Annotated in this window: 45 protein-coding genes (1 of these 45 cut by a window edge); 24 read left to right on the forward strand and 21 right to left on the reverse strand. The window is 70.9% G+C overall.

Features of this window, described 5'->3' with window-relative positions:
- The 3 genes from LXT21_RS30090 to LXT21_RS30100 form a co-directional block, all read right to left on the reverse strand.
- Positions 1-1647, reverse strand: partial view of a Tad domain-containing protein gene (locus tag LXT21_RS30090; RefSeq protein WP_254041642.1) — the 5' portion only. It extends 9 nt beyond the left edge of the window; only the first 1647 of its 1656 coding nucleotides appear in the window; the start codon lies at positions 1645-1647; its stop codon lies off the left edge, out of view.
- Positions 1644-2426 carry a TadE/TadG family type IV pilus assembly protein gene (locus LXT21_RS30095; RefSeq protein WP_254041643.1) on the reverse strand — a complete coding sequence of 261 codons (783 nt, stop codon included), beginning with the start codon at positions 2424-2426 and terminating at the stop codon, positions 1644-1646. The genes LXT21_RS30090 and LXT21_RS30095 overlap by 4 nt, the downstream gene beginning before the upstream one ends.
- 153 nt (positions 2427-2579) lie before the next feature.
- Complete coding sequence (locus LXT21_RS30100) at positions 2580-4013, reverse strand: sigma 54-interacting transcriptional regulator (RefSeq protein ID WP_254041644.1); 1434 nt, start codon at positions 4011-4013, stop codon at positions 2580-2582.
- A 79-nt stretch (positions 4014-4092) separates the two neighbouring features.
- Here LXT21_RS30100 and LXT21_RS30105 point away from each other — a divergent pair, with 79 nt between their 5' ends.
- Positions 4093-5094, forward strand: a complete 1002-nt coding sequence (locus LXT21_RS30105; RefSeq protein WP_254041645.1) for an ATP-grasp domain-containing protein — start codon at positions 4093-4095, stop codon at positions 5092-5094.
- A gap of 162 nt (positions 5095-5256) precedes the next feature.
- Complete coding sequence (locus LXT21_RS30110) at positions 5257-5928, forward strand: DsbA family oxidoreductase (RefSeq protein ID WP_046710549.1); 672 nt, start codon at positions 5257-5259, stop codon at positions 5926-5928.
- 64 nt (positions 5929-5992) lie between these two features.
- Here the strand turns inward: LXT21_RS30110 and LXT21_RS30115 are convergent, their stop codons facing one another.
- Positions 5993-6985: a hypothetical protein gene (locus LXT21_RS30115; protein ID WP_254041646.1), complete on the reverse strand. Its 993-nt coding sequence runs from the start codon at positions 6983-6985 to the stop codon at positions 5993-5995.
- Positions 6986-7226: 241 nt separating this feature from the next.
- Here LXT21_RS30115 and LXT21_RS30120 point away from each other — a divergent pair, with 241 nt between their 5' ends.
- The 3 genes from LXT21_RS30120 (at position 7227) to LXT21_RS30130 (ending at position 12409) form a co-directional block, all read left to right on the forward strand.
- Entirely contained in the window at positions 7227-8546 is a 1320-nt protein-coding gene (locus LXT21_RS30120) for a hypothetical protein (protein WP_254041647.1), read from the forward strand.
- A gap of 503 nt (positions 8547-9049) precedes the next feature.
- Positions 9050-9805 (forward strand): carboxypeptidase regulatory-like domain-containing protein, encoded by a 756-nt coding sequence (locus tag LXT21_RS30125; RefSeq protein ID WP_254041648.1) that lies wholly within the window; start codon positions 9050-9052, stop codon positions 9803-9805.
- Positions 9806-10015: 210 nt separating this feature from the next.
- Complete coding sequence (locus LXT21_RS30130) at positions 10016-12409, forward strand: sensor histidine kinase (protein WP_254041649.1); 2394 nt, start codon at positions 10016-10018, stop codon at positions 12407-12409.
- Positions 12410-12412: 3 nt separating this feature from the next.
- On the opposite strand, the gene LXT21_RS30135 is transcribed toward LXT21_RS30130, so the two are convergent.
- Positions 12413-13495, reverse strand: a complete 1083-nt coding sequence (locus LXT21_RS30135) for a TolB family protein (RefSeq protein WP_254041650.1) — start codon at positions 13493-13495, stop codon at positions 12413-12415.
- A 25-nt stretch (positions 13496-13520) separates the two neighbouring features.
- Positions 13521-15149 carry a golvesin C-terminal-like domain-containing protein gene (locus LXT21_RS30140; protein WP_254041651.1) on the reverse strand — a complete coding sequence of 543 codons (1629 nt, stop codon included), beginning with the start codon at positions 15147-15149 and terminating at the stop codon, positions 13521-13523.
- A 453-nt stretch (positions 15150-15602) separates the two neighbouring features.
- Between LXT21_RS30140 and LXT21_RS30145 the strand changes: the two genes are divergently transcribed.
- Both LXT21_RS30145 and LXT21_RS30150 read left to right on the forward strand, forming a co-directional pair.
- Positions 15603-16340, forward strand: coding sequence for a metallophosphoesterase (locus LXT21_RS30145; RefSeq protein WP_254041652.1), 738 nt, complete (start codon positions 15603-15605; stop codon positions 16338-16340).
- 63 nt (positions 16341-16403) lie between these two features.
- Complete coding sequence (locus LXT21_RS30150; protein WP_254041653.1) at positions 16404-16985, forward strand: TIGR02265 family protein; 582 nt, start codon at positions 16404-16406, stop codon at positions 16983-16985.
- Here the strand turns inward: LXT21_RS30150 and LXT21_RS30155 are convergent, their stop codons facing one another.
- Together LXT21_RS30155 and LXT21_RS30160 are read right to left on the reverse strand one after the other, a co-directional pair.
- Entirely contained in the window at positions 16986-18008 is a 1023-nt protein-coding gene (locus LXT21_RS30155) for a hotdog family protein (RefSeq protein ID WP_254041654.1), read from the reverse strand. It abuts the gene before it with no gap.
- Between the two features lie 586 nt (positions 18009-18594).
- Positions 18595-20541: a potassium transporter Kup gene (locus LXT21_RS30160; protein WP_407667070.1), complete on the reverse strand. Its 1947-nt coding sequence runs from the start codon at positions 20539-20541 to the stop codon at positions 18595-18597.
- 236 nt (positions 20542-20777) lie between these two features.
- Here LXT21_RS30160 and LXT21_RS30165 point away from each other — a divergent pair, with 236 nt between their 5' ends.
- The gene (locus tag LXT21_RS30165; RefSeq protein ID WP_254041656.1) at positions 20778-23492 is read left to right on the forward strand and encodes a sensor histidine kinase; all 2715 of its coding nucleotides are present in this window, start codon (positions 20778-20780) and stop codon (positions 23490-23492) included.
- Between the two features lie 9 nt (positions 23493-23501).
- On the opposite strand, the gene LXT21_RS30170 is transcribed toward LXT21_RS30165, so the two are convergent.
- From LXT21_RS30170 to LXT21_RS30180, 3 genes are all read right to left on the reverse strand, one after another.
- The gene (locus LXT21_RS30170; RefSeq protein ID WP_254041657.1) at positions 23502-24047 is read right to left on the reverse strand and encodes a hypothetical protein; all 546 of its coding nucleotides are present in this window, start codon (positions 24045-24047) and stop codon (positions 23502-23504) included.
- A gap of 169 nt (positions 24048-24216) precedes the next feature.
- Entirely contained in the window at positions 24217-24765 is a 549-nt protein-coding gene (locus LXT21_RS30175) for a hypothetical protein (protein ID WP_254041658.1), read from the reverse strand.
- 104 nt (positions 24766-24869) lie between these two features.
- Positions 24870-26894 carry a S9 family peptidase gene (locus LXT21_RS30180; RefSeq protein WP_254041659.1) on the reverse strand — a complete coding sequence of 675 codons (2025 nt, stop codon included), beginning with the start codon at positions 26892-26894 and terminating at the stop codon, positions 24870-24872.
- Positions 26895-27030: 136 nt separating this feature from the next.
- On the opposite strand from LXT21_RS30180, the gene LXT21_RS30185 reads away from it, so the two are divergent.
- The 6 genes from LXT21_RS30185 (at position 27031) to LXT21_RS30210 (ending at position 34177) form a co-directional block, all read left to right on the forward strand.
- Positions 27031-28494, forward strand: coding sequence for a DUF4397 domain-containing protein (locus LXT21_RS30185; RefSeq protein WP_254041660.1), 1464 nt, complete (start codon positions 27031-27033; stop codon positions 28492-28494).
- Positions 28495-28601: 107 nt separating this feature from the next.
- A complete protein-coding gene (locus tag LXT21_RS30190) occupies positions 28602-29819 on the forward strand; it encodes an RCC1 domain-containing protein (protein ID WP_254041661.1) in 1218 nt (405 codons plus the stop codon).
- A 12-nt stretch (positions 29820-29831) separates the two neighbouring features.
- Positions 29832-30518 carry an RNA polymerase sigma factor gene (locus tag LXT21_RS30195; RefSeq protein ID WP_254041662.1) on the forward strand — a complete coding sequence of 229 codons (687 nt, stop codon included), beginning with the start codon at positions 29832-29834 and terminating at the stop codon, positions 30516-30518.
- A gap of 16 nt (positions 30519-30534) precedes the next feature.
- Entirely contained in the window at positions 30535-31359 is an 825-nt protein-coding gene (locus tag LXT21_RS30200; protein ID WP_254041663.1) for a hypothetical protein, read from the forward strand.
- Between the two features lie 8 nt (positions 31360-31367).
- Complete coding sequence (locus LXT21_RS30205) at positions 31368-33107, forward strand: caspase family protein (protein ID WP_254041664.1); 1740 nt, start codon at positions 31368-31370, stop codon at positions 33105-33107.
- A gap of 140 nt (positions 33108-33247) precedes the next feature.
- Positions 33248-34177 carry a fatty acid desaturase gene (locus tag LXT21_RS30210; protein WP_254041665.1) on the forward strand — a complete coding sequence of 310 codons (930 nt, stop codon included), beginning with the start codon at positions 33248-33250 and terminating at the stop codon, positions 34175-34177.
- A 2-nt stretch (positions 34178-34179) separates the two neighbouring features.
- Here LXT21_RS30210 and LXT21_RS30215 read toward each other — a convergent pair whose 3' ends face one another.
- A complete protein-coding gene (locus tag LXT21_RS30215) occupies positions 34180-34827 on the reverse strand; it encodes a DUF3575 domain-containing protein (RefSeq protein WP_254041666.1) in 648 nt (215 codons plus the stop codon).
- A gap of 301 nt (positions 34828-35128) precedes the next feature.
- On the opposite strand from LXT21_RS30215, the gene LXT21_RS30220 reads away from it, so the two are divergent.
- Together LXT21_RS30220 and LXT21_RS30225 are read left to right on the forward strand one after the other, a co-directional pair.
- The gene (locus LXT21_RS30220; RefSeq protein WP_254041667.1) at positions 35129-35761 is read left to right on the forward strand and encodes a hypothetical protein; all 633 of its coding nucleotides are present in this window, start codon (positions 35129-35131) and stop codon (positions 35759-35761) included.
- Between the two features lie 90 nt (positions 35762-35851).
- Positions 35852-36361, forward strand: coding sequence for a hypothetical protein (locus LXT21_RS30225; protein WP_254041668.1), 510 nt, complete (start codon positions 35852-35854; stop codon positions 36359-36361).
- Between the two features lie 48 nt (positions 36362-36409).
- Here the strand turns inward: LXT21_RS30225 and LXT21_RS30230 are convergent, their stop codons facing one another.
- The 4 genes from LXT21_RS30230 to LXT21_RS30245 all read right to left on the reverse strand — a co-directional run bounded on the left by LXT21_RS30230 (position 36410) and on the right by LXT21_RS30245 (position 43149).
- Positions 36410-40918: an ATP-binding cassette domain-containing protein gene (locus LXT21_RS30230; protein WP_254041669.1), complete on the reverse strand. Its 4509-nt coding sequence runs from the start codon at positions 40916-40918 to the stop codon at positions 36410-36412.
- Positions 40919-41048: 130 nt separating this feature from the next.
- Positions 41049-41951, reverse strand: coding sequence for an alpha/beta hydrolase (locus LXT21_RS30235; protein ID WP_254041670.1), 903 nt, complete (start codon positions 41949-41951; stop codon positions 41049-41051).
- An 88-nt stretch (positions 41952-42039) separates the two neighbouring features.
- Positions 42040-42639: a TetR/AcrR family transcriptional regulator gene (locus tag LXT21_RS30240; RefSeq protein WP_254041671.1), complete on the reverse strand. Its 600-nt coding sequence runs from the start codon at positions 42637-42639 to the stop codon at positions 42040-42042.
- A gap of 54 nt (positions 42640-42693) precedes the next feature.
- Positions 42694-43149: a globin domain-containing protein gene (locus LXT21_RS30245; protein ID WP_254041672.1), complete on the reverse strand. Its 456-nt coding sequence runs from the start codon at positions 43147-43149 to the stop codon at positions 42694-42696.
- Positions 43150-43326: 177 nt separating this feature from the next.
- Between LXT21_RS30245 and LXT21_RS30250 the strand changes: the two genes are divergently transcribed.
- On the forward strand, positions 43327-44973 hold the full coding sequence (locus tag LXT21_RS30250) for a hybrid sensor histidine kinase/response regulator (protein ID WP_254041673.1): 1647 nt from the start codon (positions 43327-43329) through the stop codon (positions 44971-44973).
- Here LXT21_RS30250 and LXT21_RS30255 read toward each other — a convergent pair.
- The gene (locus tag LXT21_RS30255; protein WP_254041674.1) at positions 44970-45854 is read right to left on the reverse strand and encodes a 5'-3' exonuclease; all 885 of its coding nucleotides are present in this window, start codon (positions 45852-45854) and stop codon (positions 44970-44972) included. The two genes, LXT21_RS30250 and LXT21_RS30255, sit on opposite strands and share 4 nt — an antisense overlap.
- A 221-nt stretch (positions 45855-46075) precedes the next feature.
- On the opposite strand from LXT21_RS30255, the gene LXT21_RS30260 reads away from it, so the two are divergent.
- From LXT21_RS30260 to LXT21_RS30275, 4 genes are all read left to right on the forward strand, one after another.
- Complete coding sequence (locus LXT21_RS30260; protein WP_254041675.1) at positions 46076-46435, forward strand: DUF4398 domain-containing protein; 360 nt, start codon at positions 46076-46078, stop codon at positions 46433-46435.
- Between the two features lie 24 nt (positions 46436-46459).
- A complete protein-coding gene (locus tag LXT21_RS30265; RefSeq protein WP_254041676.1) occupies positions 46460-47707 on the forward strand; it encodes an OmpA family protein in 1248 nt (415 codons plus the stop codon).
- 110 nt (positions 47708-47817) lie between these two features.
- A complete protein-coding gene (locus LXT21_RS30270; RefSeq protein WP_254041677.1) occupies positions 47818-48405 on the forward strand; it encodes a GNAT family N-acetyltransferase in 588 nt (195 codons plus the stop codon).
- Positions 48406-48521: 116 nt separating this feature from the next.
- On the forward strand, positions 48522-48842 hold the full coding sequence (locus LXT21_RS30275) for a DMT family transporter (RefSeq protein ID WP_254041678.1): 321 nt from the start codon (positions 48522-48524) through the stop codon (positions 48840-48842).
- Positions 48843-48867: 25 nt separating this feature from the next.
- Here LXT21_RS30275 and LXT21_RS30280 read toward each other — a convergent pair whose 3' ends face one another.
- A complete protein-coding gene (locus LXT21_RS30280; protein WP_254041679.1) occupies positions 48868-50952 on the reverse strand; it encodes an alpha/beta hydrolase family protein in 2085 nt (694 codons plus the stop codon).
- A gap of 205 nt (positions 50953-51157) precedes the next feature.
- Here LXT21_RS30280 and LXT21_RS30285 point away from each other — a divergent pair, with 205 nt between their 5' ends.
- A complete protein-coding gene (locus LXT21_RS30285; RefSeq protein WP_254041680.1) occupies positions 51158-51718 on the forward strand; it encodes a maltose acetyltransferase domain-containing protein in 561 nt (186 codons plus the stop codon).
- Between the two features lie 4 nt (positions 51719-51722).
- Here LXT21_RS30285 and LXT21_RS30290 read toward each other — a convergent pair whose 3' ends face one another.
- Positions 51723-52472 carry a DUF1338 domain-containing protein gene (locus LXT21_RS30290; RefSeq protein ID WP_254041681.1) on the reverse strand — a complete coding sequence of 250 codons (750 nt, stop codon included), beginning with the start codon at positions 52470-52472 and terminating at the stop codon, positions 51723-51725.
- 485 nt (positions 52473-52957) lie between these two features.
- On the reverse strand, positions 52958-53482 hold the full coding sequence (locus tag LXT21_RS30295; protein WP_254041682.1) for a hypothetical protein: 525 nt from the start codon (positions 53480-53482) through the stop codon (positions 52958-52960).
- A 142-nt stretch (positions 53483-53624) separates the two neighbouring features.
- Between LXT21_RS30295 and LXT21_RS30300 the strand changes: the two genes are divergently transcribed.
- Positions 53625-54137 (forward strand): GNAT family N-acetyltransferase, encoded by a 513-nt coding sequence (locus LXT21_RS30300; RefSeq protein ID WP_254041683.1) that lies wholly within the window; start codon positions 53625-53627, stop codon positions 54135-54137.
- Between the two features lie 502 nt (positions 54138-54639).
- On the opposite strand, the gene LXT21_RS44955 is transcribed toward LXT21_RS30300, so the two are convergent.
- The gene (locus LXT21_RS44955) at positions 54640-56241 is read right to left on the reverse strand and encodes a DUF7151 family protein (protein WP_323395151.1); all 1602 of its coding nucleotides are present in this window, start codon (positions 56239-56241) and stop codon (positions 54640-54642) included.
- A 638-nt stretch (positions 56242-56879) separates the two neighbouring features.
- Between LXT21_RS44955 and LXT21_RS30310 the strand changes: the two genes are divergently transcribed.
- Positions 56880-57404: a phage tail protein gene (locus LXT21_RS30310; protein WP_254041684.1), complete on the forward strand. Its 525-nt coding sequence runs from the start codon at positions 56880-56882 to the stop codon at positions 57402-57404.
- Positions 57405-57671 lie beyond the last annotated feature (267 nt).

Here is a 57671-nt window from a genome sequence, read left to right on the forward strand (position 1 = left end):
GAGCCCCTTGAAGCCCGCGTTGCGCAGCTCGCGGAAGGTCTGTGCGGCGACCGGAGCGCTCAAATCGAGCGTCCTGATGGCATCCCCCACCCCGTCCTCTTCCACATCCACAGCGACGAGCGTGGCGCGCCAGTAGGGGTTGAGCAGGTTGGGGGGCTCGCTCCAGTGGTGGAAGCCCAGGCTCTGCCCGCGGTGGTAGTAGGCGATGCCCGTGGACAACGCCGTCTGCGTGTTGTTGGGCGTGCCGTCCGCCAGGTTGAAGCTGCGGGCGTCGTACACGTTGCCCCCGCCGCCGGACTCGAAGCGGTAGCGGAAGGACAAGTCCCACGGGTCCAGCCTGCGCGCCATCAGGTCGCGCTGCACGACGGCGAAGTTCTTCGGCTGCCCGTAGTTGTTGTCGTCGTCGTTGATGCGCACGAGGTTGTAGTCGAGGAACGGCGGCCAGATGCCCGGGCACGACGAGGGCCCGCCCAGACACGGCACCAGCATGTGGTTGAACGGTCCTCCCGGATCACGTCCTCCCGTCCAGGTGTGCTCGGGGCGGGGCATGATGCCGCCGGACGTCACCAGCGAAGCCTTGGTGGACTGCACCCCCGCGACGCTCGCGGGACAAGCCACCGGGTTTCCACCGTGCAGCAGGTGGTCGTACATCCAACCGATGCGGCCCGTGTCGTCGCCCGTGAGCGCCGGCGCATAGGGAGGCAGGAGCGGCATCTTCCGGCCCGGCTTGCCGAAGTACGTGGTGCCGTTGGTGTCCGGCATCACCACCACCTCGTCGGGGAACCAGATGACGAAGTCCAGGTTGGCCTGGTGCGCGGTGTAGTCGCCCAGCCGCCACTGCCGGTGGGTGACGAAGTGGAAGCCCCGGCTGCCCATGGCCGCGTTGACGGCGTGCGCGACGGTGAGCGGCAAATCACAGACGGCGCCATCGCCCGTGCAGGCGATGCCACCCGAGAGCTCGTTCTCGTTGACGCTGCCCACGTCCGGCACGCGCCAGGCGGCGTCCTGCGGGTTGCGTCCGCGCCCCACCACGTTGCCGAGGATGCGGTTGGCGAAGGCCTGGTCGTCCACCGCGTCGCGCAGCTCCTGGTAGTTCTGCTGCTGGGCCGCGTAGAAGACGCCCTGGGCAATCTGGTGCGACAGCATCTGCAGGTTGACCATGGGCTCCATGGACTGGAACACGGCCTCCACGCGGGTCTGCTCCATGCGCAGCTGCATCTGGAGCATGCTCAGGTCCGACACGCCCTTCCTGCCGCAGCGGCACTTCTGTCGACACCAGGAGCTCTTGGGCGCGCAGGGACAGCCCGTCGCCTGGGCCAGCTGGTAGGGCTTCTTGCCGATGCCGAAGCCCGTGTTCGCGGCGTTGAGCTGCGCGCGGTAGAGGCTGGCCCAGCTCACCAGGCTGGTGGCGCCCGCCTGCGCCACCGCGTGGCCAATCTGCGCGCGGTTGATGACCGCGATGTTGTTGAAGGTGCGCGCGGTGGCCACGGCGTTGGAGTACGCGGCCGCGTCCGACACCGTCTGCAGCTCGATGCGCTCGCGCACCTTCATGGAGAAGGAGAGCGTCAGGCTCACCATCAGCACCATGAGCAGCGTGCCCAGCACGAACAGCACCATCGTCTGACCACGGAAGTGGGCGCGTGTCATCGGGGGCAATCCATGGTGGCGAAGTGGCGCCGCTTGGCGGGCGTCAGCATCCGCATGGTGAAGCTGGTCTCGATGGGGAACACGTACTCCTGGCGGGCCACGCGCGCGGCCAGCTCCGAGCGCACGTCCGCGGCCAGCTGGATGGGCGAGGTGAACTCACCCTGGTTCCAATTCGCGTTCGCCTCCGCGGGCATCAGCGGGTTGGCCGCCGTGTAGTCCTCGATGCCCGCCTGCGCCATGAACATGCGCGACATCACCCAGTTCGCGAACGGGATGCGCATCGGGTACCAGAAGACCATCTGGACCTCCAGGCGCCGCAGGTGCCCCGGGTCGTCGAACGCGCGGTCCTGCGGCCCGTCGATGCCGCCCCCCACCAGCGCGCGGTTGATCCACACGATGCTGCCGCGGTGCACGCCGTCCAGGCCGCTGCGGTAGCGGTTGCCTCGCCGCGCCGCGAAGGCCGCCGCCAGCCGCGCCGGCGCGCCGCCGCCTCCGCCATGCCGCACCTCGTCCGTCGCGCTCGACAGACCCAGGAACGAATGGAACGAGGGGATCAACGCGAGGATGGCCGCGTGCGTCATCCGCTCGCATTCGCCATGCGCGATGCTGCCCGCACGGGTGGCCTGAAACGCCGCGTAGTGCGCCAACACGCGCGCCTGCAGCATCAGGAATAACTGCAGCGTGCCCAGCAACAAGAACACGACCAATGGAAGCGTGAGGGCCGCCTCCACCATCGCCTGTCCTGACTGGCCACCATTCCCTCGGGGGTAGGAATTCATGGCAGCACGCAGTTTCCCGGGAGATCTCCCCGGGAGGACATACGTCAACTTGCCCGTGGGGGCCGGATGTCTGTCAGTGGGCGCTACAGACTGAGCACGTCATGTCTCATGTCTGTCACATGCACTGAGGGGCGGGTGAAAACACCCCCAGGGTCAGCGCGGCTTCATGCCCTTGGTGTCGAGCTGATACTTCTTCACCAGCCGCTCGATGGACTTCCTGTGCAGGCCGCTCTCGCGCGCGGCCCGGGAGAGGTTCCCCTCGCAGCGCGTCAACACGCTGGTGACGTACTCGCGCTCGAAGTTCTCCAGCAGCTGCTCCTTGGCGTCCTTGAAGGACAGGTGCTCGTTGAACGGCAGCGGCCCTTCCCGCGCCTGACCCCGCACCCGCGGAGGAAGGCTCACTGGCTGTATTTCTTCACCCTCGCTGAACGTCAATACATGCGACAGGACGTTCATGAGCTCGCGGACGTTGCCGGGCCAGGGGTAGGCCATGAGCAGGCCCATGGCCTCGGCGGAGAAGCGCTTCTTGCCGTGCTTCTGGACGACGTCGGGCGCGGCGAGGGCCTCCTTGACGATGAGGGGGATGTCGTCGCGGCGCTGGCGCAGCGGGGGCAGCTGGATGGTGATGACGGAGAGGCGGAAGTACAGGTCCTCGCGGAAGTTGCCGGCCTGTATCTCCTTCATGAGGTCGCGGTTGGTGGCGGCGATGACGCGGCAGCTCACCTCGATGACGTCGTTGCCGCCCACGCGGCGCACCTCGTGGTTCTCCAGCACGCGCAAGAGCTTGGGCTGAAGGTCCAGGCGCAATTCGCCCAGCTCGTCCAGGAAGATGGTGCCGCCGTGCGCGCGCTCGAACGCGCCGGGCCTTCCGCTCACCGCGCCGGTGAAGGCGCCCTTCTCGTGACCGAACAGCTCGCTCTCGATGAGGTTGGGGGGAATCGCGCCGCAGTCGAGCACCTCCATGGGGGACTTGTTGCGGCCCGACAGCTCGTGGATGGCGCGGGCGACCAGTTCCTTGCCGGTGCCCGTCTCGCCCTGGATGATGACGGACACGTCGAGCGGGGCGATCTTCTTGATGAGCCCGAATATCTGGCGCATCTTCATGCTCTGGCCGACCATGCCGCACAGCTCACCGTCGCGGTCCGGCTCGACGGTGACCTCCTCATCGAGCGGCGCGAAGGTGAGCACCGACGAGCCCGCGCGAATCTGCGAGCCCGGTGACAGGTAGGCGCGCTCGATTCTGCGCCCGTCCAGGAACGTGCCGTTGGTGGAGCCCAGGTCCACGAGCAGGTAGCCGCGCTCGGTGAACTGGATTTCGAAGTGGTGACGGCTGGCGGTGCGGTCCTCCACCAGAATCAGGTCGTTGCCCGGGTGCGCGCCGCAGCGCAGCCGCTCCTTGTCGCTCACCACCGAGCGGCCCGTGTCCGGCCCGGCGGTCACCGCCAGCCGGCACTTGTGGAGCTTCACCGTGGTGCGCGGGTCCACCACGAGCGTCTCTCCCAACAACGGGGAGTGGGCGAGGTCTAACCCGGCGGCATCTCCGGGGCTGGTGTGGATGTCGTCGGGATGCGGATCTGTCGCGCTCATCTGTCACGGGAGGATAGCAAACGCGCCCCCCGCAGCCGCCTGTGTCCTCGGGTACGTGCTACGCTCGATTGCTCCGCCCATGTCTCCCCGAAAAATCCAGCAGAAGAAGGCCCCGGCCATGCCTGGGTCCAAGGCACCCGAGCATCCCGCGCCGCGTCGAGTCCGCGTGAAGAAGACGGTGGCCATCCTGTCCCGGAAGCGTTCGCTGTACTCCACCCGACGTCTGGTGGCGGCCATCCGGGAGCGGGGACACCGCCCGCTGGTGCTGGACACGTTGCGTTGCTGCCTGCTGCTCGCGCAGGGCACGCCGCGCATGACGTACCGCGGTGTGGAGATGCGCGGCGTGGACGTGGTGGTGCCGCGCATCGGCGCGTCCATCACCGCCTACGGGCTGGCGGTGGTGAACCACTTCGAGATGATGGGGGTGCCGGTGCTCAACCCGCAGACCTCCATCGCGCGCAGCCGGGACAAGCTGCGCGCGCTGCAGTTCCTGTCGCGTTCCGGACTGGACATCCCGCGCACGGTGATGGCGCACGACCGCAGCAACGTGCGCAAGCTGGTGGAGGAGGTGGGTGGGCTGCCCGTCATCATCAAGCTCATCAAGGGCACCCAGGGCGTGGGCGTGATGATTGCGCACACGTTGCCGGAGGTGCAGACCATCCTGGATACGTTCTGGGAGCTGGGGCAGGAAATCGTGCTCCAGGAGTTCGTCGCGGAGAGCGAGGGCCGGGACGTGCGGGCCCTGGTGGTGGGCCAGCGCGTGGTGGGGGCGATGCGGCGGCGCGCGAAGAAGGGCGAGTTCCGCTCCAACATCCACCGCGGCGGCGAGGGGCAGGCAATCGAGCTTCCGGCGGCATACACGGAAGCGGCCGTGCGGGCCGCGAGCATCATCGGCCTGGAGGTGGCGGGCGTGGACATGCTGGAGGGCCACGCCGGACCGCGGCTGATGGAGATCAACTCCAGCCCCGGTTTCGAAGGGTTGGAGAAGGCGACGGGCCGCGACATCGCGGGAGAAATCATCGAGCACGCGCTGACTTACGCGGCGGCGAAGTCGGGTGTCCTGCGGATGACCGGCGAGTAGTGGACGCGGGTGTTCGAGACTGCTCGCATGCCCTGAAGCAGGCGAGCAGCCGGGGCCGCAGGTACCTTGCATGCTCCACAGGAACACAGGAATGCCTTCACGGCCCGGTTGTCATGGGGAGTTGGCAGCGGCGCGGCGTGGCCTCTAATCTGGCGGCCCCCCATGAAAACGCTGCACAAGCCGCTGCAGGTTACCGTCTACCAGGACGTGCTCTGTGCCTGGTGCTATCTCGCCGACCTGCGCCTGGATGTATTGCGCCAGGAGTTTGGCGACGCCGTCCGCTGGAGCGTGAGGCCCTATCCTCTGCGCGTTCACGACGTGCTTCCCACGGAGCGCGAGAAGCGCGGGCTCGTGGAAGAAGTGCAGCGTGCGCAGCGAGAGTCGGACCTGACCGCGCCACTGCTCTCCACGGACCTGTGGCTGGGCGGAGACCCGCCGCGCAGCAGCGTGCCGGCGCTGGCGGCGCTGGAGGCCGCGCGGCTGCAGGGACCGAACGCGCGGATGTTCCTCGCGCGGGCGATGCAGCGCGCGGCGCTGGAGCAGGGCGTCAACGTGTCGCGGCCGGACGTGGTGTTCGAGCTGGCGTCGCGCGTGGGCCTGGCGATGAACGAGTTCTCCGCCGCCTTCCGCTCCGAGGAGACGCGCCGGCTCATCCTGGATGAGCACCGCGACGCGGCCGGGCGCGGAGTGCGCGGCGTGCCCACGCTGGTCATCGGCGGACGCTGGATGTTGTGCGGACTGCGCGAGCTGTCCGAGTACCGCGAGCACATCCTGGCCTGCATGGGCCGGGTGGCCGTGCCGCGCTCGGGCTCTTCCGAGCGCCTGGTGCACTGAAGGACGACGCCGTCACCGGGGCCCGCCGTACCGCGCGGGCCCCGTGGGCTTCAAGTCCTCCGACTCAGCCGAAGCGCTCCTGGCGTCCGCCGCGGCTGATGGCCAGGTAGAGGCCGGCGAGCAGCAGCTGGAAGAGGCCCATGGCGGGCAGCGCGGGCAGACAGCACAGGATGAAGCCCAACCCCACGATGAAGCCGCCCAGCATCAGGACGCCGAGGATGGAGAGCCGGAAGCCCTTCGCGTGGGTGTAGGCCAGGCGCATGGTCTCGAGCGCGGTGGGGTTCTCCTGGTCCGCCAGCGCGGGCTGGACGAGGACCAACGGGAGCATCAGCCACATGCCCGGGCCCAGGTAGAGCACCGCGGACACGAGCGCCATCATGCCGATGATGCCGGGCGACATGCCGCGCATCGCGCCTTCGAACTCGTAGAGGGAGTTCAGCTCGGACAGCGAGACGCCCGTGCCGACGACGAAGATGGCCACCACGATGCCGAACCCGACGAGCAGCAGCGGCAGCACCAGCGCGAACGTCAGCAGCATCGTGAGCAGGTAGGTGCCCAGCTTGGAGAACTGGGAGAACACGCGCGACAGGTCCGCGCGCTGCCCCTGGAGCACGTCCATGGCCATGCGCAGGAAGCCCAGCGTCACCGCGCCCTGAATCACCCACGTGAGCGCGACGCCCACCAGCGTGGTCATGACCATGGCGACCACGCTGTCGGTGGCGGCGCCGATGAACGAGAACATCTGGGACAGGAGGTTGCCGCCCATGGAGGCGGCGAAGACGAGCAGCGCGCCGACGCTGAGCATCACCCACTCGCGCTTGAACGCGTCCAGGCACACGTCGAACAGACGGCTGAAGGACCAGTTGTCCCGGTCCAACGGGAAGTCCCGGCCCAGGCCCTCGCGGGCGCGACAGGGAGGACAGTGCGACTGCGTGCCGCGCTCGCTGCACGTGTCACACATGAAGTTGCCGCAGCGCGTACAGGTCCGCTGCGCGAAGTCATCCGGGTGCAGCGGGCACGTCGCCCCCCTCGCCCTTCCGTAATCCGAATCCGACATGAGTGCCCTGCTCCTCGCGCGACGGGTCCGGATCACCCCGGCTCTCTCGACTCGCGCCGTCCTTCACTGAAGGACCTACACCAGCCAGCCCTGTGTTCACCAGGGCACAGGGGCGCTTAAGCAGGAGGCGGGCGGGCAGCAAGCGCGGGGGCGTGAATTTTCTCGGGGCCTGCCCGTCTGGAATTCCGTGGTCGCGAAGGGGGACTGGCTGCAGAGGCCCTTCGCGCGGGAGACTCGTCACATGCGCCGATTGCTCGCACTCGCCATCCCCCTGGCCCTGATGATGGGAACGGGTTGCTACGCCCACTATCACGGCCCCGCCGCGCGCCGCAGCGTGGTGGTGGAGTACAGCTACTCGGGCTACCACCCCGTTCCGGATGATGACGGTGGCGGCTGGTGCCCTTACGACCACGTGCACTCGCACGGCTACCGCCCGTCGACGACGTATTACACGTACGCCGACGACGTGTACTCCTACCGAGGCCCTTCGGTGGTCTGGTACTGGGACTTCCACGTCGACCCGCTGGGCGTCGCGTGCCACAACCATGGGCGGCACTCGCACGACTACTACCCCTCGTCGGGTCGGGCGTACCGCTGGGAGCGCAACCGCGGCTACGTGTACGACCGGACCCACGCGGCCTCCGCGGTCTACAGCTACACGCGGCCCGGCTCGCGGCCGACGACGACGCGCAACTACACGCCTCGCGACAATGACCGTCCGCCTCCGGGTGGCACGGGCTGGGGCACGCAGCCTCCTCGCGGCGGCTCGCGCTACAACGACAACAACAACGGCGGGGGCTGGGGCAACAGCGGCGGCGGCAACAACAACGGCGGGGGCTACGGGCGGGACAACAACGGTGGCTCGCGTCCGGGACGGGGCCAGGGCCGGGACCGCGATGATGACCGTGGCAACAACGGCGGCGGCTGGGGCAACAGCGGCGGTGGCTACGGGAACAACGGCGGCGGCACGCCTCCGAGCGGCGGCAACTCCGGCGGTGGCTACGGGAACAACGGCGGCGGCACGCCTCCGAGCGGCGGCAACTCCGGCGGTGGCTACGGGAACAACGGCGGCGGCACGCCTCCGAGCGGTGGCAACTCCGGCGGCGGCTACGGGAACAGCGGTGGTGGCACGCCTCCGAGCGGTGGCAACTCCGGCGGTGGCTATGGTCGTGGCAGCCGCGACAACGACCGGGACGATGACCGCGACAACGACCGTGGGAACAGCGGCGGGCGTGGGAACAGCAGCGGTGGTTGGAGCACCGGTGGTGGGCGCGGCAGCAGCGGCTCGAGCAGCGGGAGCAGCAACAGCGGCTCGAGCAGCGGGAGCAGCGGCAGCAGCGGTGGTGGATGGAGCACCGGTGGTGGGCGCGGCAGCAGCGGCTCGAGCAGCGGGAGCAGCAACAGCGGCGGGAGCAGTGGCGGCGGCTGGAACACCGGTGGCGGGCGTGGCAGCAGCGGCTCGAGCAGCGGTGGCGGCCGGAGCTCTGGCGGTGGTTCCTCGGCGCCGAGTGGCCGCTCCGGCTCCTCTGGCTCCAAGAGCAGCGGTGGCGGCTGGCGCTGATTCATCGGGCGCGAGCGCGCCTCGGAGTTGATGGACCTGGCGGCGGGTGCTGGCTCACCGGCCGCGAGCGCCTCGGAGTCGCAGGACCTGGCGGCTGACATCGACTCACCGGCCGCGAGCGCCTCGGAGTCGCAGGACCTGGCGGCTGACATCGACTCACCGGCCGCGAGCGCCTCGGAGTCGCAGGACCTGGCGGCTGACACCGACTCACCGGCCGCGAGCGCCTCGGAGTTGATGGATTCAGGACACCGGGCCACGTCCCTCGTCCCTCTCGGACGGGTGGGCGGCCCGGTGTCTGCTTTTCAGGGTGGGGGCGAGTCGTCGAACAGGGGACGGAGAGCTCGGCGGTGGATTGCCGTGCGAAGAGGGCATGGAAATGTTGGCGAGCGATGAAGCGCCCTTTCCTTCTGACTTCTTGTGTACTGCTCGGGCTCGCGTCGTCCGCTTGTGGCTCTGGGGGCCCTGCCCCTGACCCAGGCTTCCAGACCGAGGATGCCGAGTCGGTGGACCTGGACAACCTCCGCATCCGCGTCAGCGGACGCGCGCGGGTCCTCCCCGAGGCCGAGCGATGGCTCGCCGCCCAGGGACAACCCACGCCCACGTTGGGCGGAGTCCCCATCGCCATCCAGGAGCCGCTCCGGGTGGCGGTGAATGACGACAACCCCACGTTCGGCACCGGCACGGTGGAGGGCGATGGCGCCTTCGCCGTGGAGGACGTCCCGGTTCGTGAAGTGCACCAAGGACTGGCGACGAGCCTGGAGGGCGCGGGGCTGGTGCGCACGCTCACGCCCGTCTACGACAGCGTCTTCACGGGAGCACGACCCCGCACGGACGTCATCGAGGCGAGCGTGTGGGCCCTGCCCGAGCCGTTCCACGACGCGCTGGGCACGGCCTTCGGTGAGCCCCTCCTGCGCGGGCTGACCAGTGACCGCGCCCGCACGTTGCGCGACGCGGGCTTCGTGCTGGGACGCGTCGTCGATGCGAGCGGGCAACCTCGCGCGGGCGTGCGCGTGGTGCCGGACCGGAGCGAGCTGGCCGAGCGCATCTTCTACCCGTCCGCGGACTTCAACAGCGTCGACCAGGTGGGCACGTCGTCGGATGGATTGTTCATCTACGTCCACACCGGCCTGGACGCGGAGACGTTCCGACTCGGCGTGGAGGGTGACGACACGTACGTGGCTCGCAACGCATCCGTCGCGCCCGGGTGGGGGTACGTGCTCAACGTCTACCCTGGCATCTACGCGCCCGCCGCGCCCTGACCGAGGGCACGTGCCTTGCGCACGACAGCGCTCGTGCACGGTGGCTCGGGCAGCCGAGCGTCCACCCTGCCCCGCCGTGCGACGCGGGGCTCTGACGCGATGTGCATCCATCTCCCGGACAGGTGCGTGAGGAACGAGTCGGCGGACCGACGCGTGTGACGTCATCGTCCACGCCTACCGCCACATCCGCGCGGCCCGGGGGGGGCGCCGATGCATCCGAATGGCGGGGGCCAGACCCGCAACCAGGGCATGGCCCACGCACTCGCCTGGGTCGCCGCGATGGTCGTCCTCCTGTTGGGGCTCGCCACCCTCACCGGCTGGCTGCTCTCGTCGCGCCCCCTCTGGCCCGAGGGCATCAGCAGGACCGTCACGGCCCCTCGCACCTGCGTCGCCCTGGTGCTCGGCGGCCTGGCCCTGGCGCTCCGGCTGCCTGCCCGCCCCTCCCTGGCGCATCGGAGACTGTCCACGCTCTGCGCCGCCGGCATGTGGCTCATCGGCTTCGTCAGCGTCGCGCAGGACGTGATGCCTCCCATGGGCCCCCTGGACGCGTTCTTCACCCGGGCGTCCGGCGTCCTCGACCTGCGCATCCGCCCCTCTCCCCTCACCGCCCCGTGCCTGCTCCTGCTGGGCACCGCGATGCTCCTCCCCGAGCGCGAGGGACCTCGACTGTCGTGGAACGACGCGCTCGTGATGGCGGCCGTGCTGGTCGCGCTGCTGGGCTTCAATGGCCTGCTGCTCGGGCCGCTGGTCGGCGAAGCCGGAGAGACCTTCCCCGCCCACCGCACCATGGGCCTCTACACCTCCATCGCCGTGCTGCTCCTGGGCGTGGGCGTGCCCTGCTCACGGCCCGAGCGAGGGCTGGCGGAGCGGCTCACCCGGGACACCTTCGGCGGCTTCCTCGCACGGAGGATGGTGCCCCTGGCCTTGCTCGGCCCCACCCTGCTGGGCGCGTGCCTGGCCCTGCTCCATCTGGCGGGACTGCTCGGACGCGAAGCGAAGCTCCCCCTCTTCGCCACGCTCCTCAGCGCGGGCGGCGCGGTGCTCGTGCTGCTGGTGGCGCGCGCGCTGGAGATGCTCGAGGCGGGACAACGCCGCGCCACCGCCGCGCTGGCCGCCTCCGAGGCGCGCTACCGCGGCCTGCTGGAGACCACCCCCGAGCCCCTGCTCATGGTCGACGCGAGCGGGCGGATGCGCTTCGTCAACGCGGAGGCGGAGCGCGTGTTCGGCCACCCCCGCGAATCCCTGCTCGGACACGAAGTCGACGTGCTCGTGCCCGAGGGGCTCTTCAGCGGCCAACGCCTGGACGGGGACTCCACCGCGCGCGCCCTGCGTGGACGACGCGCGGATGGCACGCCGGTGGCGCTGGAAGCACGGTTTCGCAACGTGCACGGGCCTGAAGGACCCAGTCTGCTCGTCGTCCTGCGCGACGTCACCGAGCGCGAGCAGGCCACCGCCCGACTCCAGGCCGCACACGAAGAGGCGGAGGTGCAGCGGGGGCTCGTGCAAGCCGTGCTCAACCACGCCCCCGTGGGCGTGTTCTTCACGGACCCGACCCGGGACTCGCTGCTGATGGCCAACCCCTTCGCGCAGACGATGCTCGGCCCGCTGCCGGAGCACCCGCGGCGAGGCACCTACCTGGACCGGCTGAGACATCCCGACGGAAGCCCGCTCACGATGGAGGACCTGCCCTCCACTCGCGCCACCCGGACAGGCGAGGTCGTGGGCCCCGAGGAGCTGCTCATCACGCGACCCGATGGTGTGGCCACCCCCGTGCTCATCACCGCGGCGCCGGTGTTCGGCCCTCAGGGAGAGCCGCGCGGCGTGGTCGTCACCGGTCAGGACCTCACCACCCGGCACGAGCTGGAGCGCCTGCGCGAGGAGTACGTGAGCCTCATCTCGCATGACCTGCGCAATCCCCTGCAGGGCATCACGCTGCGCGCCAGCCTGCTCGCCCACGCGCTGAAGGAGCGCGGCATGTCGCGCGAGGAGTCCCTCACGCAGGCCATCCTCCACAACGTCGAGTGGATGAAGTCCATGATTGAAGAGCTGCTCGAGGGCTCGCGACTGGAGTCCCGCCGCGTGGAGCTGCGACGCGAGCCGACCGACGTGGCGCGCTTCCTCGACGGCGTGCTCGAACGCGACGTCCCGCCGGACCTGCGCGAGCGCTTCCTCCTGGAGGTCGCCGCGCCCGTGCCCCTCGCGTGGGTGGACACCGCGCGACTGGAGCGGGTGCTCACCAACCTGCTGGGCAACGCCGCCAAGTACAGCCCCGCCGGGCGCCCCATCCACGTGCGCGTGTCCACCTCACCGGAGGACCACGTCGTGGTGGCGGTGCGAGACGAAGGCCCGGGCCTGGCGCGCGAGGACGCCGAGCACGTCTTCGACAAGTACTACCGCACCCGTCAGGGCAGCGCGTCCGACACGCAGGGCCTGGGGCTGGGCCTCTACATCAGCCGGCTCATCATCGAAGCCCACGGCGGCCGCATCTGGGTGGAGAGCGAGCCGGGCCAGGGCTCCACCTTCTGCATCAGCCTGCCCACCACACCCCAGGGCCCCGAGCCCCATCCCCCCGAGGAGGGCGTGGGACCCAAGGGCCTGGAGTGAGCACTAGCGTCGCGCCACCCAGCGCGGCAGCCAGTCCGGCGCCTGGGCGGTGGTGAGCCGCGTCTGGCCGCTGCCATCGGCGCGCATCAGGTACACGTCCGTGTTCCCCTCGCGCTCCGACACGAAGGCCAGGTACTTCCCATCCGGGCTCCACGCCGGCATGTCGTCGCGCCGCTGACCGTCCGTCAGCGCCACCGGCACACCGCCCGCCACGGACACGCGCCACATGCGGCTCTTGCCGTCCGCCGCGCGGCTGACGTACACCAGCGTCTGGCCATCCGGACTGAAGGCCGGCTCGCGCTCGTCGCCGGAGAAGTGCTCACCCGACACCGCTCGCAGCTCCGAGCCATCCGGTCGCACCAGGTACAGCCGCTCCCGGTTCTCCCGGTCACTGACGAAGACGAGCCACTTCCCGTCCGGACTCCAGCCCGGGGAGCGGTCCTCGCGATGGAACGCGGTGAGGCGCCGCTCCGCCGTCCCGTCCGCCTTCGTCACGTAGATTTCCGGGTCGCCCTCGCGGCTGCACACGAAGGCCACCTCCTGACCGTCCGGTGAGATGGCGGGCTCGAAGCACCCCTGCTTCACCTGCGTCAGCCGCACCTCCGACGCACCCTCGCGCGGCTCCAGCCGCACCAGGTCGCTGAAGCCCTGCGCGTCCGACTCGGCCACCAGCCACGAGCCGTCCGGCGCCCAGCTCGCGTTGCGCGAGCGCGCCCTGGGCGCATGCAGCGGCAGCGCGTCTCCACCCGCGAGGGGCTGGATGCGCAGCTGCTGGAACTGCATCCCACCCTGCTCCCGCACCGCCACCACGAGCAGGGATTTTCCATCCGGGGCCACGGGACCTGGGTACTCGTCCTCGGGGCCCTTCGTGATTCGCGTCTCCGTCCCGTCAGGGCTCACCTGCCACACGTCCTTCTGACCCGCCCGCTCCGACAGGAAGACCACCGCGCCGGGGATGGCGCGCGCCTCCTCCTTCGACAGCGGCCCGGCGCCCGACGTCCCGCCACACCGGCCGGAACATCCGACGCCGAGCACGGCGAGCGCGGCGAGACTCCACCGCGCCCACCACGGCCAGGAACGCGGCATCCGTTCGAGGCCTCGCATCCTCACGTCACCGCACCCGGATGGCGTCCGCCATGACGACGTAGCCCTCGGTGGCCCAGCGGCTCAGCTGCACCGTGTTCCAGCCCGCGTTGAACGAGTACGTGCCCAGCGTGTTCCACGCCGCGCCGCCGGCCTGCTGGTTCGCCGTCACCGTGGCCTTGCCGCCCGCGTGGTTGATGATGAAGGGCGCTGCCGGGGAGCGGTTGGTGCCCGCCACCCACCACGCGTCGATGGTCTTCGTGCCGGCCGAGGCCAGGTAGAAGTTGAACACCACGGGCTCCGAGATGGGCTGCGTGGAGGCGAAGTAGTAGCCGCTGCCGTAGTAGCCGGCGCTGGTGCCGGACGACCACGTGGCGGGCACGTCCGCGCGCGCCTTCGTCGTGTCGTTGTTGGCGTTGTGGCTGTCCACGACGATGGTGCCCGTGGGCGTGCCGCCGTCACCGCAGTGGCTCTTGATCTTGCTGATGTAGCTGCTCCACGGCCAGTTCGGACCCGGGTCCGTGCGGGACGCGGGCTGGAGCTTGCCGTGCGCGACGATGTGGTAGCTGTCGCGGACGATGCCCTGGTCGGTGGAGATGTTGCAGGACAGCTTCGCGGAGGCGTCGATCTGCCCGGCCGGGAAGGACGTCTGGCTGGCGAAGCCGCCGTGCTCGATGCCCACCGAGAAGTGGTTCACCGACGTGCCCTGCAGACCGCAGTCCACCTTGCCGTTGAGGTTGCAGTCGTAGGACGCCCCCACGTGCCAGGCGCGGGCCGACTCGCGCACCAGCTGCGAAATCTCGCTGCCGCTCTCGTTGACCACGTAGTGCGCGGACACGCCCGCCGCGGAGTTCGTCAGCCAGCCCCAGCACCCGGCGTAGCCGCCCTCGCAGGTGTGGATGATGATCATCGACACGTTGGTGCCGGCCGGCCGCGCGTTGAAGTTGGGCGACTCGCGCCAGATGGAGCCCGAGTAGTCCGGGCCCGCCGCCATCGCCTGCATCTTCGGCAGCGCGAACTTCGCCTCCACCCGCGCGCCCTCGAGCGACACGGCCACCTTGCCCTCGGGCGTGAAGGCGCCCGCGCCGTCGCGCAGCGTGGCGTACACCTCGTTGTGGACGTAGTACGCCTGCACGTCCGGGTCGCTGATGTCCGTCAGCGCCACCGCCGCCGGAGCCCACGCGCCCAGGTCCTTCCGGTCGATGCCCGCCTCGGTGGCGTGCTGGGACAACAGCGCCGCGCCCGCGCGAAGGTTCGCCAGCGGCTCGCCGCGCACCTGGTCTTCCGTCACCCCAGCCAGCGCCGCGCCCCGGGTGACCTTGTCACCGCGCAGGGCCAGGAGGCCAAACGCCGCGGGACGGCCCTCGAACTCCTCCTCGCCCTTCACGTGCTCCCAGCGCGTCTCCGTGTAGGAGATGGCCTTGAGCAGGCTCACCGGGACGTCGAACTCACGGGCCGCCTGGGCGAACAGCGCGTCCAGCTCGCTCGGCGTGCGGCGCGCCTGGTCCGCGATGGCGCGGGCCGCGTCGTCCGCCGCGCCCGAAGGCACCTCGGTCGCGGGCGGGGCCTCCGGCGGCGGCGCCTCCTGCTGCGGACCACACGCAGAAAGGGCCAGGGCCGCGGCGGTGGCCGCGAACGTCTTACTCAACACATGCATGGGAGCTCCTCGAGAGGGGATCAGCAGCTCTGCGCTCCGCACCCGTCCTCGGGCGCGGCGGTGCGGCGTGCCCTGAGCACCAGGCGTGCCAACCCCGACTTCCCCGCTTTCAGCCTCCCAGCCCACGAGAACTGGAGCACGGATGCTCCAGCCCATACCTCCTGCCACTCCACGTCAGAACCCGAGTCAACATTTCAACCCGTTGAATTCACGGACACGCCCACAGAGGGCTACCCACCTGGAGCACCCAGAATGGCCGTCGGTGTCGCAGTGGCGTGTTTCGGGACAGGCATGACGTAAACTGACTTTACTCTTTTTCTGATGTCCCTCGTCTTTTCCCACGGGGTCGGATGGGGCCTCGTGAGGGGGGGGTGGGAGGCGCCCTGGCCGGTGGGGTGGGCGGCGGGCCGGGTTCCAGGCGCGGGAGACCACATCATCCGCTATGAGGGGGCCATGCGGCTTTTCGGTATCGGCGACACGCACCTGCCCTCGACGCGGAACAAGGACATGGAGCGCTTCGGGTGGATGGAGCACCCGCGGCCCCTGCAGCGCGCGTGGGACGAGAAGGTGCGGCCGGAGGACATCGTCATCGTCGCGGGGGACATCTCCTGGGCGACGCGGCCCCACGAAGTGATGGACGACCTGAAGTGGTTGGATGAGCGTCCGGGGCGCAAGCTCCTGGTGCGCGGCAACCACGACTACTGGTGGGGCGACTCGGCGTCGAAGCTGCGCAAGCTGCTCGAGCCGTTCAAGACGCTGGAGGCGTTCCTCCACAACAGCGCGGCGGTGATGGGGCCGTGGGTGATTGCCGGCACGCGGCTGTGGACGGCGCCCGAGGCCCCGCCGATGCCGGGCGGCGAGATGGGGGATGAGCCCATCGACCAGGGCTACGTGGAGCGCGAGACGCGCAGGCTCGCCACGTCCATCGAGGACGCGAAGAAGAAGGAGGCGGCCAGCCCCACGCCGCTGGTGCGCGTGGCCGCCGTGCACTTCCCGCCGCTGTACGCCAACGAGAAGGCCACCGCGTTCAGCGACCCCATCGAGGCGTTCAAGCCGAAGGTGTGCGTGTACGGCCACCTGCACTCGACGGGCATCCCCGCGGGCTTCACCGGCGAGCGCGCCGGCGTGCGCTACGTGCTGGCGTCGTGCGACGCGGCGGGATTCTCGCCCATGCTGCTCGACGAGGTGTGAGGCTAAGCTCCACCGTTCACCGTCCGTACATCCAGGTCCCGTCACCGAGGCAGGAGTGGAGCGATGCCGTCCAACAAGTCGGAGCTCGCCGCGCGACTGGCGGCCACGCAGCCCGGCGACGCGGTGCGAGGGCTGTTCTTCAAGGCGGTGTTCAGCCTGGTCCAGCAGAGGGCGGGGCTGGCCGCGCTGGAGCAGGTGCGCGCGGGGGTGCTGGCCAAGGACTACTCGGACCTGCGCACCTACCCGGTGCAGGAGTTCCTGAACCTGCTCTACCTGGCGGCGGACGCGCTCGAGGAGCCGATGGGCTCCGAGGAGGCCGTGTACCACGCGTGTGGTGAGTCCAACGTCACGCGCTACTCCACGGGACCGGGGATGCTCATCTTCGGCATCATCTCCCGCGGAGACCCGCAGAAGCTCTTCTCCGGAGCGCAGATGGGCTACAGCGCGGCCGTCACGTACGGCACCCGCGAGTACGTCACCACGGGGCCCAAGTCCGGCACCCTGCGCGTGCGTCGGGACATGCTGCCCCCCGCGTACCACGAGGGCATCCTCACCGGCGCATTGAAGGTGTTGGGATTGAAGGGCACGGCGAAGGCCCATCCGCAGGGCATCGACCGCGTCGACTACGACATCACCTGGGAGTGACTACTCCACGCGCTCGTAGGTGACGTCCAGCTCCGCCACGACGCGCTCGCCCACCGAGGCCTGGCAGGAGAAGACGTGGTTGGCGCCATCGCGCGACTGGCGGTGCGCGCCGAACACCACCGTCTGGCCCGCGTACGCCAGGCTGTCCGCCTTCAGGCGCACGTCCTTGGCCAGCACCCGCGCCCACGGCGCGCCCTCGAGCTTGCGCAGCAGCGTCGTCGCCACGCGCGTCATGCCGCTCGCGACGATCGCCACCGGCATCACCGGGTGCAGGGCGAAGTGGCCCTTGCACATCTCCGGGGTGACGGGACCCAGCGACGCGGTGAGGCTCTCACCGTCCGGGCGCCAGTCGCGCAGGGCCAGCGCCTTGCCGTACGGGTTGGAGCGCAGGCGGGCCCACTCCTCGGGGGTGCGCTGGATGCCGTCGTCGCGGCGCGGCTCGCGGCGCATGTCCTGGCGCGCCTCGCCGAACAGGCGGGTGAAGGCGGCGGCGGACAGCACGTTGTAGTCCACCTCCAGGCGGAACACCGGGGTGCCGTCCGGCGCGGACAGGAGCGTGCGCGCCGTGGCGGTGCGCTTGCCGGTGAGGCTCGCCTGCGCCAGGCCCCAGAGCAGGTCCGTGGAGCGCGCCATCGGCTCGCGGCGCAGCCACTCACCGCGCGCGCCGCACGCCAGGTAGAAGTGCTGCCCGTCCTTGGGCGCCACCAGCGCGGACGCGCACGAGCCCAGGATGGCCAGGTGACGGCCCGCCTCCGCGATGCCGATGAGGCCCGCTTCCGCGTCCGGGTCCTGCTGCACCGGGATGCGCGCCACCACCTCGCCCTTGCCCATCACCGTCACGTCCTTCAGCGCGAAGTACGGGTCGCGGACGCAGATGCGCGGGTACAGCTCCTGCGCGCTCAGCACCGTGTGCGGGGCCAGGTTCGACCAGTCGCGCTGCGGGACGTCGTTCCAAGGCGTCGCGGAAGGGGCGCCGGAGGAGAGAGCGGAGGAGAGGATCGAAGCGGGGGCGACGTCGAGCATGGGGGATGACCTCAGTTCGGACACGGGGTTCTGCGCGACACCTGAAAGCACTGTAAACGAGGTGCCTTCCGTCAGTACAGGATTATTTCTGTCTGATGAAAATATTCTCGCCACAGCGTGCCGAATGTTGCCGGTGAGCGGTAATTTTCTGCCATGGAAGGAAGAAATCACCGCTTCACTGCACCAGGAGTGCGCCGAAGAGCCCCCCACACCCACACCCAACGCGTAGCGTCAACGCGCTGACTGGGGTGAGCAGCACCCCATTATCGGGACGAGTCGGCCCGTGTTTCCGGAGAGTTACACCGTCACTGAGCGCCCAGACGCAGTGCGTCTTTTCCGACCCCCAAGCGGAAGTGATGCCAACGGCGGAGGATTACAGCCCTGGCGGTGATTCCTGGAACACAGACGCGGATTCCAGGAGCGGCGTCACGCCGGTTTCACGCGGGCGGACGCAACCGGATGGGGGGCACCCGCATCGGCCCGGGAATTTCGGGGGAATTCACCGGGGGATTTCCACCGGGCGGGAGGGGCCACACCGGGGCGCGCGGGTGAAGGGCGCGCCCCGGGGCCTGCCTCGGGCCGGGTGCTACAGCTCGACCTGGCTTCCCAGCTCCACCACGCGGTTGGGCGGAATCCGGAAGTAGGCGGTGGCGCTGCGGGCGTTGCGGCTCATCCAGGAGAAGAGCGCCTCGCGCCACATGGCCATGCCGGGCTTCTTGGAGGGAATCAGCGTCTCGCGGCCCAGGAAGAAGCTGGTGCCCATGAGCTGGAACTGGAGCCCCTTCTCCCGGCAGCGCTTGAGCACGTCGGGGATGCTGGGGTTCTCGGTGAAGCCGTAGGTGGCCACCACGCGGACGAAGCCCTGCTCCAGGGGCTCCACCTCCACGCGCTCCTCGGCGGGGACGTGGGGGACGTCCTCCGTCTGTATCGTCAGCAGCACCACCTGCTCGTGCAGCACCTTGTTGTGCTTGAGGTTGTGCAGCAGCGCGGGGGGCGTGCCCTCGGCGTTGCCCGTCATGAAGATGGCGGTGCCCGGCACGCGCACGGGCGGGTGGTCGCCGAAGCTGCCGAGCAGCTCCTTCAGGGGGATGCTCGAGGCGCGCAGCTTGGCGGCGAGGATGTCGCGGCCGCGCTTCCACGTGGTCATCAGGGTGAAGATGACGACGGCGAGCAGCAGTGGGAACCAGCCGCCATCCGCCACCTTCATCGCGTTGGCGCTGAAGAAGGCCAGCTCCACCGTGAGGAACAGGCCCGCCACGGGCAGGGCCAGCGCGCGGCTGACACCCCAGCGCTCGCGGGCGACGACGTAGGCCATGACGGAGGTGATGAGCATCGTCGTGGACACGGCGATGCCATACGCGGACGCCAGCGCGCTCGAGGAGCGGAACGTCAGCACCAGCGTGAAGACGCCCACCATCAGCGCCCAGTTGATGCCCGGCAGATAAATCTGGCCCATCTCCTCCGCCGAGGTGTGCACCACCTCCATGCGGGGGCTGTAGCCCAGCTGCATCGCCTGGCGCGTCAGCGAGAAGGCGCCGGAGATGAGCGCCTGGGAGGCGATGACGCCCGCCACCGCCGACAGGAGCACCAGGGGATACAAGAGCCACGAGGGCGCCAGCAGGTAGAAGGGGTTTCGCGCCGCGCTCGCGTCGCGCAAGAGCAGCGCGCCCTGGCCCAGGTAGTTGAGCATCAGGGCCGGCAGCACGCCGCAGAACCAGGCCCAGCGGATGGGCTTCCAGCCGAAGTGGCCCATGTCCGCGTAGAGCGCCTCGCAGCCCGTGACGACGAGGAACACGCCGCCCATGACCAGGAAGCCGTGCCAGCCGCTGTGCACGAAGAGCATCACCCCGTGCACGGGTGACAGCGCGCCCAGCACCGCGGGGTTGTGCACCAGCTCCTTCACCCCCAGCGCCGCCAGCGTGAGGAACCACACGCACATCACCGGGCCGAACACCGCGCCGATGCCCGCCGTCCCGTGGCGCTGGACGAAGAAGACAAGCGCCAGGATGGCCAGGGTGATGGGCACGACGAAGGGCTCGAACACGGGCGTGGCCACGCCCAGGCCCTCCACCGCGCTGAGCACCGTCATCGCCGGGGTGATGATGCCGTCTCCATAGAGGAGCGCCGCGCCGAAGATGCCCAGGGTGATGAGCACCGGGCGGTTCAGGTGCGTCTGTCCCTTCTGCCGCTGCATCACCAGCGCCATCAGCGCCAGGATGCCGCCCTCGCCCCGGTTGTCCGCCCGCATCACGAAGATGAGGTACTTCACCGAGACGATGATGAGCAGGGACCAGAAGATGAGCGACAGCACCCCGAGGACATTCTCCGGCGTGGGGTGGATGCCGTGCGGGCCGGTGAAACACTCGCGCAACGCGTAGAGGGGGCTCGTCCCGATGTCGCCGTAGACGATGCCCAGGGCCCCGAGGGCCAGGAGCGCCGTGCGCTTGAAGGTGTCGGGGCCTTCCCGAACCTCCTCGCCGCCCGGTACTCCGGTGGTGGTGGCTTTCACGCGCCCCCCTTTAGCCGAACCCACGTCGGTAGCAACTCACCCGGGGACCGGCCTCGTGGATTCCGACGCCCAGGTGCGCCCATGTGCGAGCAGGTAGCCCCAGGCTGGCCTCGTCCGTCGGTCCGCGACGGAGCGGGCGTCCGGAACGAACAGTCAGAGGGGGGCGTATGTTGATTGGCCATGAAGGAAGGCCCGGGGGCCTCGGGGGACATGCCCCTGCCTGCTTTCACGTGCTCCCATGCCACCTCGCGGGGGGCGTGATGACGATGGCGGTATCCCGGTACGCGGACGCACGACAGTTCGGGGCCCATGCTCCGGAGGTGGAGGAGCGCCTGGCGCTGCTGGCGGAGGCCTCGCGGGTGCTGGCCGACGCCAGCCTGGAGCCTCCCGCCGTCATGGAGCGGCTGTGCGCCCTGGTGGTGCCCTTCCTGGGCGCCGCGTGCACGCTGCGCCTGCTGTCCGAGGATGGCCTGTGGCTGCGCACCATGGCCTCGGCCGCCGCCTCGCCCGAGGCCCGGCTCCTGTTCCAGACGCTCAGCCCTCCGGCGCTGCGCGCGGACGAGGGCCCCTCGCGCGAGGTGCTGCGCACGGGCGAGGCGCAGTGGGCGCCGGACGCGACCCCCGAGGAGCTGCGCCAGCTGGTGCCGCCCCAGCAGCACGGGCTGCTGGAGGACTTCCCCTTCACGCGGTGGATGGTGCTGCCGCTGCGTGCCCGGGGCAAGGCGCTGGGCACCCTCACCGTGTGGAAGGCCCCCACGGCCGAACGCACCGTCGAGGCTGGGGAGCAGCTGCTCCTGCAGGAGCTGGCGGACCGGGCCGCGATGGCGCTGGACGTGGCGCGCGCGTACGCGGCGGAGAAGCAGGCGCGGCAGGCGGCGGAGGTGGCCGCGGGGCGGCTGTCGCGGCTGCAGCGGGTGACGGCGGAGCTGTCCCAGGTGCTGTCGGCGGCGCGCGTGGCGGACGTCATCGTCGAGCTGGGCGTGGAGGCCGTGGGCGCGGCGCGCGGCGCGCTGTGGGTGGTGGAGGACGGGCACGCCCGGCTCTTGCGGTGCTCGGGCTATGACGACGCCGACTCGGTCCAGGGCGCGTTCGGCCTGCTGCCGCTGGAGACCCGGGGGCCGGTGACGGAGGCGGTGCGGGAGGCGAGGCCCGTGTGGCTGGAGTCGCCCGAGGCGCTGACGGAGCGCTATCCCGAGGTGGACACGAAGCGCCATCAGGCCATCCGCGCGCCCTCCCCCGCGTCGGCGTGTCTGCCCTTGATGGTGGAGGGCCGGGCGCTGGGCTCGCTGCTGTTCGCCTTCGCCGAGCCGCGCGTGTTCGACGCGGACGAGCGCGCGTTCCTGGAGCTGCTCGCCCATCACGCGGGGCAGGCGCTGGCGCGGGCGCGGCTGCTGGAGCAGGAGGAGCGGGCGCGCGCGCAGCTGGCCGAGGCCAACGAGCGGCTGGCGGCCATCATCCAGGCCTCGCCGGCCTCCATCATCCTGGTGGACGCGGACGGCACGGTGCGGATGTGGAACCCCGCCGCGGAGCGCATCTTCGGGTGGTCGGCCCAGGAGGCGATGGGACAGGTGCTGCCGGTGGTGCCCCCCGGCAAGCAGGAGGAGTTCCACGGCAACCTGGCCCGCGCGGGCCGGGGGGAGTCGCTGGGCGGCGCGGTGATGCAGCGCATGCGCAAGGACGGCACGCCCCTGCAGGTGGCGCTGTGGACGGCGGTGGTGCAGCCGGCGAGCGGCGCCCCCGAGCAGGTGCTGAGCATGGCGGTGGACGTCACCGAGCGGCAGCGCAGCGAGAGCGCGCAGCGCTTCCTCGCGGAGGCGGGCGGCGTGCTGGCCACCAGCCTGGAGCAGGAGGAGACGCTGGAGCGCGTGGCGCACCTGGCGGTGCCGTCCTACGCGGACTGCTGCGGCGTCTTCCTGGCGGACGAGGACGGGCAGGTGCGGTGCGTGGCCTCGGCGCACGCGGACGCGGGCTTCAAGGCGTTGGATGGACAGCCCTCGCCGGGGCTCGCCGTGGTCGCGCGGGTGGTGGCCTCCGGACAGGCGGAGCTGCGCACGGGGCTGAGCGCCGACGCGCCCGAGTGCGTGCGTCCGCCCGGCGGGGCGGGCTGCTGGGCGTGGCTGTGCGTGCCGCTCCAGGTGCGCGGGCAGACGCTGGGGGCGCTGTCCTTCGTCACCTCGCGGCGCGACTACGACGCGCAGGACCTGGCGCTGGCGCAGGAGCTGGCGCGGCGCTCGGCGCTGGCCATCGACAACGCGCGGCTGTACCGCGAGGCCCGGCACGCCATCCGCCTGCGCGAGGAGTTCCTCTCCATCGCCAGCCACGAGCTGAAGACGCCCATCAGCGCGCTGCAGCTCCAGGTGCAGAGCCTGCTGGCGGGGCTCAAGCGCGGGCCAGCGGCCCTCACGCCGGAGCGGCTGGGACGGGCGCTGGAGGTGGTGGACCGGCAGGTGAAGCGCCAGACGCAGCTCATCCACGACCTGCTGGACGTGTCGCGCATCAGCGCGGGGCGGCTGGAGCTCAGCCCGGAGCCGTTGGATTTGTCGGCGCTGGTGCGCGAGGTGGTGGAGCGCTTCGAGCCGGAGCTGGAGCGCACGGGCACGCGGCTGGAGCTGGAGCTCGCGCCGGAGTCGTTCGGGCTGTGGGACAAGCTGCGCATCGACCAGGTGCTGACGAACCTGGTGAGCAACGCGGTGAAGTATGGGCGCGGCAACCCGGTGCACGTGGTGATGACGGTGGGCCCGGAGTCGGTGCGCGTGGAGGTGCGCGACGGCGGCATCGGAGTCAGCGAGGAGAACCTGGCGCGGCTGTTCCACCGCTTCCAGCGCGCCGTGTCCGAGCGGAACTACGGCGGCTTCGGTCTGGGGCTGTGGATTTCGCGCCAGATTGTGGAGGCCATGGGAGGCCTCATCACCGTGAAGAGCGAGCTGGGCGTGGGCTCCACCTTCAGCGTGGAGCTGCCACGCACCCGCCCTTGAGGAAGCGGCTCACAGCGCCAGCAGCAGCAGGGCGGCTTTCTCCTCGGGGCTGGCCGCGAGGAACTCATCCGGCAGCCAGACCTCCGACTCGGGCACCGTGACGGAGTCGCAGCTGCGGCGGCCCGCGTAGGAGCGCCCCGGCTCGCGCGCCTTCAGCCGGTACGTGCAGTCCCGGATGTAGATTTTCAGCTCGTCCTTGCTGAACTTCACGGTGGCGGGACGGCCGCCGAAGCCGCCCTCGGCCTCCAGCGTGTCGCCGTCGCGCTTCACCTTCAGGTTCACCGCCGCGGGGCCCAGCGAGCCCTTCACCGCGCCGTCCTTGAACTCCACGTCCACCACGCCCAGGTACGTCCTGCCCCGCAGGCCCTTGCCGGTCCGGGTCACCTGGAAGTCCTGGCCGGTGACCTCGTCGGCCGTCATCACCAGGTTGTACTGCTGCCGGGCGATTCGCAGGTTGATGGCGTCCTGCTTCGGCGCGGACACCGCCACGCCCGCCCCCAGGACCACCGCCAGAGCCAAGACTCCCCGCCGCAGCGGGCTCAGAAAGCGCTTCATCGGAATGCTCCTCGTCGTGGAATACCTTCCTTGAAACGTCCTTCTTCCCATCGCATACCGCGACAGCCCCAACTCCCCGGATTCGCATCCGGGGCATGACACTCTGCCGGGTCGGCCGCCTGCTCGCCCCACTCCCGGGACGGTCCGCGATGCCCGGAGACGGACAACGTCAAACCGCCAGCAGCAGCAGGGTCACCTTCTCCTCGGGGCTGGCCTCGAGGAACGCGTCCGGCAGCCAGAGCTCCGCGCCCCCAGCGGAGCCGCTCACGCTGCAGTTGCTCTGACCCGAGTAGGAGCGCCCCGCCTCACTCGCGCTCAGCCGGTGCGTGCAGTCCCGGATGTAGATTTCCAACGAGTCCTTGGTGAGCTTCACGGTGGCGGGCCGCCCGCCGAAGCCGCCCTCGGCCTCCACCGTGTCGCCGTCGCGCTTCACCTTCAGGTTCACCAGCGAGGGGCCCAGCGAGCCCTTCACCGCGCCGTCCTCGAACTTCACGGCCACCAGGCCCACGGCGGTCCTCCCCCGCAGGCCCATGCCCTTCCGGCTCACCTGGAAGTCCTGGCCCGTCACGTCCTCGGCTCGCATGGTGAGGTTGACCTGCCGCAGGCCGAACCGGAGGTTGATGGCGTCCTGCTTGGGCGCGGACACCGCCGCCCCCGCACCCAGGACCACCGCCAGCGCCAGGACACCCCGCCGGAGCGGGCTCAGAAAGCGCTTCATCGGAATGCTCCTCATCATGGGACGTCGTGGAACGACCTTCGTGGAACGCGCGGCCGCCCGGGACATACCGGAATGTCCCGGGGGCATACGCTGTGTCCGGGCGGCTACTTCGGCGCGGGCGCCTGGGGTGCGCCCAGGTGTTTCTCGAAGAACATCATCGTCGTCATCTGTGCGTAGTCGCGGGTGGGCTTCTTCTGGAAGCCGTGGCCCTCGTCGGTGGCCAGCATGTACCAGACGTCCGGCGAGCGCTGCCGCACGGCCTGGACGATCTGCTCCGCCTCCGACTGCGGCACGCGCGGGTCATTGGCCCCCTGCTGCACGAAGAGCGCCGCGCGAATCTTGTCCACCGAGCCCAGCGGGGAGATGCGCTCCTGCACGCGGCGCACCTCGGGGATGCGCTCGTCGCCGTACTCCGCGCGCCGCAGGTCCCGGCGGTACGCCTGCGTGTTCTCCAGGAAGCTGGGCAGCGAGGAGATGCCCACCACGTCCACCGCGGCCTTGAAGCGCTCGGGGTAGAAGGCCACCGACGCCAGCGTCATGTACCCCCCGTACGAGCCGCCCGAGACGCCCACGCGCGTGGCGTCCAGCTCCGGGCGCGAGGCGATGAAGTCCAGCGTCGCGCCGATGTCCTTCAGGCTCTGCTCGCGCTTCACGCCGTCATCCATGGCGCGGTACGCCTTGCCGTACCCATCCGAGCCACGCACGTTGGGCACCAGCACCGCCATGCCCAGCTCGCCGGTGATGAACTGGGTGAAGTTGCTGAACATTGGCCGGCTCTGTCCCTCGGGCCCGCCGTGGAAGCTGACGACGACGGGCACCTTCTTGCCGCCGGTGTTCCTGGGCACATAGAGGAGCGCGGGCACCTGCACCCCATCCGTGGACGGATAGCGCACGAGCGTGGGCTCCACGAATCCCTCCGTGTCCAGGCCGCCCACCTCCGAGCGCGTCCAGCGCGTCGGCTTGCGCGACTTCAAGTCCACCGTCCACACATCCATGGGGCTGCGCGCGCTGCCCAGCGAGAGCGCGAGCATGTCCGAGCGCTTGCGCGGGAACTTCAGCCCGCCCCCCACGCCCTTGGGCAGGGTCGACAGCGCGGACAAGGCGCGCGTGCGCGTGTCGAGCAGCGACACCGTGGTGTAGCCGTCCTCGTTGAAGGCCACCGCCAGCTTGCGGCCGTCCGGGGACAGCGCCAGGTCCGTCACGCTCCACCGCACCGACTTCGTCAGCGACGCGGGCGGCTGGGCCGTGGGCGCGGTGCGCGTGTCGAGCAGGTAGAGCTCGGAGAAGTCGCTGTAGCGGTCCGTCACCAGATAGACGCCCTGGCCGTCCTTCGTGAAGGTGGCGCCGTCGACGCTGCCCTTGCCCTCGGAGGGCGTGAGCTGACGGCGCTCGCCGGACGCCACGTCCACCACGAACAGGTCCGAGTCATCCGCGGCGCGGAAGCGCTGCACCAGCACCTTCGCGCCATCCGCGGAGAACTCCAGCGGTGAGTACGTGCCCTCCAGCTCCGTGAGGCGGCGCGCCTTCGTGGGCTCCGACGTGGAGGCCACGTACACGTCCGTGTCCTTGCCGTTGCGGCCCGTGCCCGCGTACGCCAGCCAGCGACCGTCCGAGGAGACGCGCAGCGCCTCATGGCGGCTCTTGCCGTCCGTCAAGAGCTCCGAGCGCCCCGTGCGCCGGTCCAGCTTGAACACCTGGAAGAACTCACCGCCGCCCTTGTCCTGGAGGAAATAGAGGACGTTCGCGTCGCCCGGCTGGAAGAGGGCCCGGTTGATGGGCTCCTTCGCGAAGGTGATTTGCGTGCGCGCCCCCATGGGCATCTCCACCACGTGGAGCTGGTTGGTGTCCGCGAAGCGCGTGGTGATGAGCAGCTGCTTGCCGTCATCACTGGCATCCGAGAGCCCCGCGGCGCGGGACTCCAGGTACTGCTCCATCCGGCGACGCAGCGCGTCCGGCACCGGGGGCACGTTGCTCACCCACACGTTCGGCTGACCGGGCAGCGGCGCGATTCCAGGCACCTGTGATGGTTTCGCGGCGGCACCCTGCGCGGCGGCGGCGGGAGTCGCGGTGGGCGCGGGCGCCTGGGTCCAGAGCAGGGACACGACGAGGGGAATCAGGCCTGGGTTCATGGGGCGGGCACGGTAGCAGCGCTCGCGCGGACACGTCCCATCAACCAGGTCCACCGGCTCGTTTCGTAAGGGCCCTCCAACAACGAACAGGCCCTGGCTCCCCCCGAGCCCGAAGGCCGCTTCCCTGGAGGCGCACATGAAGAGGAACGCCTGGAATCGCCGTGGCATCACCCTGGCGCTGGCCGCCACGCTGTCCGCGCTCGTCGGCTGCGGAGATGACGAGACGCCCGACGACCCGAAGCCGTCCACCCAGGCGAAGCTGCGCGTGGTGCACGCATCCCCGGACGCGCCCGCCGTGGACATCTACGCGGAGGGCCAGGCCACGCCACTGTTCACCAACGTGCGTTACGGCGACACCACCGCGTACGCCACGGTGCCGACGGGGACGTACAACGTGCAGGTGCGCGCGGCGGGCTCGGCGGCCACGTCCGCGCCCGTCTACTCCACAGGTCCGCTGACGCTGACGAAGGACCAGAGCGTGAGCGCGGTGGCCGCGGGCCTGCTCACCGCCACCGACAGCGCGAGCGGCTTCCGCGTGCTGCCCCTCACCGAGGGCTTCGGCGCGCCGTCGGAGGGACGGGCGCGGGTGCGAATCGTCCACGCGGGCGCGGACGCGCCCACCGTCGCGCTGGACGTGGGTGACGACGGCACCTCCGAAATCACCGGGCTCGCGCGCTTCCAGGACACGGGCGCCGCGGGGGTGGAGTTGCCCTCGGGACAGTCGCTCCAGGTGGGCGTGCGCACGGCCGACAACCAGAAGGTGACGTCCTTCACCGTGCCCGCCCTGCCCTCGCGCGGCGAGGTGTTCGTCATCGCCACCGGCAGGCTGTCCGAGAAGGCGCACGCTCCCGCGGGCTTCGGGTTGCTCGCGGCGGGGGTGGGCATGGTCCGCCAGAACCCCGTCGTCTACGCGCTGCACGCCTCGCCGGACGCGCCCTCCGTGGACGTCTTCGTCGGCACCACGGAGCTGGTGGATGACCTGAGCTTCGGCGAGCTGTCCGCGCCCATCCAGGTGCCGCCGGGCAGCTACAGCCTGGACTTCTTCGCCAGCGCCTCGGGCGGCACGCGCCCCTCGGGCGCTCCCGCCGCCAGCCGGCCCACGCCCGCGCTGGTGGCCGGTGAGCGCTACCTGGTCCTGGCCTCGGGCTTCCTGAGCCCGGCGGCGGATGACCCGGCGGACTCCACCTTCGAGCTGCTCGCCTTCACGGAGGGCTTCACGCGCGACACGGACAGCCTGCGGCTGCGCGTGGTGCACGCCTCGCCGGACGCGCCGGTGGTGGACGTGTCGCCGGTGGAGGGCGGAATCGTTCCGGCCGCCGCCGCCTTCGATGACATCCCGTACCGGCTGGCCACCTCCGTGGAGGGCCGCGAGCTGCCCGGCGCCCAGCTGCTGGTGGGCGTGGCGGCGTCCAGCGCGTCCAACCGCTCGCCGGTGGCGCGGTTCCTGTTGGACACCAACGCGTTCCTGGGCCGGGGCGTCTTCGCGGTGGCCGCGGGCGCGCTGTCGCCCTCGACGTCGGGTGAGGCGGGCTTCCGGTTGGTGCTGGTGGACACGAGCACCACGCCCTGGAGCGCCCTCAACGTGCATCCGCAGCCGTAACGCATTTTCGCGTCACCCGTCAGCAAAGACATCCAGGCCAGCAAGCTGGCGCCGCGCGAGCCTCGTGCCCGCGGCGCCTGTCGTTTTTCCTTCGGGAGGGAGGCTCCATGAAGCGCCGCGTCGCGCCCATCCTGCTGCTCCTCACCGCGCTGACGGGCGCGTGCCTGGACCCCATCCGGAGCGCCCCGACGGACGCGTGCGTGGAGGACACCGAGGGGTGCCCGGACACGGACCCCGAGCCGCGGGGTGTGGCGCGAAAGGTGACGGTGGGGCGGCATCACGCGTGCGCGCTGCTCGAGAGCGGCGGCGTGCGGTGCTGGGGCGGCACGGGGCTGGTGGGAGACGGCACGCGCGCGCTGCGGGCCTCGGCCGTGGCGGCGAAGGGCCTGTCCACCGGCGTGCTCGGCATCTCCGCGGGCGCGGACCACACCTGCGCGGTGCTGGAGGGCGGCACCGTGCGCTGCTGGGGAGACAACGCGTCGGGTCAGCTGGGCCAGGCCTCGCTGTCGTCCTCGCTGGAGCCGCTGGATGTCGGCGGACTGGGCTCCAACGTGCTGACGGTCGCCTCGGGTGAGGCGCACACGTGCGCGCTGCACGCGGGGGGACAGGTGACGTGCTGGGGCGACAACTCACGGCTCCAATTGGGTTCGGAGGTGAGCCAGCGGAGCCACGCGCCCATCGCGGTGCCGGGCCTGCCCGCGAACCTCACGGTGCTCGCGGCGGGCGCGTACCACACCTGCGCGGCCACCACGGCGGGCGAGGCGTGGTGCTGGGGCGACAACGCGTACGGCGGGCTGGGGGATGGGCTCGCCGGCGCGGGGCTGAAGTCTCCTCCCGTCCGGGCGCGGAGCCTGGCCCTGCCCGTGAGGGCGCTGACGGCGGGCAGGGGACACACCTGCGCGCGCGTGGGCGACGGAGCGGTGGAGTGCTGGGGCTTCAATGCCTCGGGGGCGCTGGGGGATGACACCGCGCTCGACAGCACGGTGCCGGTGCGTCCGGTGGGGCTGAAGGTGGACATGCGTCAGGTGCGCGCGGGCACGGACTTCACCTGCGCGCTGAGCGCCGAGGGGCGGGTGCGCTGCTGGGGCCTGAACGAGGCCGGGCAGCTCGGCGACGGGACGCGGGTGCATCGCGCGGCGCCGGTGGACGTGTCGGGGCTGGCGAACGAGGTGGTGGACCTGGCCACGGGTGTGACGAGCACGTGCACGGTGCTGAGGGATGGGCGCGCGCAGTGCTGGGGCGCCAACGCCGCCGGACAGCTGGGTGACGGGACGCAGACGGAGCGCGCCGGACCCGTCGAGGTCCAGGGGCTCGAGGCCCCTTGAGGGGAGGACGGCATGTCGCTGTTGAAGGACGACCCGCGGTTGCTGCAGGCCTTCCGTCGAGGGGAGCCGGAGGCGCTCGCGCGCGTCTATCGGGCCTACTCCGCGCACGTGGCGCGGTTCCTGTCGCGCACGTACGTGTCGCATGGGCCCGGGGGACTGGGACGCGTGGGTCCGTTGGATTTGGAGGCCGCGCACCAGGAGACCTTCGTGCGTGCCTTTCGTGAGCAGGCGCGGCTCGCGTACGACGGCGTGCGTCCGTATTCGACGTGGCTCAACGCGGTGGCGAAGCAGGCGGCGGTGGACGTGCTGCGCTCGGCGGGTCGCATCGCGCGCGAGGCGGTGGCGCTGGATGACACGCCGATGGCGGAGCGGCTGGCGAGCACGTCGCCCTCTCCCGAGGACCGGGCGCTCGAGGGGGAGATGCGTGAGTTGGTGAGGCGCTTCCTCGCGGGGCTCGACGAGGGGACGCGGCGGTTGGCGGACCTGCGCTTCGTGCAGGGGTTGTCCCAGGAGCGCGCGGGGCTGCTGTTGGGGTGGTCCCGACAGGAGTTGAGGACGCGCGAGATGAAGCTGCGGCGCGCGATGACGGCGTTTCTGGTAGAGGAGGGATGGCTCGTGTCGGAGTCGCCCGAGGGTCTGCCTTCCGCCGCGGCCACGGCCGCGATGCTGGCCCTGCTCTTCCCTCTCTTCGTGCCCTGACCCGAGTGAGTTGACCATGGCCTTGTTCACTCCCCACGTGGACCGACAGCTCGTCCACCTCGCGAACGACGGCACCCTGCCTCCAAGACAGTGGAGCCGGGTGCTGAGTCATGCGCGGGGCTGCGAGCGCTGTGGCGCCCGCTATGAGCAGGTGATGAACCTGCGCCGCGTGTTCGCGCGGGACACCGTCACCGAGCCGACCTCGGGTGAGCTGGAGCGGCTGTCCGCGCACGGCTTGCAGGCGGTGCTGGGGGCGCTGGAGGAGCGGCGTGAGTGCTCGGAGTCAGAGGACGAGACGAAGGGTCCTTGGGCGCGAGTGGTGGAGTGGGTGCGCGGGGCGTGGGACCCGCCGTCGCTCGGGCACGTGGGCACGGCGTGGGTGCTGGCGTTGATGGTGTCCGCCGGAGTGCTGTGGACGGGCGCTTCTGAAGACACGGGAGAGTGGGCGGCACGCGGCGAGGGCCCTGGCACCGCGGTGCTGCGATTGTTCTGCGTGCCCTCGGACGCGGAGCTGCGTGAGGTGCGCGGACAGGGCACGTGTCCTTCGGGGGCATCGCTCGCGTTCGCGGCAGGCGTGCGGGCGCCGTACACGCATGTCGCGGTGGTGGTGCGTACGGAGCAGGGCTCGCGTGTGGAGGGACCATTCGAAGTGAAGGCGGCTCCGGGCTCGGAGGTCGCGCTGGACATCACGCCTCGGCTGCCCGAGGCGGGCGAGGTGGAGCTCACCGCGGTCTTCGCGTCGAGCGCGAGCGTCGCGCTCTCAGCCGCGCGCGGAGAGACGGTGCAAGGCGAAGTGGTCCAGGTGCGGCATCGGATTCAAGTGGGGGGCGGCACGCCATGAGGCACGGGTTGAAACGGGGGCACCACCCCATCCTCGCGCAACTGTGCGTCGTGCTGCTCCTGTGCACGGCGCCCCGGAGCGCCGCCCAGGCCGAGAATCCGGCCTCATCGGAGCCATCCCCCGTGCGGCGCGCGCTGGTCGTCGCGTACAACGGAAGCGACGCGCCAGGCATGCCGCCGCTGCGCTACGCGGATGACGACGGCGTGCGCTGGGCCGAGACGCTGCGTCGACTCGGCGTGGACGTGGTCCTGCTCACCGTCCCCGATGCCGAGACCGCCCAGGCCGAGCGCGAGCGACTCGCCGACGCTCGCCTCCCCACGCTCACGGTGCTCGATGAGACCGTGGACCAGCTCGCGCGTCGCAACGCCGTGGACCGCGCCGCCGGGCGCACCGTGGACTTCCTCTTCGTCTACGTGGGCCATGGACGCACCGGTGAGTCGGGCCGCGCCTACCTCACGCTCGCCGACGGGCAGCTCGACCAGGAGGGCCTCTACTCGCGCGTGGTGGAGAAGCTCGACGCGGACTACGTGCACCTGCTCGTCGACGCGTGTCACGCGGCGGGCGTCGTCGGCAGTCGCGGTGGAGACCCGCTCGTGCTGCGCAGGCTTCGACGCGCGTTGGAACAGGAACAACTCGCCGGCCACCCCCGCGTGGGCGCCATCTTCGCGGAGAGCACCGAAGGCGAGACACACGAGTGGTCCCGCATCCGCGCGGGTGTCTTCAGTCACGCGGCGCGCTCCGCGCTGCTCGGCGGCGCGGACGTCAACGGGGATGGCCGCGTCGAGTACAGCGAGCTGGACGCCTTCGTCGCCGCCGCCATCCGCGGCGTGAAGTCCCCTCAAGCCCGGCTCGCCGTGCGCACCTTCCCTCCCGCCCTCAGCCCCTCACGAGCCCTCGTCGGCCCCGCCCCGGACGGCCCTCGCCTGGACCTCCCCCCTGCCCCCCGAGGCGCGCGCATCTCCGTGGAGGACACCTCGGGCGTGCGGCTCGTGGACGCACACCAGGCCGCCGGAGAGCCCCTGACCCTCGCGTTGCCGGAGCGCGCGGCGTACTGGCTGCGCACGCCCGGCGGCGAGGCGCGTGTCCGTCGCTCGGACCTCGGGTCCGGAGAGCTCCCGTCCGTCGCCCCACCCGAGGTCGCCTCTCGCGGCGCCGCCGAGGAGAGCCTGCTCCAGGGTCTCTTCGCCCTGCCCTTCGGCCGCGACTTCTACGAGGGCTATGTCGCCTCCACCGGAGTGCCCGCCGTCGACTTCTCCAACCCCCTCTCCCCAGGCGAACCCTCCGGCGTCCCGCGCGCACTGGGCCTCGAAGTGGGGCTCACGCTGGGCGCGCCGTCCCTGGGAGGACGCGGTGTCGCGCGCGGACTCGCCCTGTCCTGGCGCGTCCCCGGTCCCGGCCCCGTCCGGGTCGGCGCGCGCGCCACCTACGCGCTGGCACCCGACGCCTGGGTGGACGACGCCACGCTCCAGCGCATGTCCGTGCTCGCGATGGCGGGCCTGGGCGGCCGAGGCACCCTGGCCCCCTTCGCCGAGGTGGGCGCGGGCTGGCTGATGACCGTGGTGGACCGACCGGGCCGCCGAGAAGGTGACGCCCTGGGCCTGTCCGCGCGCGCCGCCGCGGGCCTCCGATGGAAGACGGGCGACTTCGCGCTGAGGGGCACGCTGGGGCTGGATTGGGACTCGGTCCGCGTGGACGGACAACGGCGGGGACAGTGGATGCCCGGCGTCGAGCTGGGCCTGGAGCGCTGAACCCCCACCGTCCACCCGGTGCGCGGCCGGTGTGAACGGCGTTGACAGTCCCGCCCGCGCGCCCGCCCAAGCCCCTGGAATCAGGCCCGTCCCCCGCTGGCAGGGCGCTTGCGATGGCCCCCTCCCGAAAGGGACGGGCCATGGACACGAGCGACACACGGTGGGGCGAGGCGCGGTGGGACATGGGGAAGCTCGCCCGGTGGAGCGTCCTCCACGTGGCGGCGCTGCTCGGCGGCGCGCGGTACCTCGAGTGGAGCGCCGTGGCGGTGTGGGCCGGCCTCACGGGCGTGACGATGTGCCTGGGCGTCTCGGTGGGCATCCACCGGGGCCTCATCCACCGGGCCTTCCGCGCCCCGCTCGCGGTGGAGCGCGCGCTCGGACTGCTCGGCACCCTGGCGGGACTGGGCGGCGTCATCGCCATGAGCCGCATGCACCACCTGCGCGACTTCCACCAGAACCAGCCGGAGGCGGACTGCCCGGAGTACTTCGGCTACCGCGACGGCTTCGTGAGCGCCATGAGCCACGCCCTCTTCCGCACGTGGCATCCGGAGGGCCCCACCGCCTCGGCCCCGGTGGAGCCCGCGGTGGCGGACGATGCCTTCTTCCTCGCGTTGGAGCGCTGGGGCCTGTGGCTCCAGGTGCCGCTGGCGCTCGGGCTGTACGCGCTCGGCGGCCCCGCGTGGGTGGTGTGGGGCGTGTTCGTCCGGCTGGCGCTCACGCAGGACGGCTTCTGGTTCGTCCACTACGTGAGCCACGTCGAGGGCGAGCAACCCTACGAGCTGCCCGGCTGCGCGGAGCAGGGCCGCAACGCGGGCTGGCTCGCCTTCGTCAGCATGGGTGAGTCGTGGCACAACAACCACCATGCGTGGCCGCGCTCGGCGCGGATGGGCCTCGGCTGGCGCCAGCCGGACCCGGGATGGTGGATGGTGCGAGGGCTCGCCGCGCTGGGACTGCTGCACGACATCAAGACGCCCGCGAACCTCCCGCCGCGCCCCGGTGTGAAGGAGCGCCCCGCGCCCCCACGCGGCCAGGGCCCCTGCCCCCGAGGCGCGCACGGCGTCGCGCTGTAGCGTCAGAAGGCCCAGCCCAGGGACACTTGAAGTCGCTCATCGAAGGTCCAGCTCCGCCCCTTCGTGGAGGTGTTCTCCTCGCCATTCGGCAGCACCGGCTGACGGCTCTCATACCGGTCCGAGGAATGGCGGGCACCCACGCCGACGCCCGCCTGCACCGCGAGCCCCTGGCCCAGGATGGCGGTGTAGCCCACCAGGACCGCGCCCCCGAACTGCAGGGAGCGGATGCGACTCTCACTGCGCTGCTCCTCGACGACGAACTGCGCGTACTTCCGCCACTGATGGATGGCCTCCACCTGCGGTGACACCCAGAGCCCCTCGGGCGCCGCCCCGGACAGGAAGAACCGGGCGCGCGGCACGACGCCCAACTCGAAGAAGGAGTCTCGCGTCTCCAGTCGTTGCTCCGCCATCTCCAGGTCCCGGCTGCCATTCGAGACCCGGACGCCGACATGCAACCCCAATCCCACGCTGACCCGCGGACCCACGACCCGCTCTCCCTCCAGCACCACCTGCCCCCAATCCGTGGGATTGACGGCCAGCCCCACCACCGTCTTGCGAGGCACGGCATCGGTCGACACGGGGCTCGACGGGTTGGCCTGGGCGCCGGCGGACGACAGCAACATCAGACACAGCCACGGCATGACTCTCATGTGCGGAACTCCTCCTGTGGATGCAACACCCCGGGAGGCCTCTCCCTGAGCAACACGCGCCCACTGCAACCCGCGTGCACAACCCACCACGAGAGTGAGCCGCTCTCGATGAAGACCGACACCGACGACAACCTGTCAGCACGCCCTGTTCCAGCGTCGGACACGGTGACAGCGATTCCGGGATTCGACGCGAGGCATTGCGCAAGAAACCCACGGCCAGGGTTCTTCCCTGCGTGAGCGGGGGGGACAGCGACCGGAGCCGGCGCGCCAGGACTCCCTCGTATGGGAATGGAGACCGTCGATGTCGCGTTCGCGTGTGCTGTGGGTGGTGGGGTTGCTGGCGCTTGGCGCGTGTGGTGGCGAGGACCCTGAGCCCCGGGAGGAGCCGGGGAACAGTCCGCCACCGGGCGGCTCCCGTCCGCCCGTCACGTATCAGCGCTCCAACGTGACGGGCACCTACGCCGTCACGGGCACGCTGCAGAGCAACGCCCAGGACGGGAGCGGGCACAGCATCGCCAACCTCCGGGACACCATCACCGTCTCGGAGAACACGAGCGGCCTCAACCTGCTGAGCATCGACATCGCCAGCATGAGCTGTGGCGGCGGCATCCGCGCGGCAATGAACGGGGAGCGCACCTTCGACGTCAGCGGAGGCACGTGCCCGGTGGACGTGGAGTCGGGCTGCACCGCGAGCATGAAGGTCAACGACGGGAACGGCAGCCGTGACGCGGGCGGCTCCTTCCAGCTCGAGCTGCGCGGCGACGTCTCGATGACATGCGGGCCGGTCACCCAACGCCGGGTGTTCGTCATGAGACTGGCGGGCACGTCCTCGGGGCTGTCCGCGCCGGACACGACGTTCGAGCGGTTGTCGCTCGGGACGAGCATCTCCGACACGTTGGGCCTGCTGTCGACGGATACCGGACACACGCCGTGACGCGAACGGATGACGCACCGTCGCCGTGAATTGCGTGACGGGGACGTCGTAAGAATACTCCGGCCCCAGGATTCCAGTCGGGAGCGGAGGATGTCGATGATGCGGATGCGCGTGGTGACGGCGGCGCTGTTGCTGGGGCTCGGAGCGTGTGGTGGGGACGGTGACGACGATGGCGACGGCGGGACGGCCGACCAGCGCTCCAACGTGACGGGCGCCTACGCCAGCACGGGGACGATGACCCTGGTCATCTTCGGCCAGTCGCAGACCAATGACTTCTCGGACACGATTCGCATCGCCGCGGGCGCGGGCGCGAAGACGGCCCTGAACCTGCGCTCCGATACCTTCGAGTGCGGGAACGGCTTTCCGGGCACCATGACCGAGGAGCGCGCGTTCTCCGTGCAGCAGACCGAGTGCCAGGTCCACCTGGACGAGCAGGACTGCGACGGGACGCTGACGGTGCGCTCGGGCACCGGCAACCGGGACGAGGCGGGCACGCTCCACCTCTCCATGAAGGGCGACTTCGCCTCGCGCAACTGCGCCCCCATCCCCGTCACCGGCCAGTTCACCATGGAGCTGACCGGCAACCGCACCGGCGAGTAATCCCCGAGCCGACGCGCGCCCCGACGAACCTCCGGGGCGCGCGAAGCCTCACGGCTCCAGCACCGCCTGCGCGCGGCGCAGCTGGAGCACGCGCACGTCCGGGTCCACCACCCACTTCTCGGGCGGATAGTCGGTGCGCAGCGTCACCTCGGCGGACTCGCCCGCGCCCAGCACCACCTGGCCGCGCGTGTCGCGGTAGTCGGGAGACTGCACCTCGGGCGTCTTCGTGTCCTTGCGCGGCGCGAAGCGCTCGCCCTTCACCGCGGCCACCTCCACCGGCATGCGGCCCTCGCCCGCGTTGCGCACCGTCACCGTGGACACCCACTGAGCGCCGTCCTGCTTCACCCGGGCGTCCGACAGCTGGTACTCGGGCACGCGCACCTCACGGAACCACTGCTGCACGAAGGCGTCATACGCCGCCGCGTCCTTCGCGAAGGGGCGCATCCTCGCGATGAAGTCCTGGAGCACCGGGTGGTCCGTGGACTCGATGGACTCGCGCAGGAAGGCCTGCAGCCCCGCGTGCATCGCCTCGCGCCCCATGAGCTGCTCCAGCATGGTGAACACCCAGCCGCCCTTGTCGTAGAGCACGGTGGTGTCACCAGAGCGCGAGCCGTCCAGCTTGAGCAGCGAGCGCTCCGAGTCCACGTGACGCTCCTCGGCGTAGCGCTCCTCCAGTCGCTTCGCCGTCTCCATCCGCGAGCGCGGCCCCTCGACCTGTTCCATCAGCTTCATCGCCGAGTAGTGCGACATGCCCTCCGACAGCACCGCGCCGCCCGGGCCCTTGCCGGGGACGAGCATGTTGCCCCACCACTGGTGCGCGGCCTCGTGCGCGGTAATCAGCAGCACGGCGTTCGCCTCGGGCGTGCTCCGGGCGAGGAAGCCGATGCTCTCCGAGAACGTGATGTTGGTGGCGAAGCCCTGCGCGTAGGTGGCGAGCCCGGGGAACTCCGACAGCTTCAATTCCTTCCACGGATAGGGATGGAACCATTCGGAGTAGTACCGGCGCGCGGCATCCAGCCCCCGGCGCATCTCCTCCACGTTGTAGACGTGCGCGGGGTGGTGGAAGACGGCGGTGCCCTCGCCGCGCAGCACGGACCAGCGGCCCGCGACGAGGTTGAACATGCGCACCTTCTGGTCGCTCTTCCACACGCTGACGCGGCGTCCGTCCTTCACCTCGTCACTCTCCAGCACGCCCACGGAGTTGAGCGTGTACTCGGCGGGCCCCGTCACGCGGATGCGCGTGGTGAACGGCGCGCTGGAGCCATACGCGGCCGGCGTGGGGCCCAGGTGGAAGTCGTCCGGGTAGTCGCGCGGCTCGTACGCGTTCTCCTTCGGGTCCACGCCGATGTCCTCCTGGTAGCCCACCAGCGGCGCGAAGCTCGGATTGAAGCTGGTGAGCACCACGCCCGAGGGCAGGATGAACTCGGACACCTTGCCGCCGTTCTTCGTCGCGCCCCGGGGGAACGTCCCGTGGAACTCGAAGCCCACGCGCACGACGGCGCCGGGAGCGAGCCCCGCCTCGGGCGTGAAGACATACAAGCGGGAGCGGTCGTCCGGCTTGAAGTCCTGGCCGTTCATCGTCCAGCGCACGTCCTCCCAGTGGTCACCGCCCGTGAGCGCGAAGGCCAACAGCGGCTTGTCGTGCCGGTTCACCAGCGTGTACGTGCCCTTCGTGCGGAAGGCGCGCCCCGCGGGGTCCAGGTCCACGTCCTGGTCCACGTCCTGGATGTCGGGCTGGGGCGCGTGGAGCCACGTGGCCAGGTTGCGCTGCCAGTAGTCCTTGGCGCGCTTCTTCGACGCGTCCCCCTGCCAGCCCGCGCCCACCTGCACCGCCGCCGCCACCAGCGCCACCACGGGCACCAACGCCCACGGCGCCATCCGCCACGCCTCGCGCACGAGGCCCCTGGGACGCAGCTTCTCCAACAAGCTCACCGGGTCCACCGCGCGTCGACCGCTCAGCCGCACCGCGAGCGCCCCGAAGAAGGCCGCGAGCCCCAGCACGCCCACGCGGTTGAGCACGAGCACCGTCCGGTCCACCTCGAAGGCCCCCATGTCGGACCACTGCACCGCGCCCCACAGCGGCCAGTTCAGCGCCCAGTTGAGCTTGCCCTCCACCGCCGCGTAGCCGGTGAGGCTCAGCGCCGCGAGCGCCACGCCGTACGCGCCGAAGCGTCCGCCCGCCACCGCGCGCGCCGCCAGCACGAAGCACGTCCACGCGAGGAAGGTGGGCACCAACAGGCCCCAGGCAAGCAGGTACGGCCACAGCGAGAACGGCACCTGTCCCTGTGACACCTGCGCGAGCGCACCCGCCGCCCCCGCGGCCATCACCACCACCAGCCCCACGATGCTGTTGGCCAGCGCCTTGCCCAGCAGCACCGACACCGTGCTCACCGGCGTGGCGTCATGGATGGGCGAGAAGCCCGTGGCGTTCTCCCGCTCCAGCGACTCCACCGTGTAGAAGAGCAGCAGCAGGCACGCGAGCGTGGTGAGCTGCCCCAGCGAGGCCACGGCGAAGAACCCCGAGGACGTCAGCAGCTTGGTGTCGAAGGGGCCGATGCGATTGAGCGCCTGCGTCACCGACTGCAACAGAATCATCGGCGTGAAGACGTAGAGCCCCGCCTGGGACACCAGCCCTCGCAGCTCCGCGCGCGCCACCACGCCCAGGCCCGCCAGCACCCCGGGCACGCGCACGCGCATCCCCAGCTCCGACAGGGGCGACGTCTCGCGCGACTGCGCGTCGGGCGTCGCCAGCGGGATGTCGGCCAGCTGCTTCTTCCCGGCGGCGGGCACCTTCGCGCCGCGCAGCCCGAGCGTCATGTGCCGCGACGTCCACGCCACGCAGCCCAGCCCCAGCGCCATCACCGCGAGACGGCTGCCGAGGAAGACCGCGTCCAGCCCCACGCGCTGCGTGTTGTAGAAGGCCACGCCCCGGTCGACCTTCACCCACGTCTCGCTCAGCCAGCGCAGGCCGGCCGGGTCCAACGCCTGGAGCAGCCGGTTCACGCGCGGGTCCAACCAACCCGGGGACCAGCTCCACAGGAAGAAGGCGCAGACGAACAGCAGCGTCACCGGCAGGAAGTACACGAGCACCGGGCGGCGCGTGCCCTCCCCCAGCGCGAACGCGGTGCCCCCGAAGAACACCAGCAGCGGCACGCCGAAGAAGAGCGCGGGCCGCAGGTAGTTGAGCCACGACAGCGGCCCCCGGAACTCCGCCTGGTCTCCCGCCGGCACCACGTGGTGGAAGAAGACAAGGAAGAACACCAGCGCCACGAGCCCCAGGCCGTACGCGCCCAGCGTGGCGAGGAACTTGCCCCACACGTACTCGCGCGGCGTCAGCGGCGTGGTGTGGAGGATGGGCCCCACGCGCGCCTCCTCATCCGCGATGACGCTCATGCCCGCGCCGACGCAGAGGAAGAAGCTGTGCATCAGGAAGAGGATGTAGATGATGTTCTGCGAGACGGCGAACTCGCTCGTCGCCCAGGCCTTGGGGCCGCCCACCTGGCTGGCGCCGGTCGAGATGGTGACGGCCCCGGACGACAGGCCCCACACCACCAGGAACGTGATGAGCAGCAGGATGAAGAACAGCGGGCGACGAAGCTGGTGGAGCAGCTCCGTGCGAATCACCGTGCCCATGCGGGCCGCGGTGCTCATCGCGCCACCTGCGCCGCGACAGGCGCCGGGGCCTCGCGCGTGTCCTTCATCAAGAGCAGGTACGCGTCCTCGAGCGTGGGCGTGACGCGCTCGAAGCCCGTGGGCACCTGAGCGTCCGGCGCGTGGATGCGCACGCGGTTGTGTCCCTCGAAGAGCACCGCCTGGGTGACGCGGTGGGAGCGCTGGAGCGCGTGGCAGCTCGGCGGTGGACGCGGTGCCCTCGAAGATGGTGCCGTGGATGGCCTGCTTCGCCTCGGTGGGGGACGTAATCGCCACCACCTGTCCCTGACGGATGACGGCGAAGCGCGGGCAGAGCATCGCCACGTCCTCGACGATGTGCGTGGAGAGCAGCACGGTGCGCTCGCCCGCGACCTCCGCGAGCAGGCGGTAGAAGCGCAGGCGCTCCTCGGGGTCCAGGCCCGCGGTGGGCTCGTCCACGATGATGAGCTTGGGGTTGCCCGCGAGCGCCTGGGCGATTCCCAGCCGCTGCCGCATGCCACCTGAATACTCCTTCACCTTGCGCTTCGCCGCGAACGTGAGGTTCACCCGCTCGAGCAGCTCCGCGCACAGCTTCTTGAGTCCCTGCGGCGCGCTGACGCCCTTGAGCTTCAGCAGGTACAGCAGCATGTCCTCGCCGTTGAGGTACGGATAGAAGCCGAACTCCTGCGGCAGGTAGCCCAGGTGCGGGCGCAGCGCCTCCGGGTGACGGACGATGTCCACGCCGTCCAGCGTCACCTCACCCGAGGTGGGCTCCAGCAGGCCGGAGAGAATCTTCATCAGCGTGGACTTGCCCGCGCCATTGGGGCCCAGCAGTCCGAACATCCCGAGCGGAATCTCCAGGTCCACGCCACGCAGCGCGGACACCGGCCCCGGGTACACCTTCACCAGCTTGCGGAGGGAGAGCATCGCTCCCTCTACGCAGACGACCTCCCGCCATTTCCCGCCCTCGGGCGAACCATGACGACGAAGGTCTTCGTATGAAACGCAATCGGATGGCGGTGAATCCCCGCTCGGCCCGAAAGCCAGACACCACAGCTCACGGCGCCGAGCGCACCAGCCGCAACGGCACTCGAGCCCCCGTGGCCGCCGAGGCCGCCAGCATGGGCACCTCCGGCCACGTCGTCTCCGGCGTGCCCTGCGCGAGGAACTCCACCGCCGGCGCCACCACCTCCGGCGCGTACAGGATGCGGTGGTGCCCCAGCCCCTGCGTGCGCGTCAGCTTCGCGCCCGGCCACGCCCGCGCCACCGCCTCACCCGCGACGAGCGGCACCTCCTTGTCTCCCACGTCGTGGAACACGTGCAGCGGCACCTGCCCCAACTGCGGCACGAAGTTCGGCAGCGCCAAATCCTTGAGCCGCACGCTGAAGCGCCGCTCGATGCGCTCCTCCATCCGCATCCACACGCCATCCGTCAGTCCGAAGGCGCGCGCGAAGGCCTGGATGCCCCCACGCGGGTCCGCCGGCGGCGACACGAACACCGCGCGCCCCACCTTCAGCCCATCCCGCATCGCCACCGCCGTCGCCGCCGCGCCCAGCGAGTGCGCCACCACCGCGTACGGCCCACCTGTCGCCTTCGCCACGTCCGCCACCACCTCCGCCATCTCCGGCAGCGAGCTGGTGCGCCCCGACGAGCGCCCATGCCCCGGCGCGTCGTACGTCACCACCGAGAACCCCGCCGCCACCAACGGGTCCACGAACGCCGTCAGCTGCCCGCCGTACCCGCTCCACCCATGCACCAGCAGCACCCGCGGCCCCTCGCCCCAGCTCCACACCGCCACCTCCTCGCCCCCGAGCGTGAGCATCCTCGGCTGCCCCCGCGCCAACACCGCCTCCGCCGTCCGGGAGCGGTGCGGCCGCCACGGCGTGCGGAACCGCTCGTCCGCCCACGCCGCCGTCAGCCCGGGCGCCACCGTCCCCGCCCCCAACGCCGCCGCACGCATTCCCCACTTCGCCAGTTTAACGCGAACGTTCGTGCTATTTTCTGCCATGACGAGGTCCTCCTCGGAGGGACACAGAACCCAAAAGAAGTCAGGAGCCCGTGGGGCGGGCGGCGCGCAGCAGGGCCTCGAAGCCGCGGCGGGCCCACATCTCGGCGCGGGGCTCCTTCAGGAGCCGGGCCGCGTGGTGGAAGCCCAGGAGCAGGGCGTTCTCGTCGTGGGCGAACTGCTCCACGTCCACGTCCTTGTGGAAGTGCCCCTCGGCCACGGCGATGCGCGCGCCCTGGGCCAGGCAGTCCATCCAATCCCGCTGCGTCTGCACCAGCCTGTCCCTGGCGGGGCCCGGGGCGTCATCCAGCTCCGTCGCCGCGGCGACGAAGATGCACCCGCCCTCCGGCACCAGCTCCCGCTCCCACGTCAGCCAGTTCTCGAAGAGCGCCCGCACCCGGGGCTCACCCCGAGGCTGCATCAGCGCCGGGCGGATGACCCGCTCGGTGAACAGCGCCGTGGCCGCCTCCAGGATTTCCACCTGGAGCGACGTCTTGGAGCGGAAGTGCGCGAACAGGCCGCTCTTGGAGAGCTGCAGTTCCTCCGCTAGCCCTCCGATGCTCAGCCCCTGCAGGCCCACCCGGCTGGCGAGCTGGATGGCCCGCTCGAGAATCGCCTGATGGGTGAGCTCGCCCTTGCGCATGGAGCCTTTCTAAACGCCCGTGCTTTTTTCCGCAAGTCGACGGTGAAGGGCGACTCAGCCCTCGGTGTTGCGCAGGAAGTCGGCCACCTGGGCGAAGCGCTCGTCCAGGAAGCGGCGCAGCCCGCCCGTCACGCCCCGGGCGTCCATGGCGCGCTGCATGGCGCGCAGCCAGGCATCCCGCATGGACAGATCCACCGGCACATGGCCGTGGCGCATGCGCAGCCGCGGGTGCCCATGGCGCTCCGCGTAATGCTGCGGCCCCCCCAGCCAACCCATGAGGAACAGGCCGAAGCGCTCGCGGGTGCCGGGGTTCACGCGCCCCTCCGCGTCCAGCTCGTGCAGCTTCGCCAGGGCGGGCTCATGGGCGTCCATCGCGTCATAGAACGCGGCCGCCAGCGCCATCGCCGCCTCCGCGCCACCCAGGCGCTGGTACGGGGTGTCCTCCAGCGAGGGAACCCAGTCATCCGAGGAAGGAGCGTTGAGCTCCAAGGGCTTCAAATCAACAGACATGACTTCCTTCAACGGCACGCAGGGCCCGGCGGCTTCCCTCTCGCACTGCTCGTCACGAGCGCTCGCACCACCGCCAACAGAGGTGTCGAGAGGGCGACAGGTTGACAGGCCCACCGTGCGTTGCCCATCGAAGAATTGACCGCGACAAGAATCGATTGCTAGAGCCTCCCTCCACCCGTGCCCCCCACCGACCCACGCATGCCGGACCCGATGCAGGGCGCGCCCCTCGTGTGGGTGCTCGACGACAGCTCGGCGGAGACCGAGGCCATCCGCCGCGCGCTCTCGGTCGTCTGCCAGGTGGTGACCTTCACGGACGGCGCCGCGCTGCTGGAGGCGCTGGGCCAGGGCCGCACGCCGGACGTGCTGGTGCTGGACTGGTACCTGCCGGGCATGACGGGCCTGGAGGTGTGCCGCTTCGTGCGTCAGGCCTCCGGCACCTCGCTGCTGCCGGTGTTGCTGCTCACCGTCAACACGCGCGCGGCGGACGTGGTGGAGGCGATGGCGGCGGGCGCCAATGACTATGTCTTCAAGCCCTTCCGCCCGCTGGAGCTCCAGGCGCGCGTCACGGCCCTGGCCAGCCACGAGCGCAAGCGGCGCCAGCAATTGGAGGACGAGCGCGCGCGGCGGCTGCTCGCGGAGGGCACGCTGACGGAGATGCAGGCGGCCGAGGAGCGCGCGTGGCGAAGCGAGCTGCGCTTCCGGCTGGCCGCCCGGGCCACGCGGGACGCCGTCTGGGAATGGGACCCGCGCACGGGCGCGGTGGATTGGACGAGCGGCCTGCACGAGCAGTTCGGCTACGCCTCCTCCACCATCCGGGACACGCGCGCCTGGTGGGAGGAGCGGCTGCACCCGGAGGACCGCGAGCGCGTGGTGCGCGGCCTGCGTCTGGCGGTGTCCAGCCAGAGCCACGAGTGGCAGGAGAACTACCGCTTCCAGCGCGGCGACGGCACCTGGGCGCACGTGGTGGACCGCTGCCACATCGTCCGCGACACCGACGGACAAGCGGTGCAGGTGGTCGGCGCGATGCAGGACGTCACCGAGATGCAGCAGACGGAGTCGGAGCGCCTGCGTCTGCTCGCGGAGGTGCATGCCCAGGCGGACTTCGAAAGGCAGCTCATCGGCATCGTCAGCCACGATTTGCGCAACCCCCTGGGGGCGATAACCCTGGCGGCGTCGCTCTTGGCGCAGACGCCGGACGCGGACGAGCGGCAGCAGCGCAACGTGCAGCGCATCCAGCGCGCGGCGGACCGGGCCACGCGGATGATTCGCGACCTGCTCGACTTCACGCGCGCGCGTCAGGGCCGGGGCCTGCCCGTCTACCCCCGGCTGATGGACCTGCACGAGGTGGTGCACACCGCGCTGGACGAGCTGCAGGTGGCGTGGCCGGACCGGCGCATCCTCTCCGAGTACACGGGCAACGGCGTGGGCCAGTGGGACCCGGACCGCGTGGCGCAGGTGCTCGGCAACCTGGTGGGCAACGCCATGCAGTACAGCGCGCCGGAGTCGGTGGTGCGCGTCGTGGCGCGGGGCGAGGACTCGGGCGGCGTGGTGCTGGAGGTCCACAACCAGGGCCTGCCCATCCCGCTGGACCTCAAGCCGCGCATCTTCGAGCCGCTCGAGCGCGGCATGGAGCGGCCCGAGGACCGGGGCATGCGCAGCATCGGCCTGGGCCTCTACATCGTGCGCAGCATCGTCGTGGCGCACGGCGGGACGGTGGACGTGCGCTCCACGCAGGACGACGGCACCACCTTCACCGTGCGCCTGCCGCGACAGGCGCCCGTCGCCCTCGTGCCCCAGGACAAGGGCGACAAGGCCGCTGGCTAGTCCACCCAGCGCTTCGGTCGGCGCTTGAGGGTGTTGACGCCCAGCCTGTCGCAGAGCGCCTCGAACTGCTGGCGCGGCACGCCCGCCCAGGCCACGTCCGCGAGCGTCTTCGTCCCGGGCAGCGGCGCGTCCGTCACCAGCGTGGCGAGCTTGCGGTACAAGAGCGCGTCGTCACGGTGCGCGCGCAGCGTGGCGGCCAGCTTGTCCGCGCCGCGCGGACGCACGGACCAGGTGGAGGCGTCGTCCGGAATCGCCTCCAGCCGGCCGTACGCGGACACGAGCGCGGACGCGCCCTTCTCCCCGAAGCCATCCAGCCCGGGGATTCCGTCCGCGACATCGCCCATCAGCGCCAAGAGGTCCGGCACGCTGGCGGCCGGCACGCCCAGCTTCGCGCGCACCGCGTCCTCGTCCAGCACCTTCTCCTGACGCCGGTCCACCTGCACCACGCGCTGGCCGCGCACGCACTGGCCCAGGTCCTTGTCCGGCGTGCAGATGCGCACCTGCTCCACCTCGCCAGCGAAGCGCGCCGCCGCGGTGGCCAGCGCGTCGTCCGCCTCGTGCTCCTTCATGGACCACACGCGCACGCCCAACGACGCCACCGCCTCCTCGGCCAGGTCGAACTGCGCGCGCAGCTCCGGCGGCACGCCCTCGTCGCCCTTGTAGCCGTCGAACAGCGCGTTGCGGAACGAGCGGATGGGGTTGTCGAACGCCACCGCCATGTGCGTCACCGCCTCGTCCGCGTCGTGCAGCAGCATCAGCAGCGACGACATCAACCCCACCGTCGCCTTCACGTCCTGGCCATCCGGCGCGGCGTGGCCCGGCCGGGGCGAGAAGTGGGCGCGGTACAGCTCGTACGTGCCATCCACCAGGTGCAGACGCATAGGCCCCCCGTCCTATCGCTTGCGACGACGGGCGGCCAGCGCGCGCTGCCCCACCGTCACGCGGCTTCGCGCGCGCAACCCCTGCCCGCCCCGCCCCGAAGATGGCCGGTCCCTCCCCGGGCGACTTGTGCCCCGTGGATTGCCGCGCTGTCGGCCCGAGCACACTTCTGGACCTGGGGCGCGACACCCGCGCTCCGTGGACCGACGGCTGGAGGTAGACCGTGCGCCCGAAGCTGCTTGCCGCGATGCTGTGCGCCACCCTGTTGGGGTGCGCCAGTCAGAGCGTGAAACCCACCTCGAATGCCCGACGGACGGAGGCGGTGGCCTCCATGCGCGCCGCGGAAGGAGCCGGCGCAGCGCGCATCCCGGAAGCCGCGCGCCATCTGGAGTTCGCCCGCCAGCAAGTGAACCACGGCGAGCAGCTGCTGATGGACGATGACGCCGAAGGCGCGGAGCTGAGCTTCATGCAGGCGGACGCGGACGCGGACCTCGCGTTGGCGCTCGCACGCGCGCTGCCCATGGAGCAACAGGCGAAGAGAACCACCCAGCAGGCCGAAGCGCTGCGGCGCGGCCTGCAGTGAGCCCCAGTCCGGGAGGAGACCGTCATGGCAGGCAGCAAACATGGATGGAAGGCCCTCGTCGGAGCGTCGGCGCTCCTCGTGGCGGGGAGCGCGAGCGCGGCCGCGCCGAAGGAGCTGGTGGAGGCCCGCGCGGCCTATCAACAGCTCGCGGCGAGTCCACAGGGGCGTGAGCGTCCCCGCGACGTGGCCGAGGCCCGCGACGCCCTGCGCGCCGCGGAGCGCGAGTACCAGCGCGACGAGAAGTCCCAGCGCACGCGGGTGCTCTCCTACGTGGCCCTGCGCAAGGCGGAGACGGCGGGCGCCTGGGGCATGGCGGACATCGCCGCGCGCCAGCAGGCCCAGGCGGAGGTCGCCCTGAGCCAGGCCCATGCGCTCCAGGAGCAGCAGCGCATGGCGCAGGCCCGCCAGCAGGAGGGCGAGATGCGGCTGTCCGAGGAGGCCTCGCGGCGTCAGCAGGTGGAGCAGGAGGCGCAGCAGCTGCGCGCGCAGAACGAGGAGCTCCAGCGGCAGGCCCAGGCCCTCCAGGGGGCGCAGCAGACGAAGAGCCAGGCGGACCAGCAGGCCGCGCAGCAGCTCGAGGCCGAGCGTCAGGCGCGCGTGGACGCCGAGCGTCAGGCGGCCGAGGCCATCTCCAAGCTGGACCAGGCCAACAAGGACCTGAAGGTCCGCGAGGAGGCGCGCGGCACGGTGCTGACGTTGTCGGGCAGCGTGCTCTTCGCGTCCGGGGCCTCGGACCTGCTGCCGGTGGCGCGTGACAGGCTGGCGGACGTGGCCCAGGTGCTGAAGGAAGGCGACCGGCCGCTGCTCATCGAGGGACACACGGACTCGCAGGGCTCCGACGCCCTCAACGAGCGGCTGTCCTATCAGCGCGCCGAGCGGGTGAAGGAGTTCCTCATCAACCAGGGCGTGCCGGCCAACCGCATCGAGGCGCGCGGCATGGGTGAGTACCGGCCGGTGGCCTCCAACTCCACCGCCGAGGGCCGCGCGAACAACCGCCGCGTGGAGATCATCCTCGAGCGCGGAGGCTCGCGCGCCGTCGGTGGCAGCGGCCAGGAGCAGCCCGGCACGGGCGGCGGCTCATCCAGCGGCAATGAGCAACAGCAGGCGCCGGAGTCGGGCGCGGTGCACGACGAGGATTTGGGAGACGTCCAGCAGCCCGGCACGGGCGGCTCGGGCAACACCTCCGAGAGTGGCGGCCAGCAGGGCACGTCCGACGACCACCAGACGTTCCATGGCTCGGGCGACGGTGCGAGTCAGGACGTGCGGCAGTAACGCCTCACCGCTCCCGCCCGGAGAATCCTCTTCCGAGCGGGAGCTTTCTTTTCGTGGGAGGCGTGCGGGACAGCGCGCGGCGCGTTAGCTTCTCCGGCCGCCGACACGCCATGGACTCCGACAAGCTCATCGTCCTGCTCACCGAGCGACTGCGCATCGCCCAGCTTCCTCCGGACGGGGCCGCGCGCGTGGTCGCCTACCACGAGGCCAACCGCGACCACCTGGGCCCGGTGTCCCCCTCGCGTCCCGCCCACTTCTACACGCTGACGTACTGGCGCACGCGGCTGGCGCAGGACCTGGAGGACGCGCGGTTCGACCGCTCACTCCGCCTCCTCGTGATGCCCCGTGAGGCCCCGCCCTCCTCCGCGCCCGTCATCGGCAACATCTCGCTCGCGCACATCCGCCGAGGGCCGCTGCAGGCCACCGATTTGGGCTACGGGCTGGACCATCGCCACGAGGGCAAGGGGCTGATGACGGAGGCCCTGCGCGCCGTCTGCGCCCACGCGTTCCACGGCATGGGCCTGCACCGCATCCAGGCCAACCACCTGCCGGAGAACCTGCGCAGCGCGGCGGTGCTGCGCCGGATGGGCTTCGTGGTGGAGGGCTACGCCCGCGACTTCCTCGAAATCAACGGCCGATGGAGGGACCATGTGCTCACCTCCCTCGTCGCCCCCGAGGACAGGCCCGCCGCCCGGTAGCCCACCCTCGCGAGACATTCGGCGGCGTCCACCGACCCGGCGTCCCAGCCGGAGCAAAGACTCACTGGCGACGCGCCCCCGAAGCGTCTACGGACTCCAGAAATGGAGGTCGGCACATGGCGTATCTCTTCCTGCTCGGGGCCATCGCGTTCGAGGTGGCCGCCACGAGCTTGATGAAGTCCACCGAGGGCTTCACCCGGCTGTGGCCCACGGTGGCGTGCCTGAGTGGCTACGGCGTGGCCTTCGCGCTGCTCTCGCAGGCGGTGAAGCAGGTGCCCATCGGCGTCGCCTACGCGATGTGGTCCGGGCTGGGCACCGCGGCCATCGTCGTCATCGGCGTCACCTTCCTCGGAGAGAACATCAACCTCACCAAGGTGGCCGGCGTGCTGCTCATCATCGGCGGCGTCGTGCTGCTCAACCTGCGCGGCGCCCACTGAACCACAGGCCCCGCGCGCCCTCACCTCAACGGGGAAGCAGCGAGGTCCGCGCCGCGCCACCGGCCGAGCCCAAGGGCAGGTTCGCGTCCATCCACTCCACCGTGCGCCGCATCCGGTCCACCACGTGCTCGGGCTTGCGCAGGGTGTGGCCCTCGTCCGCGTAGACGACGAGCTGCGTCTTCACGCCCAGCTCCTTCAGCGCGCGGTGGAACTCGTGGCTTTGCGTCACGGGCACTTCCAGGTCCCGCTCGCCGTGCAGCACCAGCGTGGGCGTGCGCGCCAGCTTCATCGAGTTGATGGGAGAGCTGCGCGTATAGATTTCTGGCTCGTCGTACAGGGACACGCCGAAGTACGGCTTCATCCACGCGTCGATGCGGTTGGTGCCGTAGTAGCTCTGCCAGTTGGAGATGCCCGCACCCGCCACCGCCGCGCGGAAGCGCTGCGTCTGCGTCACCGCCCACATCGCCATGAAGCCGCCGTAGCTCCACCCCGTCACGCCCAGCCGCGCGGGGTCCACCGGCGCGCGCGCCAGCACCGCGTCCACGCCGGACAGGATGTCGCGCAAGTCCCCGAAGCCGAAGTCGCGCCGGTTGGCCTGCGCGAACTGCGCCCCCTGGCCGAAGCTGCCCCGGTAGTTGGGCAGGAACACGTAGTAGCCGCGCGCGGTGAACATCAGCACGTCCGGACGGAAGCCCGGGACGACGCCCGCCGCGGGGCCTCCATGCACCATGGTCACCATGGGCGCCCGCACCCCGGCGGGCGGCGTCATCGACGGAGGCGGCGCCACCAGCCAGCCCTGCACCTCCGCCCCGTCGCTCTTCCACGTCAGGTCCTTCGCCTCGCCCACCAGCGCGCGCAGGTCCTCCTCACGCCGCGTGACGCGCTCCCACGCCCCCACCGGCCCCACCCAGAGGTTCTGCGCCTGGGAGAACGACTCGCGCACCACCGCGCTCACCTTGCCGTCGCGCGACAGCGACAGCCCCAGCTGGCCGCGCGCGCTGATGCGCTCGGCCCCCTTCCACAACACGCGCGGCTCCCCCCCGGTCGGGTCCACCGTGGCCACCGCCGACTCGCCTCGCACCTGCGCGCCGAACACCAGCGAGCGCGCCGACACCCACTCGAGCGACATCGCCGTCGCCTTCATCCCCGGCGTGAGGTTGCGCGGCTTGCCGCCGTCCAGCGGTACGCACATCACGTCTCCGCCGTTGGAGCCGTGGTCGCTCATCAGCCCCTCGATGACGGCCACCTGCTTGCCGTCCGGGCTCCACGTGGGCTCGGTGAGCTGCCACTTCGGCGCGTACAGCACGCGCGAGCGCGCGTTCGCCGTCTCCACCACGTGCAGCTTCGCCAACCACCAGCTCGCGTCCCCCGGCGGCGGCGCGCCGATGTACGCGAGCCGGGCCGCATCCGGGCTCCACGCGAACTCGTAGACGAAGGTCTGCTCCGGCGTGACGAAGCGGTGCGAGCCCTCCGCCACCGACACCACCGCCACGCGCTGCACTGGATGTGACTCGCGCACCACGCCCGTCTCGCGAGCGCCAGGCTCCCGGGGCCCCAGGGCCTGCGCGGCCCCTTCCCCCTGCATCACCAGCACCGCCACCGACGCGCCGTCCGGCGACCAGCGGGGCGAGGCGATGGGGCTCTCGAAGGACGTCCGCTTCGTCGCGACGCCCTCCTTCAGGTCCGCCACGTACACCTGCTTCCTGCCACGCTGGTGCCCGTCCGACAGGAACAACAGTCGCGTCCCCTCCGGGCTCCACTCGATGGAGGACTCGTCACACGTCTTGCCTTCGGGACAGGCGCTCACGAGCAGCGCCTTCGGCTCGCGCGCGCCCAGCTCCATCGCCTGGATGAGCGTGCCGCCCGTCGCCGCCACCTCCACCCACGCCAGCCACGTGCCGTCCGGCGACACCGCCACCTGTTTGAAGCGCGTGGTGCGTCCAATCACGCCCAACAGGCTCTCCACCGAGGGCTTGCTCGACTTCGCCGCGCTCCCCCGGGTGACGCTCACCGCCGGGTCGAACGCGGACGGCGCGGGCGCCGACTCCTGCGCGACGACGGGCGCCGCGAAACCCAGCACGGCGACCACGGCCAGCATTCTCTCCACCATCCGAATCAACACGTCCCCCCACGGGTCAGGAAGAGGGCACCAGACTACATGAGTGGGACGGCGCTTCGCGGCCATTCCCACCCCACACCGCATTCGTTGGACCTCGGAAGTTTGGGCGTGCGAGCACAATCCCTCTCGTCCATCCCCCAACGAAGACCCCGACATCTCACGCCTCGTGCCCACGCGGGCGTGGACACTGCCGGCCATGGCACGGACCGAGATGGAGAAGATGCTGGCCGGCGAGCTGTACAACGGCTGGGACGCACAGCTCACGGCGGCGCGCTCGCGGGCGCGGCGGCTCTTGCGCCCCTACAACGACACGCTCATGGAGGACGAGGACCTGCGCAAGCAGCTGCTCGGACAGCTCCTCGGAGCCATGGGCGAGGGCGTCTACATCGAGCCGCCGTTCCACTGCGACTACGGCAGCTTCATCCAGCTGGGCAAGCGCGTGTACATGAACTTCCAGTGCGTCATCCTGGACTGCAACCGGGTGACGATTGGGGACGACGTGTCCTTCGGCCCCAACGTGCACATCTACGCGGCCACGCACCCGCTCGACGCGGACGAGCGCATCAAGGGCCCGGAGCTGTCCAAGCCCGTCACCATCGGCGCGAAGACGTGGGTGGGCGGCGGCACCATCATCCTCCCCGGCGTCACCGTCGGGGAGGGCGTCACGCTGGGCGCCGGCAGCGTGGTGACCAAGGACGTGCCGCCCTACGTCCTGGCCGCGGGCAACCCCGCCCGCGTCATCCGCGCGCTGCGCTGAGGCTTCAGCGCTTGGTCATGTCGAACAGCGCGCGCGCCTGCGGGCCCAGAAAGCCGTCGAAGTCCGGCGCGCGCTGGGCAATCTCGAAGTACGCGTAGGGCCACGGGCGACGGCCTCCCTCGCGCAGGGCCACCGACAGCGGGGCCGCCTGGGTGGCCGTCTGCCTCAGCGACGTGCCCGGCGCGCCCTCGATGTCCGACTTCATGGGCACGCCCGCCTCCCGCATGCGGTGCTGCCACGCCTCCACGTCATCCACGGAGCCGGTGAAGTGGTTCACCTTGCGGCCGAAGGCGAGCAGCCAGGCGCCGTACTGCGACTCCTTCTCCAGCTCCAGCAGCGCGGCCTCCGACGGCGGCGGCGGCGAGCAGAACCACGACGCCAGCGCGTCCACGTCCTCGGGCGGAGGCGGGTCATCCGGCAGCGTGGCGAGCAGCTCCCGGGCGCGCGGCGACAGCTCCTCCGACTTCAGCTCGGAGATGAAGACGCGCGGCAGCCCCTCCGGGTGCGACAGGTAGATGGCGGACAGGTGCGCGTCGGGGAAGGTGTACGCCCCCGCCGGCTTCCAGCCCAGCCGCTCGAAGGGACGCGAGAACAGCGCGATGCCTCCGCCGGGCCGGGCCAGCGAGCGCAGCGCGACGTGGTCATTGCGGAAGCTGCCCCCGGAGAGCTGCACGAAGGTGCGCGCGTACGGCACCTCCGAGGCATAACGCTCCCAGAGGAGGTCCAACAGTCGGGTGGCCTGTGAGGTCGACATGACGGAACAGTCTAATCCGCCAGGAAAAGTGCGGCGGCGCGCGGCCCCGAGCCCTTGGAGGGGACTTCGTTCGGAGACGCGCGCCGCGCGCTAGAGACTCGCCTTGGAGTTTCGAGTCTCTGTGTCCTTGTCCTTGGTATGCATTGACTTCCGTTCCGGCCCGCTCCGCACCACTCGAAGTCGTGCCGGCAAATAGGGTGTGGCGTTGGAAAACGCCAGCGCTACGCAAGAGTGAGCATCAAAGTCCCATTGCGCCAGCCTGAAGCCCCACTAATTGACACAATTGTGATCGTAAAGTTTCGCCCCCGCTGTGCCGTCACCGTCGGATTGAAACGAAAACCCCCGAGCGAGCCGGCGTGCGCAACACCTTCCGAGAATGAGAGCGGTTCGGATGACCTCGTCCCCTCTCGATTTCTCGCCGCGCGGAAGGCCCCTGACGGAGGGCGCTCGAGGATGACGCACCGCTCCATGCGTCATGAAAGCGGTCAGTGGAGGTGCTCGGGGTACATGGGCAGGCCGTGGAAGAAGCGGCGGCCAGACTCGAAGCGGCGGTGGAAACAGACGCGGTCCTCCACGTAGAGGCGGGCCATGTCCTCCTCGCCGTAGGCGCGGAAGAAGGCGGCGCGAGCCTCGTCGCAGGCGGCCTCGTATTCGGCGAGCAGGGCCTCCCAGTCCTCGGGGGGCGGCTCGTCGGCGTCGTGCCACACGCCGTCCTCCATGCCGTACTCGCGCTCCATCAGGTCCAGCTCCAGCGCGAGCCGCTGGACGCGCGGCACCTCCGTCAGCGCCTCGTCCGCCATGGCGGTGAGGATGTGGGCCACCAGGAAGAAGCCGGCGTCCGGCGGTACGACGCCCTCCTCGCGCGCGGCGCGAAATGCCACCAGCAGCTGCGCGTCCATGGCGTCGTCACCGAGCTCCAGGAGCCGGGCGGCGAGTCCACGCCACTTCTCCTCGGTCTCACGGGCCTCCTGGAGGGCCAGGCTCAGCTCGGGGTCTCGGGTCTTCTTCATCGCGTACTCCTATCGGGAATGCACCGAAGCTCTCATCCAGGTCTGACGTCCGGCCCGCGTCTGGCGGACGTGGGGGCGCGGGGTTGCACGCGGGCACAGGCGGGTCCTGTCGTGTGGTGGACGCCCGGGTGTCCGCGCGTCCATGCTGCCCGGCACCGTGCCGCTCGCCTCGCGTCCCCGCGCCCCTTCCGACGACGTCTTCCTCTTCGACCTGTACGCCAGCACGCGCGCGGGTGAGCTGGCGACGTGGGGTTGGACACCCGCGCAGCGCGAGGCGTTCCTGCGCATGCAGTGGTTGGCTCGCGGGCGGGACTGGTCCGTGCGCTATCCGACGGCGGAGGACCAGGTGGTGCTGGTGGCGGGTCAGCCCGCCGGCAGGCTGTTGGTGGCGAAGGGTGCGCAGGAGTGGCGATTGGTGGAGATTGCCCTGCTGCCCTCCCACCAGGGCGGCGGCTTGGGGACGCGGCTCCTGCGGGAGCTGCTGGACGCGGCCGCGACGGCCCGGGTGCCCGTGCGGCTGCACGTGCTGCACGACAGCCCCGCGCGCGGGCTGTACGCCCGGCTGGGCTTCCAGGAGGAGCAGGCCGCGGAGTCTCCGAGCCCGGGGCTTCCGTATGTCGCCATGCAGTGGAGTCCCGCGTCGCGCGCGGGGTGAGGGCCAGGAGGGCCGTCTCGGGGGAAACGCGCCATGCCTCGAAGGACGAACGGGCCTCGCGCCGATTGCGCGCGAGGGTTCCCTGTCCGTGAGGCAACGAAGCGCCTCGCCTTCGTGGCCCGCGTGATTGCGCGGCCCCCTCCGACACGAAGGCGAGTCGTTCCGCCCGGCTTCAGACCGCATCCGCCGCGACGACGCGTCATGGGCCCCGTGAGGAGCCGCGCGACGCGCGCCGGGATGCGCCGCCGCCCGGAGGTGGGCCGACCTTCCGGGGCGCAACCTCCGCGGGAGACACGCGGCACCGGCGCGCGAGGGCCGGGCGTCCTGTCGCTTCCGCGAAGTCCTGCCGAGGCAAAGCCCGCTCGGGCCGCCTCACCGTCAGCATGAACAGCATGGCGCCACGCGCCGCCGCGAGTTCCTCAATCCCCCGACGCGACCTGGGGGCCGCGTCCCATCGCCGGTCCAGAGGGGCCGACGATGGGCGCGGTCGACTCCCCTCGAATCAGAGGAAGAGGTTCTCCGGGTTCGGCACCACGGTCTGGATGACGTAGCCATCCGAACCATTGCCGGGGTTGATGGGGGTCGTGGTGTTTCCGCCACCTCCCGAGCCACCCGCGCCGCCCATCGCACCACCACCACCACCCGCCTGGATGGCGGCGCTGGCGCCAGTGGGAGCAGCCGTCGTCCCAGGCGCACCGCCCGTCACCACGAGGCCACCGCTGACGGTGGGCGACACCGAGGAGACGACCTGGATGATGCCGCCGCCGCCACCGCCACCGCCGCCCTTGCCCGCGCCGCCCAGGTTGTTGCCGTTCACGCCGTTGCCGCCCTGCGCGCGGACGAAGCCCTGCACCGTCACGCCGGCCTTGCCGAGGATGACCACCACGCCACCCGCGCCACCGCCAGCGCCGGGGGTGTTGTCGATGACATTCCCGCCCGACGCGCCCGAGGCGTTGATGGCGCCCGTGGCCTGGATGCGCACGGTCCCCTGGGACAGGATGACCAGCGAGCCACCGCCGCCGCTGAAGGGCCCCGCCGCGCTGCGCGCGCCCGAACCGCCGCCCTTGTTGCCGGGCCGCAAGAGCTGCGCCGCGTGGACGGGCGAGACGCCGAGCCCACCCGCGGGCTCACCCGCCGGAGCGCGGGACAGGCCCGAATCCGCCCCACCCGGGCCCGTGTCCAACGAGCCCGGGTCGACGATGACGGTGCCGCTGATGGTGACGTCCCCCGTGGCCCGGACGACGGTGCCGCTCGGGACGATGAGCGTGCCGGTGATGTTGACGGTGGTGAACTGCATGTGGTGCCGCCCCGTGAGGGAGGAGAAGCCACTCGCCGTGGTCAGGTCGACCGTGCTCGAGACGGAGAACGCGCCCGCCGAGCCATCACCGAACACGCCCGTCGAGCCCGCCGGGCCCTGAGGCCCCGTGGCGCCCGTCGCGCCCGTGGCCCCCGTCGCTCCGGTGGCGCCCACCGGCCCCTGCGCGCCCGTGGCACCCGTGGCGCCCGTGGCGCCGGGCTGGCCCTGCGGACCCTGGGGCCCGTTGCACACGTAGCGCGTCAGCGCCGCGTTGACCTCGCCCGCGTCCAGCACGCCGTTGCCATTGCCGTCCTGGCCGAACTGCAGCCGCACGCCGCCCGTCGCGCAGTTGGCGCCCGTGGGCTCGGCGGCCGTGGCCGCGACCGAGTGGATGCCCGCGGCGCCCTGCGGACCCGTCTCGCCGCGCAGGCCCTGCGGCCCCTGGGGACCCTGCACCCCCGTCTCACCGCGCACGCCCTGCTCGCCGCGCGGACCCGTCTCGCCCTGCGGGCCGATGGGGCCCACGGCGCCGGTCTCACCCCGTACGCCCTGCTCACCGCGAGGACCCGTCTCACCTTGAGGTCCCACGGGGCCCTGCGGGCCCGTCTCACCGCGCGCGCCCTGCGGACCCTGGGGGCCGTTGCACACGTAGCGGGTGGCATCCACCTCGTCTTCGTCCAGCGTCCCATCGCTGTCGTCGTCGACGCCGGTCTCGATTTTCACGCCGCTCGTCGCACAGTTGGCTCCCGCGGCCTCCACGGACGTGCGGGCCAACGAGCGCTTGCCCTCGGGACCTTGGGGACCCACGGGACCACCGGCGGGGCCCTGGGGACCCTCTGGACCTTGCGGACCCACCGGGCCGACGTTGCCCGTGTCGCCCTTCGGACCCACCTCACCCTGCGCGCCCGCGGGCCCCTGCCCCCCCGCGGGTCCCTGCTCACCGGCTGGCCCCGCGGGACCTTGCGGCCCCTGCGGCCCCTGTGGCCCCTGCTGACCTTCGTCACATCCGGTCAACGACAACATCGCCACCACAGGTAGAGCCGTCAGCCACCGCGACCAGGTCGCGGCGCCTTGCCATTTCATCTGAGCCATTGATGCTTCTCCCCTCTTGTCGAGCCTCGGCGCGCGACCCACAGCAAGTCACGAGCCAGGATGGATTATCGAGCCGCGCGCCACCAACCCACCAGGGCAGGCGTGGTTGTGATTCGAATCCAGTCGCCCCAAGAACGACTGTTCGCGTCCCCGTGGGACGCGGAGCCGTCACACCGGAACGCATGACGCACGTGGACGGGAAAGCCACCCGGGGGTGTCACTCCTCTTGGAGCGGGGCGGGACACGAGGCCCTGATTCGCTTCAGACCCAGGAGCAAGGACTGGCCGATGCTTTGCTCTGGTGTGTGACGCGTACTCATCTGCACGTGAAACACACACACGAAAGGCGTACCCATGTCCGAGCCATACATTGGTGAAATCCGCATGTTCGCGGGCAACTTCGCACCGCGCGGTTGGGCCTTCTGCCAGGGGCAGATTCTGTCCATCGCGCAGAACACGGCGTTGTTCGCGATTCTGGGCACGACGTATGGAGGCAACGGGCAGACGACGTTCGCGCTGCCGGACCTGCGCGGCCGCTATCCGATGCAGCCGGGCCAGGGGCCGGGGCTGTCGCCGCGGACGCTCGGCGAGCAGGGCGGCACCGAGACGGTGACGCTGATTGCGAACCAGATGCCGCAGCACACCCACAGCCTCAACGTCAGCTCACAGCAGGGTGACACGGAGACGCCGGTGGGCACGGTGCTCGCGGCGGACAACAACGGCACCATCTTCAACTACCGCGCGGCGCCCATCGACGGGACCATGAACCCGGCGGCCATCGGCATCGCGGGCGGCGGCCAGCCCCACAACAACATGTCGCCGTTCCTCTGCATCAACTTCATCATCGCGCTGGAAGGCATCTTCCCCTCGCGCAACTGACGGGCCTCACGTCACGGACAGGCGCGTTCCCCCTCACGCGCCGCTGACAGGCCCTTCGGCTCACACGGCGTATCGTCCCCTCCTGCATGGCTGACGGGCGCCCTCGGGCGCACGCGACGACGTCCCGTGGACGTGGTCATGGCGCGTCACGGGCACGCACTGCTGACAGGCGCTCCCAGCCAACGCGGCGACGTCCCGTGGACGTGGCCACGGCGCATGCCGCTCACTCGTCGAGGAGGAGGCACCCCACGCGCACACAACGATGTC

Origin of the sequence: Myxococcus guangdongensis (genome assembly GCF_024198255.1) — a bacterium.
GTDB lineage: Bacteria > Myxococcota > Myxococcia > Myxococcales > Myxococcaceae > Myxococcus > Myxococcus guangdongensis.

Bases quoted from the DNA above. Each gene is read 5' to 3' on its own strand.
- LXT21_RS30095 (WP_254041643.1), bottom strand. From the start codon at position 2,426: ATGAATTCCTACCCCCGAGGGAATGGTGGCCAGTCAGGACAGGCGATG.
- LXT21_RS30100 (WP_254041644.1), bottom strand. From the start codon at position 4,013: ATGAGCGCGACAGATCCGCATCCCGACGACATCCACACCAGCCCCGGA.
- LXT21_RS30105 (WP_254041645.1), top strand. From the start codon at position 4,093: ATGTCTCCCCGAAAAATCCAGCAGAAGAAGGCCCCGGCCATGCCTGGG.
- LXT21_RS30110 (WP_046710549.1), top strand. From the start codon at position 5,257: ATGAAAACGCTGCACAAGCCGCTGCAGGTTACCGTCTACCAGGACGTG.
- LXT21_RS30115 (WP_254041646.1), bottom strand. From the start codon at position 6,985: ATGTCGGATTCGGATTACGGAAGGGCGAGGGGGGCGACGTGCCCGCTG.
- LXT21_RS30120 (WP_254041647.1), top strand. From the start codon at position 7,227: ATGCGCCGATTGCTCGCACTCGCCATCCCCCTGGCCCTGATGATGGGA.
- LXT21_RS30130 (WP_254041649.1), top strand. From the start codon at position 10,016: ATGCATCCGAATGGCGGGGGCCAGACCCGCAACCAGGGCATGGCCCAC.
- LXT21_RS30135 (WP_254041650.1), bottom strand. From the start codon at position 13,495: ATGCCGCGTTCCTGGCCGTGGTGGGCGCGGTGGAGTCTCGCCGCGCTC.
- LXT21_RS30140 (WP_254041651.1), bottom strand. From the start codon at position 15,149: ATGCATGTGTTGAGTAAGACGTTCGCGGCCACCGCCGCGGCCCTGGCC.
- LXT21_RS30145 (WP_254041652.1), top strand. From the start codon at position 15,603: ATGCGGCTTTTCGGTATCGGCGACACGCACCTGCCCTCGACGCGGAAC.
- LXT21_RS30150 (WP_254041653.1), top strand. From the start codon at position 16,404: ATGCCGTCCAACAAGTCGGAGCTCGCCGCGCGACTGGCGGCCACGCAG.
- LXT21_RS30155 (WP_254041654.1), bottom strand. From the start codon at position 18,008: ATGCTCGACGTCGCCCCCGCTTCGATCCTCTCCTCCGCTCTCTCCTCC.
- LXT21_RS30165 (WP_254041656.1), top strand. From the start codon at position 20,778: ATGACGATGGCGGTATCCCGGTACGCGGACGCACGACAGTTCGGGGCC.
- LXT21_RS30170 (WP_254041657.1), bottom strand. From the start codon at position 24,047: ATGAAGCGCTTTCTGAGCCCGCTGCGGCGGGGAGTCTTGGCTCTGGCG.
- LXT21_RS30175 (WP_254041658.1), bottom strand. From the start codon at position 24,765: ATGAAGCGCTTTCTGAGCCCGCTCCGGCGGGGTGTCCTGGCGCTGGCG.
- LXT21_RS30180 (WP_254041659.1), bottom strand. From the start codon at position 26,894: ATGAACCCAGGCCTGATTCCCCTCGTCGTGTCCCTGCTCTGGACCCAG.
- LXT21_RS30185 (WP_254041660.1), top strand. From the start codon at position 27,031: ATGAAGAGGAACGCCTGGAATCGCCGTGGCATCACCCTGGCGCTGGCC.
- LXT21_RS30190 (WP_254041661.1), top strand. From the start codon at position 28,602: ATGAAGCGCCGCGTCGCGCCCATCCTGCTGCTCCTCACCGCGCTGACG.
- LXT21_RS30195 (WP_254041662.1), top strand. From the start codon at position 29,832: ATGTCGCTGTTGAAGGACGACCCGCGGTTGCTGCAGGCCTTCCGTCGA.
- LXT21_RS30200 (WP_254041663.1), top strand. From the start codon at position 30,535: ATGGCCTTGTTCACTCCCCACGTGGACCGACAGCTCGTCCACCTCGCG.
- LXT21_RS30210 (WP_254041665.1), top strand. From the start codon at position 33,248: ATGGACACGAGCGACACACGGTGGGGCGAGGCGCGGTGGGACATGGGG.
- LXT21_RS30215 (WP_254041666.1), bottom strand. From the start codon at position 34,827: ATGAGAGTCATGCCGTGGCTGTGTCTGATGTTGCTGTCGTCCGCCGGC.
- LXT21_RS30220 (WP_254041667.1), top strand. From the start codon at position 35,129: ATGTCGCGTTCGCGTGTGCTGTGGGTGGTGGGGTTGCTGGCGCTTGGC.
- LXT21_RS30225 (WP_254041668.1), top strand. From the start codon at position 35,852: ATGTCGATGATGCGGATGCGCGTGGTGACGGCGGCGCTGTTGCTGGGG.
- LXT21_RS30230 (WP_254041669.1), bottom strand. From the start codon at position 40,918: ATGCTCTCCCTCCGCAAGCTGGTGAAGGTGTACCCGGGGCCGGTGTCC.
- LXT21_RS30235 (WP_254041670.1), bottom strand. From the start codon at position 41,951: ATGCGTGCGGCGGCGTTGGGGGCGGGGACGGTGGCGCCCGGGCTGACG.
- LXT21_RS30240 (WP_254041671.1), bottom strand. From the start codon at position 42,639: ATGCGCAAGGGCGAGCTCACCCATCAGGCGATTCTCGAGCGGGCCATC.
- LXT21_RS30245 (WP_254041672.1), bottom strand. From the start codon at position 43,149: ATGTCTGTTGATTTGAAGCCCTTGGAGCTCAACGCTCCTTCCTCGGAT.
- LXT21_RS30255 (WP_254041674.1), bottom strand. From the start codon at position 45,854: ATGCGTCTGCACCTGGTGGATGGCACGTACGAGCTGTACCGCGCCCAC.
- LXT21_RS30265 (WP_254041676.1), top strand. From the start codon at position 46,460: ATGGCAGGCAGCAAACATGGATGGAAGGCCCTCGTCGGAGCGTCGGCG.
- LXT21_RS30270 (WP_254041677.1), top strand. From the start codon at position 47,818: ATGGACTCCGACAAGCTCATCGTCCTGCTCACCGAGCGACTGCGCATC.
- LXT21_RS30275 (WP_254041678.1), top strand. From the start codon at position 48,522: ATGGCGTATCTCTTCCTGCTCGGGGCCATCGCGTTCGAGGTGGCCGCC.
- LXT21_RS30280 (WP_254041679.1), bottom strand. From the start codon at position 50,952: ATGGTGGAGAGAATGCTGGCCGTGGTCGCCGTGCTGGGTTTCGCGGCG.
- LXT21_RS30285 (WP_254041680.1), top strand. From the start codon at position 51,158: ATGGCACGGACCGAGATGGAGAAGATGCTGGCCGGCGAGCTGTACAAC.
- LXT21_RS30290 (WP_254041681.1), bottom strand. From the start codon at position 52,472: ATGTCGACCTCACAGGCCACCCGACTGTTGGACCTCCTCTGGGAGCGT.
- LXT21_RS30295 (WP_254041682.1), bottom strand. From the start codon at position 53,482: ATGAAGAAGACCCGAGACCCCGAGCTGAGCCTGGCCCTCCAGGAGGCC.
- LXT21_RS30300 (WP_254041683.1), top strand. From the start codon at position 53,625: ATGCTGCCCGGCACCGTGCCGCTCGCCTCGCGTCCCCGCGCCCCTTCC.
- LXT21_RS30310 (WP_254041684.1), top strand. From the start codon at position 56,880: ATGTCCGAGCCATACATTGGTGAAATCCGCATGTTCGCGGGCAACTTC.